Source organism: Dyella telluris, assembly GCF_014297575.1.
In the GTDB taxonomy this organism is placed as follows: domain Bacteria; phylum Pseudomonadota; class Gammaproteobacteria; order Xanthomonadales; family Rhodanobacteraceae; genus Dyella; species Dyella telluris.
On sequence record NZ_CP060412.1, the window covers coordinates 738,242 to 795,912 of the forward strand.

A 57,671-nucleotide genomic window follows, 5' to 3' on the forward strand; every position below is an offset into this window, starting at 1 on the left:
AACTACCGCACGCCACTGGCCGGTGGCGGGTTGCTGCTGACGCTGGCCTATAGCCACAACCACACCGACATCCTGCACGTGATCCCCACGCCGGAGGCGCTGGCCGCCACCGGTGCGGGCAACGTGCTGTTCGGCGTGGAAGAGCAGAACACCCTGACCGATGCCGCCCCCAGCCAGCGCGGCTCGTTCACCGCCAACTGGAGCAATGCGCGCTGGAACCTGCTGGGTCGCGTCACGCGCCAGGGTTCGGTGGTGCGCGTGTTCGACTTCGGTGGCGGCGACGTGCCCACGCAAACCTATGCCGCGCGCTGGCAGCTCGATGCCGAGGTGGAGTTCCGGGTCACCCCACAGCTCAGCTTCGCCGTGGGCGGCTACAACCTCACCAACCAGTACCCCACCCAATCCAACAGCGAGATCAACTACGCCGGCAACTTCCCGTATGACGTGATCTCGCCCATCGGCCTGAACGGCGCCTACTGGTACGGCCGGGTCCGCTACACCTTCTGACGCAGGCACGGCGGCGCCGTCTCAGGCCACGGGACGGCGCTGGCGCAACATGCGGGACATCTCTCGCCCACTCGGCGAGAATGCCCTCCCATGAGCGACACCCACCGCCGCCTGCCATGAGCCACACCCTCGACCTGCCGCTGGACAGCCCGATCCAGCCCGGCCTGATGGTCATCCACGGCAATCGCATGGAAGACCTGCGCGACCTGCTGACCGCCTGGCTGGCGCGCGCACCACTGCGTCCGCTGGAAGACGAGCTGATGCTGGTGCAGAGCAACGGCATCGCCCAATGGCTGAAGTGGGCGCTGGCGCGGCCGGTGGGCGAAGGTGGCGGGCTGGGCGTCAGCGCGGCCATCGACGTGCAGCTGCCCGGCCGCTTCCTGTGGGCGGCGTATCGCAGCGTACTCGGGCGCGATGCGGTGGCTACCACCTCGCCGTTCGACAAATCGCGGCTGAGCTGGCGACTGCTGCGCCTGCTGCCCGCGCACCTGCACGAAGCCGATTTCGCCCCGCTGCGTGACTTCCTGCGTGACGATCCTGACGAACGCAAGCGCTACCAGCTCGCCGAACGCGTGGCCGACCTGTTCGACCAGTACCAGGTCTATCGCGCGGACTGGCTGACCGACTGGGAACACGGCCGCTTCGAGTTGCGCGACGAGTTGCGCGGCCCGCCCAAGCCCCTGCCGGTGGACCAACGCTGGCAGGCGCGCCTGTGGCAACTGCTGCTGGAGGACGTGGGCGACGAACGCCACAACCACCGCGCCGCCGTGCACCAGGCCTTCCTCGACCGCATCGGCACGCTCACCGAACGTCCTGCCGCGATGCCACGCCGCATCGTGGTGTTCGGCATCTCGTCGCTGCCGCAGCAGACGCTGGAAGCACTGACCGCACTGGCGCGCTTCAGCCAGGTGCTGCTGCTGGTGGCCAACCCGTGCCGGCATTACTGGGCCGACATCATCGAAGACCGCGAGCTGCTCAAGGCCAGCCAGCGTCGTCACGGCAACAAGCCCGGCCTGCCGGCCGAGCCGCGTTACGAAGACCTGCACCTGCACGCCAACCCGCTGCTGGCCGCATGGGGCCGACAGGGGCGTGACTACATCCGCCTGCTCGATGCCTTCGACAAGCCGGAGGGTTACCGCAACCAGTTCGCCGCGTGGAACCGCAGCATCGACCTGTTCGCCGATACCGACGGCGGCACGCTGCTGCGGCAGATACAGCAGGCCATCCTGGATCTGGAACCGCTGCCGGCCGATGCCGTGCAGCGCAAGGCCTGGCGCGACAACGACCACTCGCTGCGCTTCCACGTGGCGCACAGCCCGCAGCGCGAAGTGGAGATACTGCACGACCAGCTGCTTGCCCTGTTTGAAGACGCCGCGCGCCGTGGCGAGCCGCTGTCGCCGCGCGACGTGATCGTGATGGTGCCGGATATCCAGACCTATGCGCCGCACGTGCAGGCCGTGTTCGGCCGACTGCCGCCGGACGACCCGCGCCACCTGCCCTTCTCCGTGGCCGACCAGCCCTCGCGCGGCGCCGTGCCGCTGATGGTGGCGCTGGAACATCTTTTGTCGCTGCCCGAATCACGCTTCGCGGTGAGCGACCTGCTCGACCTGCTCGACGTACCTGCCCTGCGCGCACGCTTCGGTATCGACGACAACGGCCTGCCCACGCTGCGCCGCTGGATCGAAGGCGCGGGCATCCGCTGGGGCCTGGGCCGCGAACAGAAACAAAGCCTTGAACTGCCGGGTATCGAACAGAACACCTGGCGCTTCGGCCTGCGCCGCATGCTGCTCGGCTATGCGGTAGGCGACGGCGACACCTGGCATGGCATTGCGCCGTACGGTGAAGTGGGTGGCCTGGATGCCGCCCTGGTCGGTCCGCTGATCCTGTTGATGGACGGGCTCGAACAATGGTGGTCGCGCATGCGCGAACCCGCCACGCCGGAGCAATGGCAGCAACGCCTGCAGCAGTTGCTGATCGACTTCTTCGATGCGGACGACCCGTCCGACAGCGATCGGCTCACGCGCCTCAACGATGCGCTGGACGCCTGGCAGGAAGCCTGCGCCGCCGCTGACTTCACCTTGCCGTTGCCGCTGAACATCGTGCGCGAGCACTGGCTTTCCTCGATGGATGAAAGCCGCCTGTCGCAGCGCTTCATGGGCGGCGCGGTGAGCTTCTGCACGCTGATGCCGATGCGCGCCATTCCATTCCGCGTGGTCTGCCTGCTCGGCATGAACGACGGCGACTATCCGCGCCGCCAGGCACCCGCCGACTTCGACCTGATGGCCCAGCCCGGCCATGCACGACCGGGCGACCGCTCGCGCCGCGAGGATGACCGCTACCTGTTCCTGGAGGCGCTGGCCTCCGCGCGCGATGCACTCTACGTGAGCTGGGTGGGACGCAACGTGCGCGACAACAGCGTGCTTCCTCCCTCCGTGCTGGTGGGCCAGTTGCGCGATTACGTAGCGGCAGGCTGGCATCGCGAGGGCGAGGACGCCACGGCACTGCGCGCCTGCGAACACCTGCTGGATGCCATGACCACCGTGCATCCGCTGCAGCCCTTCAGTCGTCGCTACTTCCGTGCCGACGCCGATGCACGCCTGTTCACCTATGCGCGCGAATGGCGCCAGGCGCATGACGAGCACGACCATCACGCCATGAACGCGCCGCTTTCGGCATGGGAGCCGGAATCGGCGGTGAGCATGGGCCTGCTGCAGGGCTTCGTCGCGCGCCCCGTACGGCACTTCTTCAACCATCGCCTGAAGGTGCACTTCGGCGACATGGACGAAGAAACCAAGGATGACGAACCCTTTAGCCTGAATGCACTGGAACGGCACATCGCCACCACCGGCGTGCTGCGTGCGGCCGTCGCCGCAACGGATGCACGCGCGGCGGTGGACATGGCGACGCGGCAACTGCTCGATCAGGGCGCCTTGCCGCCCGGCGGCTTCGGCGAACTGGCCCGCGATGCGCTCTCGCGCGAAAGCGGCGAACTTGCCGCTCGCTGGCTCGCCGCCTGCGAGCGCTGGCCGCTGCAGGACGAGAAGATCGAAGTACTGCACGAAGCACACGGCGTGCGGCTGGAAGACTGGCTGACCGACCTGCGCCGTGGCGATGAAACGCCGTACGTGCGCCTTGAGCTGGCCACCGGCAAGCTGCTTCAGAAGAACGACGTCCGCTACGACAAAGCCATCACCGCATGGGTGGTCCATGTGGTCGCGCATGCACTGGGCCTGCGCATGCAGACGCGCATCATCGGCGCGGACGCCACCCTGCTGCTGCGCCCGCTGGACATCGACGACGCCACCATGTGCCTGAACGCCCTGCTCGCCTGCCTGCGCGAAGGCATGCGCATGCCGCTGCCCATCGCACGCCAGACGGCATTCGCCTATCTCAGGGACAAGAACGATCCCGAGAAGGCACGCAGGCAGGCGGCATTGGTGTATGAAGGCAGCGGCTTCGGGCTGGCCGGCGAGGTGCAGACCGATGCTTACCTCGCGCGCGCGTGGCCGACCTTCGAGGCGCTGGAGGCCGGCAACATCTATCACTGGCTGGCGCTCTACGAGCCGATGATGCCGGCGATCACGAAGGAAGGCGGCGCATGATCACGACGGCGCCCCTGAAGCCGCTCGCGCTACCGCTGCACGGCATACAGCTGATCGAAGCCAGCGCCGGCACCGGCAAGACCTGGACCATCGCCGCCCTGTACCTGCGCCTGGTGCTGGGTCATGGCACGCCCGAAGGCAAGGCCTTGCTGCCTTCGCAGATCCTGGTGCTTACCTTCACCAAGGCCGCCACGGCCGAACTGCGCGAACGCATCCGCGAGCGGCTGGGCGAAGCGGCCGACGTGTTCCGCGGTCGCATCGAGCCGGACGATTTCCTGCGCGACCTGATGGCGCTCTATCAGGGCGACGACGCGCTGGCATTTGCGGCGCGCCAGCTCGACCTGGCCGCGCAATGGATGGACGAATCAGCCATCCACACCATCCATGCCTGGTGCCAGCGCATGCTGGGCCAGCACGCCTTCGACAGCGGGCATCCCTTCGTGCAGGACACCGACACGGATGAAAGCGCATTGCTTGCCGACGTGGTACGCGACTACTGGCGCTGCCATTTCTTTCCGCTCGACCGCGACGGTGCCGCACTGGTGTCGCGCTGGTGGAAAACGCCCGCCGACCTGCAGGCCGACCTGCGTCCGCTGCTGAAACAGCCGCCGGAGAGCCTGCGTCTGGACGGCCGCCCACTGCCGGATGCCGGGCGCGTGCTGGAGGATTTCCGCAAGCACGTGGGCGCCGCCGCCGCGGCGGAAGAACACGCGCGTCAGCGCTGGCTTGAAGACATCGACGCCATCGAGGCGATGTTCGCGCAGGCGCTGAGTGCCGGTGCGCTCAACGGCAACAAGATGCGCAAGGAGAAGGTGAACGACGAACTGGCCCAGCTCCGCGCCTGGGCCAGCACCGGCGCGGATGCCTCCACCGCCCTGCCCCGCTACACGGGATCCGCGCTGGCCGCGGCCAAGAACAAGAATGCCGAGGCGCTGCAGCATCGCGCGTTCGACGCCATCGAAGCCTGCGTGGAAGCACAGGGACTGGTCGCGCCGTGGCGCGCACCCGTGCTGGCCCATGCCACCGGCTGGGTCGCGGCCAAGCTGGAGGAAACCAAGCAACGCCGCTCGCAGCTGGGCTTTGACGACATGCTCAAGCGCCTCGATGGCGCCCTGCACGGGCATACCGGCAAACGTCTGGCCGATACCATCGCCGCGCAGTACCCGATGGCGCTGATCGACGAGTTCCAGGATACCGACCCGCTGCAGTGGCGCATATTCCAGCGCATCTATGCGCGTCGCGACACCACCGGGCTCCTGCTGATCGGTGACCCGAAGCAGGCGATCTACGGTTTTCGCGGCGCCGACATCCATACCTATCTGCGCGCACGCGGCACGGCGCAGCAGCCGATGTGGACGCTGGGCACCAACTATCGTTCCACCCAGCCGCTGGTGGGCGCGGTGAACCGCGTATTCGAGTTTGCCGACACGCACGACGACGGCGCCTTCGCGTTCGGTCAGGGCAAAGACGCATTGCCGTTCCACGCCGTCGAGGCACGTGGCCGCAGCGAGACGCTGGAACTCGATGGCCATGCACTGCCGCCCATGCAACTTGCCGTGCAGGCCGCCGATGAACCCGTCAGCAGCAGTGCCTACACCGACCTGATGGCGCGCCAGGCGGCGGCTTATCTGGTCGAACTACTCACGGCGGCGCAGGAAGGTCGTTGCGGATTCCGCCAGCCGGACGGAACACTGCGCCCGCTGCAACCGGGCGATACCGCCATTCTCGTGCGGCGCGGCGCGGAAGCGGCCAAGGTGCGCGAGGAAATGCAGCGACGCGGTCTCAAGAGCGTGTACCTCTCCGACCGCGACTCGGTCTATGCATCGCCGGAAGCCGCCGACCTGCTGCGCTGGCTGCGCGCCTGCGCCGAGCCCGGTTCGGACCGCACCATGCGCGCCGCGCTCGCCACGCCCACGCTGGGCCAGAGCGATGCGGAGCTGGATCGCCTGAACCTCGACGAGCATCACTGGGAAGCCTGCGGCGACCGCTTCCGCCAGCTGCACGTCACCTGGCAACGCCACGGCGTACTGGCCATGCTGCACGACCTGCTGCATGCCTTCGACCTGCCTGCGCGCCTGCTCGCGCGCACGGATGGCGAACGCGCGCTGACCAATCTGCTGCACCTGGCCGAGTTGCTGCAGCACGCAGCGGCCACGCTGGATGGCGAACATGCACTGATCCGCTACCTGGCCGCGCAGATGGCTGCGGCGAGCGATCCGCAGGCCGATACTGCCGAAGAACAGATCGTGCGTCTTGAAAGCGAGGCGGCGCTGGTCAAGGTGGTCACCATCCACAAGTCCAAAGGCCTGGAATACCCGCTGGTGTTGCTGCCCTTTGTCTGCTCGGCGCGCGAACTGAAGGCGGACGACAGCTTCACCTGGCACGACGACAGTGGCGAGCTGCGCATGGACCTGCGCGCCAACGATGCCGCACTCGCGCAGGCGGATCGCGAGCGCCTGCAGGAAGACCTGCGCCTGCTCTATGTCGCCCTGACCCGCGCGCAATACGCGTGCTGGCTGGGCGTGGCGTGCACGCGCGCCGGCCAAGGCAAGGCATCCACGCTGCACAAGGCGGCGTTCGGCCATGTGCTGTCCGGCGGCGCGAAAATCGAGCCTGCCGATCTGATGCCGCGACTCGAAGCGCTGCGTGGCGACGCATCCGGCATCGCCATCCAGCGGCTCGACGCGCCGGCAACGCAGGCCCTGCTGCCGCAGCAGACACAGGCGGCGCCGCTGTGGGAAGCCCGCACGTATCAGGGTCCCGCCGCCGAGCGCTGGCGCGTGTCCAGCTACAGCGGACTCAAATACGCCGAAGTCGAAGAGATCCGCCTGCCCGCCCCGGAAACCGCCGCACAGGACACCTTGATCGAAGCCAGCGCCGAACAGGTCGTACTGCCAGCAGCGGGCACCACCGTGGCGCAAGGCATTCATGCCTTCCACGCTGGCGCCGAAGCCGGCACCTTCCTGCACGACCTGCTGGAGTGGGCCGCCGACGAAGGTTTTGCACAGACGGCCGACAACGAAGCGGCGCTGGAGAAGGAAGTCGCCCGACGTTGCCAGCGTCGCGGCTGGCAGGCGCATATCGCCATGCTCACCACGTGGATCGCCGGATTGCTGCGCACCCCGCTCGCCCTGCCCGATGGCACGCAGGCGTCGCTGGCGCAGATGTCCAGCCATTACGCCGAACTGGAGTTCTGGTTCGAGGCCAATCACGTCGACACGCTGGCGCTGGATCGCCTGGTCACCGCACACACACTGGACGCCCGGCCGCGCCTGCCGTTGCTCGCCGAGCGCATCAACGGCCTGCTCAAGGGTTTCATCGATCTGGTGGTGGAACAGCAGGGTCGCTATTACGTGATCGACTACAAATCCAACAAGCTGGGCAACGACGCCAGTGCGTACACGACGGAGGCGATGCGCGACTCGATCCTGCGCGAGCGCTACGATCTGCAGTACGCGCTGTATACCCTGGCCCTGCATCGCCAGCTGCGCGCCCGCCTGCCCGCCTACGACTACGAACGCCATATGGGCGGCGTGGCCTACCTGTACCTGCGCGGGGTGGATGGCGCGGGACATGGCGTCCATGTCGAACGCCTGCCGAAAACCCTGATCGACGCGATGGATCGCCTGTTCGCCAGCGGAGGCCAAGCCCGTGTCGCCTGACGCCCTTCCCGTTGCCATGGAACAGGCCATCGAACGCGGCTGGCTGCGTCCGCTCGACGTGGCTTTCGCGCGCTTTCTTGAAGCGCAGGCCGCCGATGCACCGCCCGCACTGCCCTTGCTCGGCGCGCTCACCAGTCGCCAGCAGGCCGACGGTCACCTGTGCCTGGATCTGTCCGCGTGGGCGTCGCTGGCCGACGACGCCGGCTGGCCCGCCGAGTGGCGCCACATGCTGGCGGAAGCCGCCCAGGCGCCAGCGTCGCTGCTTACCTCCGCACTGATGGCCGACGCCGGCGATGCCACGCAGGCATCGTCACCCCTGGTGCTCGACGGCAGCCGCGTTTACCTGCGCCGCTACTGGAACCACGAGCAGCGCGTGGCACGCGCCATCGCCCAACGCCTTGCCAGCGTTCACGAGCCCTCGCCGCGGCTGCCAACCCAACTCGCGCGATTGTTTCCCGCACCGGCCGCCAATGGTCCGGACTGGCAACGTGTCGCCTGCGCACTGGCCGCACGCGGCGCCTTCACCGTGATCACCGGCGGCCCCGGCACCGGCAAGACCACCACGGTGGTGCGCCTGCTGGGCCTGCTGCAGACGCTGCATCGCAAGGAGACTTCGCGCCCCCTGCGCATCCGGCTGGCCGCGCCCACCGGCAAGGCCGCCGCGCGCCTGCAGTCGTCCATCAGCACGCAGATCGCCCAACTGGACGTGGACGACGACGTGCGCGCCAGCATTCCCAGCCAGGTCGATACGCTGCATCGCCTGCTCGGCGCTCGACCGGATACGCGACGCTTCCGCCACGACGCCAGTCATCCATTGCACCTGGATGTGCTGGTGATCGACGAAGCGTCGATGATCGACCTGGAGATGATGTCTGCCGTGCTCGCCGCCCTGCCCGACGATGCGCGCCTGGTGCTGCTCGGCGACAAGGACCAGCTTTCTTCGGTGGAAGCCGGCGCGGTACTGGGCGACCTGTGCCGACGCGCGGAAGCCGGCCACTACGACGCGGCGACCGCCGCGTGGCTGCTCGACACCACGGGCGACCGCATCGATGCATGGGTACGCGACGATGCGCGGCCGCTGGACCAGCACGTGGCCATGCTGCGCCACAGCCATCGCTTCGGCGCGGACAGCGGCATCGGCAGGCTGGCGCAGTACGTCAACCGTGGTGACGCCACCGAGGTGCAGGCGTTGCTTTCCGTACGTCACGCGGACGTCGCGTGGACCGATGCCGCCGCCGATACGCGCAGCTTGTCCCAACTCGTACTCGACGGCGGCGCAACGCAGTTCCTGCCGGCGGAAAGCAACGCGCAGCCGCAGGGCTATCGTCACTACATCGAGTGGCTTCGCCGCGAACGCCCGGCAGCGCTCGCCGATGCCGCCAGCTACGACACCTGGGCGCGCGGCGTGCTGCGTGCGTTCGGCAGCTTCCAGCTGCTGTGCGCGCTGCGCCAGGGGCCCTTCGGCGCAGAAGGACTCAACCGGCAGATCGCCGGCATCCTTCACCAGGCGCAACTGATCGACACCAGCCACGAGTGGTACGAGGGTCGCCCCGTGCTGGTCACCCGCAACGACTACAGCCTGGGCCTGATGAACGGCGACGTGGGCATTGCCCTGCGCATCCCCGACGCGAACGGCGTGATGCATCTGCGCGTGGCGTTCGAGGTGGCTGGCGAGGCGGGCAGCAACAGCACGCGCATCCGCTTCGTGCTGCCCTCGCGCCTGGGCGAGCGCGAAACGGTGTATGCGATGACGGTGCACAAGTCGCAGGGCTCGGAGTTCGATCACGCGGCCCTGGTGCTCCCGGCGGACGCCAGTGCGGTGCTCACGCGCGAACTGCTCTACACCGGCATCACCCGCGCGCGCCGCTGGTTCAGCCTGCTGGCGCCCAAAGCCATCGTCCGCCAATCGGTGGAACAACCGGTGCACCGGCATTCCGGCCTGCACCTGCGTTGGACCGACAACGGCACCTGAGGCCGTCAACAAAAAAAAAGGCCGCCTTGCGGCGGCCAGGTTTACGCGGGAAGCGTCGTCACCAGCATCCGTTGGCGGTGGGGGTTCGTGCCCCGGTCTGGTTGAGAGTCAACGTGCCGCACAAGCTGTCGCGCCCCAGCTGCACCGTGGTCGGCGTGGCCGTGATGGTGAAAGTGGCGCGGTCGGTGGCCTGCGTAATGGTGTAACTGCGCGACACCTCGCCCTGGCACCCCAGCTGCGGATCGGCGTTGGCGGTGCCGCCGGCGGTCTGGTCGTAGCGCAGGTTGGTGGTGTAGTAACGCTCCATGTAATTGGCGTACTGGGACAGGCAAGCCTGCGCGGCCACGCGGTTCGTCTTGGCCACGTGGCGCGTGTAGTTCGGCCAGGCGATGGCAGCGAGGATCGCAATGATCGCCACCACCACCACCATCTCGATCAGGGTGAAGCCACGCCCACGCGGGTGGATGTCATGGGGCATCGGGTAAGCACTCGTCGTTCGCATGGGATGTCCTCAGGGGTTGACCAGTTCGCGCCAGGACACGCGCAGGCGCTCCCCGTTGCCACCACGCTTGAGCACCTGCCCACGCGAGCCGTTGTCCATCGTCACCACCATCAGCTTGCCGATGATGGTGGCGCCGTTCGGCAGCGAGCCGAAGTACACGCCGTTGTTCGGCGCGGTCTTGCCGCCGGAGGTGACGCCGTCCTTGCCGTCGATGGCGCCGTCACCGTTAGTGTCGAATACGTTGTCCGCGAAGCTGGAGCCGGTGAATGGGTCCAGGTACATCGCCCAACCACCGCCGGACGGATTGCACACGTCCGTTGCCACCGGAATGCGCGTGATGCCCACCAGCCGGCGCGTATCGAAACCGTTGGCATTCACCATGCGCTCGCCCTCCGATCCCTTCGTGGGCGAGGTGAGATCCATGTACCAACCGGACTTGCCAGCCAGGTCGCCCGCCGTGGCCGGCGAGGTGGAACGGCCTTGCGTGGATTCCGCATCGATGGTGCGGACCACCAGCGCACCCCGCCCCTTGCTGGCGAGGTTGTCGGTCAACGTGGTGTCGGTCGAACCCACGATGATGCCGAACCAGCTTTGCGTTGCCTTGCTCTGCAGGTCCGCCGCGGCCAGGTAGCGACCCGTGCCGAAGAACAGCCAGGTGTTGCCGGTGTTCGGATCGCGCCCCATCAGCATGCCGGCCGTGATCGGCAGTGCGGCTTTCGCGGCGTTGGTGGCGGTGAACACGAGGCTACCCGTGCTGCTGGGCCTGGGCGTGCCGTCGTTGAGCACGAACTTCCACACGCGACCCAGAATGTCGCCCGCATACGCCTCCGTGCTGACGCCGTTGCTGGTATCGCCAATCCACACGGCCGGTGCGGCCATGCCGTTGCCAGTCGTGCTGTCCGTGGCGTGTACGGTGAGCGCGCCATCCGCCAGCGCGAACTGCAGCAGGGCCGCGCTGTCCGGTCCGCTGTTGTAGCCGTTGCCGATCAGCACCGACCACACGCCATTGGCGGTCTGCGCAATGACTGGCTTGCCGGTCATCTGGCCGATGGCGCTGCTGTTGTCCTTGCCATCCGCCGCCGAACGCTCCCACAGCAGCGAGTAAGCGGCGGGGTTGGTCACGTCGATGGCGTAAACCGCGCGTGCCGGGCCACGGCCCGTGGTACCCACGGCCACCGTGCGCCACGCCTTGGCCGTGGTGTCGTAGACGTCGGCCACAGTCAGTTCGCCGTCATTGAAGAACTGATGCGGCAGGCTGGTGGAACCGTAGTCGGGATCGGCGTAAGTCTTCAGGCCGCTGGTGATCACCGCCCCGGGCAGGTACGCATGGGTTTCCACACCGCTGTCGGCATTGAAGGCATGAATGAAGCCGTCGTTGGCGGCGACCAGCACGCGCTTGTCGCGCTCTTTCTTGGTCACGGCGAAATCGACGTACGCCGACGAGCCGGTGAAGTTCTGCCCGATGAACTGGTTGGCATCCGGCGCACCGACGTACACCGGCTGCGAGTTCACGATGTCGCCCAGCGCGGTGCTGCGGTTGCGCAGCGCACCCTTGTTGCGCTGCTCCTTGGTCCCGTCGCCGCGCATGTAGGCAATGATGGCCTGGTTGTCCGCCAGGGTGCTGGTCAGTGCCTTCTGCTGGTCGGCGGAGAACAAGTTGAGGTTGGTCGTGGTGAACTCGAACGTGTCGGCGCCGTTGCTGCTCGTGTAGAGCTTGCGGTTGGCAGCCGCCGGCAGCACGGCGCTGGCCGTCCAGGTCGCGGTATCACCCACGCGGTCATTGACGATGGGATACGCCTTGAGATCACCCGTCCACTTGGCGGTGAGGTAATTGGCCTGGTACGACACCGTGCCAGAGGTGAGCTCGGTCGAGTTGGACGCCAGTGCCGCGCCCGTGCCGACGCGTTCAGCGGCACGCTTCAGCGCATCCTTCAGCGCGGAGGAGAACTCCTGCGGACTGCTCGCGGAGTTGAAACTGCCATGGCCGTTGATTGCGGCATGCGCCAGGTCGGCAATGTTATTGATGTCATCGGCCGCGGGCGCCGGCCAGCTGAAGTTTTTGATCGCATCGCCGCCCCGGGCCCAACGCGCGATCTGCTCGTACGTGGTCCCGCTGGGCTGGATATTCGTCGGCGTGAAACCCAGTCCCAGGGTGAAGGTGGTCATGTGCTGCCAGAAGGCCGGATCTTCATCGCTGATCGGCACTTCGTCCGCCGTGTCGGTGCGCAGGTCTTTGATCCAGTAGTACATGGCCACGTCGGCGAGCGTGAGGGAGCGGCCATCGCGATACGGCGCCTGCGCGTCGAACACGTAGGAACGGTCACCCGTGCCCTTCACCGTCAGGGCTGTACTGTCGACATCGCCGATGCTCGTGGAAGCGGCGGCGCCGTTCCAGAAACCGTCCGTGGTGAGAATGGTGTACGACTGGCGACAGGCCAGCTCGCCCTTGCCGCTGCCGGTGTTGTAATCCGGGTCGGACGACATGCTCCCCCAAGGCTGGGCAGTCTGGTAGTACTGACCCACCGCGTCCAGCGCGGCGCGCAACGGCGTGCCGTTGTTCGCCTTGCCACCGGCCAGCCAGCTCCAGAACGCCGCCTTCTGATCGGAGAACGGCTTGACGTTGGCAATGACATAACCGTTCTTGGTGGTGCGATCAGACGGCAGGCCGCTGTTGTTGTTGCCGTCGATGGAGCCAAAGCCGATACGGAACGACGGGTCGATGCCCGAGAACGACTCCATCACGCCGGTCTTCGCCATCAGCAGGCGCGTGTGGTAGTACGAAAACCAGTTGGCGACGTTTTTCTGCACGTCACTCGACTCGGTACACACCGCGTCGCCCAGTGATGCGGCAGCGCAGGCGCCCGTCTTGCCCACGTAGTAGCGGGTATAAGTGCCGTTGCTGTTCTTCAGCGTGTACTTGAACAGCGAGGCCAGAATCTTGATGGTAGAACACTGCTTGCTCGACGAGTCGTACGTGTCGCCGCTGTTGCAGACCGGGTTGTTCGGACTGTAGTACTGCGGGTTCCTGCCGGAGGTTTTGCACTTGCCCTTGTTCGTACCCGTGGTTTCCAGCGAGTCGCCAGACTGACAGGTCCAGGTCGGGGCGGACGTGCCCGTGACCGTGGTAAAGGTCTGCGTATAGGCGATGTCGCTCTTGCTGGCACCGTTCTGGCTCGCATCCTTGGAGCCGTCGTAACTGGACAGGTCCACCTTGCCGGTGCCGGTGTTGAAGCCGTCATACCACGCGGCATCGAACGCGGCATCCGCATAACGCGTGCCGTCGGCCTTGATGGGCGCCTTGTACGTCACCGTGGGGTTGTAATACACACCGTTGACCACCGAGTAGGTCAGGTCGTCCTCGTTGCGTCCCGCGAGATACTTCCAGTCCGGCATCACATCCCAGGCCATGGAGCCCGAGTCATCCAGCATCAGCACAAGGTTGGGCGGCAGCGACTTCTGGATGATCAGCGGCTGCTGCTCCACCGTAACGGCCCACGACGGCGTACTGGCGATACCCAGCACGCAGACCACCGCACCGGTGCCCAGCAGCCTGCCGAGAAAACGCCCTGCGCGACGGCGCAACGAATATGGATTGCTCATGGCGATACCGCCCCCTGATGGAAATGCGCGGCATGCCGCCGCGCCGTTGCAATGAAACTCAGCGCTGCTTGAACACGGTCTGCAGGACCACCACGGCGCGATCGCGCACACCCTCGGCGGCGGGGTTTCCACTGCGCGCCGTGATGCGGTAGTAGCCGGCGGTGGTCGAGCCACCCGATACGCCGTAGTTGTGCGAGCTCGCGTTCTGGCCAAAGCCGGCGTCGGCGTCCGGATCGGCCCAGTCGCCCATGTTTTCGATCACGTACTGCGGCTGGCCTGCGGCCACGTCGGCCGCCGTGAACTGGCCCGCCGCCGTACCCGTTTCCACGTCGTAGATCTTTCCGGCGGGAAGGTTCGGGTCGTCGAACGGATTGGACAGGCAGATCACGCCGCCGGCACGGCAATTGCGCGCCACTTCGTCCGGATGCGTGCCGACCCGCAACATGGCCGTGCGCAATGCAGCTTCCGCACTCTGGAAAGCGATCTGTCTGTCGAACTGATTGGCTGCCATGTGCTGCTGCATGATGGTGCCGCGCACCGCGGCAAAACCCACCAGCGTCATCACCACCAGCAGCAGCAGGGCAACCACCAGCGCGACGCCCTGCTGGCGCACCGGTGAACGCTGCGCCATATGGCCGGCGCGCGATGAAACCTGGCTGGAATACTCGGTTTTCACGTCAATTCACCCGGTTGCGCAAGGTGGTGGTCATGGTCATGTCACGCGTGATGGCCGTATTGGCCGTGCTCGCGTGCGTGTCGTTGCTGCGCATGCTCAGGGTGGCGCGTACCGCACTCACGTTGTTCCAGTTGGTCACGTTGGACGCCGCCACGAAAGGTGTCGCCAGGCCATCCTGGTGATAGGTGAGTTGCAGGTTGGTCACGCCGCGCACCATTTCCTGGCGCGTGAGCCCGTTGGCGCCCGCACGCCCGAACCGGTACAGCGAGGTACCGCCATCGGGGTTCCTGCCGATATACCAGTCGGCAACGTTCAGCCGCGTCAGGTAGGCATTCGAACCGAACGTGTAGAAATTGGCCGTGCCGCACGACGTGGGGAAACCCAGCCCGGTCGAGCAGTTGCCGGCGGTGGTGGCGTGGCTCACCGTTTTCCCGGTCGCGCTGTACGCGCTGGACTGGAAGATGGCCGCATGGTCGTAATCGCAGACGATGAAGACATCCTTCGCTGCGTAGTCCGGGTCCGCCTCGTTGAGCACGAACTGCGCCGTGGTGGGGTCATGCGACGCCACGCTGTGGCTGGCGCTGTCGCCGCCCAGCAGCTGCAGCGAGTGCGTGTTGGCAACGCGGTCGCCATCGCCATTGCCGGCCGCAACCACCGGGTCGTTGCCTGCATAGCCGCGCACGGCGTTGTCCCAGTTTGCCCACCAGGCGGCGCCGCCAGCGGTCGGGCCATCGTTGAGCACATTGGCGACGCGCGCGCTGTTGCTGCATGCGGTGAGGCCGGCATGCCGGATATCGCGCGCCAGCAGTTCGAACGCCAGGCGCGTGCTGTCCTGCACGTCGCTGAGCGCGCGGTTGGTTTGATACACGCGCTGGTTGGAAAGAAACACGCTGCCTGCGCCAGCCATCACCACCAGGCCGAGCACCATGGCCACCATCAACTCGACCAGCGTAAAGCCGCCGGTCGAACCGCGGCGATGAAGAGAACGGAACGAACGCCGCGTCATAGCATGCCCCTGGTCACGACCGACTGGTTGTTCGCACCGCCGGTGCCGGCGCGGCTGTCGTCGAACTGGATAGTGATGGTGCAGTCGCCTTCGGCGCCCTGGCAGGCGATCTGGCCGGTGGTCGATTCCACAGCGCCCAGCGTCGCGCCCAGCGTGTTGCACCAGTCGTGCAACTGCACGCTGGCCAGCGTCGAACCCTCGGCGGGGCAGGCGCTCGCCTTGATCGCCCCACTGGTGTTGTAGCCGCCCGCCATCGCCACCGTGCGATCGGCACGCATGGCATCCAGCACGGAGTAGCTCGCCACCGTGGCCATGCTGCGCGCCATGGCGCTGTTGTTGGTGGACAACGAGGTGGCCTGCAAGGCAGCGACGCCAAGGAAGGCGATGGACAGCAGCAGCACCGCCACCAGCACTTCGATCAGCCCCACGCCACGTTGCGCGCGGACGGCTGCGCGACAACGCGCCCGGTGTTGGTTGGAAACACGTGTGGTCATGAGCACTCCCCCGAATCCGTCGTGGTCTGCAGCACGGAGCCGGCCACCATGCGGAGTACCCGATGGTTGTCCTTGTCGAATGACGGTGTACAGATATCGATGACCTGCCCGCTGTAAGGCAAAGCGCTGGTCGTGGCGTGGGCGATACCCTGGGCGGTGAAGCGAAGCGCCTGCAAGTCGCCGTTCAGACGCAGCGAACCACTGAGGTCGAGCTGGCTCTCCCGCACCACCACGACCGTGGTCGACGCGCGCGCCACCACGGCGCCTGCCGACGTACCGCAAAGATCACCCAGCGCGTCGCTGGAGTTGCCGCTGCTGGAGTTGCTGCACAGCTGCGTGCGCGCGTTGCGCTTGATGGCTTCCATCCGCGCGATCTGCACCGCGTTGACGACTTCGTTGACCGAGGTGGTCAGGCGATTGGAAATGGTGATGTGGCGAAAGCTGGGTACCGCGACGGCGATCAGCACCGCCGCCACCGCCAGGGTCACCACCAGTTCGACCAGCGTGAACCCATATGCCTTCCGCAGCCCGCCTATGCGGCCCTGCCCTGGCGCCTTGATACGCATTGCCAGCCCCCTTCCGACTACTTGCGTGAAGCTTAAGGATTACACGCAGTATCGTAAATTCATACGCTGACGAACGGTAAGAACTTGCCGATAAATGGTAGGCCGGATGATCGCTAGCGAGATGCCCGTCACATCCAACCAATACAATCAACTAGATAACAAGGCAAGGATTGCCGTGGGGCGGCAATTCCCAAGGGCAACACGGTCGTTAGTTTTTGCGCTCCAGATCACCCCCGGTCAAGGCCTTTGTAGGAGCGCACCCTGTGCGCGACCGGGGTTGCCGAGGCAGCCCGTTCCGCAGCCGGCGCTCACGGGGTTCACTCCCACAGGTGGTTAGGGCTGCCCATGGCCCGCTGCATCACCCCGTCCCAAGCCCCTGTACGCGAGAGGGAGTGCCGAAGCCTCCCGCCCCGTCGCGGTCGCGGTCGCGGTCGCGGTCGCGGTCGCCGTCGCCGTAGTCGTCGCCGTAGCCGTCGCGCACAGGGTGCGCTCCTACAAAGGCCTGGGCCGACCGCTCCATGGCCCAACGGAGACAGAGCCCGAAGGCCCCGTTTCCAACGCGGCGTCTCCGCCCTTCACGCCGGGCGACGCTGCTGCGTGGCGACTACGAGCTGGCGTGCTCCGCGTGCTCCAGGAAAAGCGTCTGCAGGTCGCCGCCCAAGTCACCGCCCGCGCAGATAAGCCGGAACCGGCCGCCTTCCCCGCTCAGCCGGCAGGTGCCGTCGATGATGCCGAGCACGTTCGCCACGGCGTCGATGGTCACCTGCCGCGTGAGTTCCAGCAGCACTTCGCGCTGATCCGCCGACAGCTCGCCGAACAGTTTCAGCACGCGCTGCCAGTACGGGTCGGCGGCCTGCTCTGCCCGGGTATTGAGCAGCAGGCTCCGGTAGATGGCGTTGTTCTCGTCCACCACGGCCACGCTCAGGCTCGCTACGAACTCATCGGGTGTCATGGAACTTCCTTGACGGCGTGCGGACTGAACGTGGTGGTGCTTGTCACCGGTCGCCTCGGTGGCGCCGGCATCTACGTGTGCTGCGTCAGCAGGGCCTTGAAGCGCGGATCGTCGCGCAGCGGATCCCACACCGGATCGAGCCGCAGGGAAGCGGGTGAAATGATCACGCCGGTCGGCATGGACAACAGGCGCTCGAGCAGCGGAATGGCCTGATCGGGCTGGCCCACGCGCACGTAGAGCACTGCCATGTGCTCGAGCATGTCGGTGCCGGTGAGCGCATCCTGCGACACCGGCATCAACGCCACGGCGCGCTCGCCTTCGGCAACCGCCTCCGCCTTGCGTCCGAGCCCGGCATAGGCAAACCCCAGCGCAAGATGCAGGTCGGCGTCGTCCTGCCGTTCGGCCAGGGCCGCACGGGAACGCGTGGCCACGTCGTTGAAGGCCTCCGTGGCCTTGGCCATGTCGCCCGCATCCTGCCAGGCCCATGCCACGTACAGGCGGCGCGGCAACACGATGTTGTCCGGGTCGTCCCAGTTCTCCGCCTTGTCGGCTTCGGCAATTTTGATCGCGCCCGCATAGTCGTGCGCCAGCGTCCGCTCGAAATACAGCGACATGATGTTGCTGCGATAGCCATCACTGCCCGGCGAAAGCGTGGCCAGTTCGGCACGCAGGGGCGCCAGGTCGCCCTTCCACATGAACTCGTTGAAGACCTGGGTGAGGCGTTCGCCGAAAGGATCCCGGCTCAGCGACAGCGCCGTGGCATAGGCCTGGTCGGCATCCGCGTAGCGGCGCAGGCTCTGGTAGGTCACGCCGAGCTGATTGAACGCGAACTCGCTGTGCGGATCCAGCACGGTGGCCGCATGGAAGCGCGTCACGGCTTCATCCCAATGACCCTGCCGCCGGGCAATGGCGGCAATCAGCAATTCCACCGTGGCGCTGCTGGGCATGGCCTGCCGCGCCAGCTCCAGCTGGGTGATGGCGCCGGCATAGTCGCGATGACCCCAGTAGTTGTACAGGCCCATGGCGTAGTGCGCCTGCCCCAGGTTGGGCTGCAACGCCAGCGCACGATCGGCAGCCGTCTTCGCCGCGGCCAGCCGCTCATTGGTGCGATCGGGGCCGAAGAAATACATCTGCATTTCGGACCGCGCCAGCTCGGCGGCGGCCAGCGCAAAGTCCGGGTCCCTGGCCAGTGCCTGCTGGTACAGGGCAATGGCCACGGGCGACTCGGCCGACGACAGCGAAGGATCGTCATAGGCGCGGTTGGCGTGCGCGCCGGCCTTCAGGTACAGGTCGTAGGCTTCGGCATTCGATGTCGGCAGCTTGTCCATGCGCGCGGTTTCAGCCGAGGTGAGCTGCACTTTCAACGCGCCCGCCACGTTCTGCGCCACTTCGCCTTCCACGTTGAACACGTTGTCCAGCGTGCGCGTATACGCCTTCGCCCACAGATGGTTGCCGCTGTTGGCATCGATCAGCTGCACGTTGATCAACACCTGGTTGTCGACCTTCTGCACCGTGCCTTCAAGCAGCGTGGCCACGCCCAGCTGGTGCGCGATGGTTTTCACGTCTTCCGGGTGGCTGGGGTATTTCTCGGTAGAGGTGCGCGAGATCACCTTGAGCCCGCCGATGCCCACCAGCTGGGTCAGGATCATGTCCTGCATGCCGGTGGCGAAATAGGCGTTGCCCTGGTCGGTGCTGAGGTTCTGGAAGGGCAACACGGCAATGGACTTCAGATCAGCGGCCGCTGTCGCATCGGCCGGGCGACGCGTCCACGTGTGCCAGCCGAACAGCGCGCCCGCCACCACCAGCAGGCCAACCACCATGGCGATGAGCGGCTTGCCGAACCGGCGCGGGCTGTTGTCCGACGGCACCAGCGTGATCGGTGGCGTGACCGGCGGCGGCGCGATCACGCTCGCCGGCGGCGCAACCACGGCGCTCGCACCGGCACTGAGGCTGGCAAGTACCGGCGCCACCGCAAGGTCGGAGTCATCCAGCGCGCTTTCCGTCATCAAGGCTTCACGCGACGACGCAAAGCGCACATCGGCATCCAGGCGAAAGCCGACGCCGTGGACGGTATGCAGATAGCGGCTGTCTTCCGCACTCTCCCCCAGCGCATGGCGCAGCACCGCGATCACGCGGCTGAGCACACCGGGAGTGACATGGGTGTGGCCCCACACCTCGTCGAGGATCTCGTCGCGGCTCAACACGCGACCGGGGTCGTGCGCCAGCAGCACGAGCACGGCGAACGCCTTGCGCTCGAGCCCGACCTCCTCGCCATCCACGAACAGTCGATGGCCCAGGGTGTCGATTTCGACCGCACCGAACGCAATCCACGCAGCAGAGGCGGACTCTGCAGCCATCTGATCGACCTCCTTCCGGGGCCTGCTCCGCCTCAGGTTACACCAACTGCGTGAGGAGGCTCGGCATAGTCCAGGTATGGATTCCGTTATGGGGGGATAGCCGTCTGAATGCAAGGCGGTCGCGGCGCCGCTGAACGGACAGCGGGCCTGCCCAGGCCGCCTGTCGGTTACCGGTGAAACACTGTGCCGGAAGTCATGCAGACCACGCCAATTTCACACAGGCCCCGCTGCCCGGAGCGCCGACATCGGTCTCAGCGCAGGTGCCCGAACCCACGAAACTGCCGCAGCGCCGACCTGAAATAGCCCGCATCGGTGGGCTCGCCACCTTCGGGTGCAAGCCCCGACAGCGCGGTCCACGGCAACGTGGGGTGTTCGTGATGCAAGCGGTGCAGATGATGGTTCATCAGCACGGGGCGCCACAGGGGCGACACACGAAACGTGCGGGCACGTGCCGGCTCATCCAGCTTCACGTCGTAATGCGGCAGATTGTCGGCCACGGACAGCCACACGCCACGCAGGAACATGGTGACCGCCAACACGGGCCACCACGCGCCATACACATAAAACGCCAGTGCATGCAGCGCGAGCGAGAGCATCCAGTCGCGCCGGATGCAGGCACGACGCTCCTTGTTGCCCGCAAAGGCGACAAACAGGCGCTGGATATCCCGATCCACCGGCGCATCGCTCTTCAGCTTGTTCGCCACCAGGCGACGCACCAGGTTCACCGGCAGGAACGTGAGCAAAGGCAGCACGACCTCGCCCAGATACAGGCCACCCAGCAAATGCGCGTAATAACCCAGACGCGCCAGCACGCGATGGTTCGCGCCTTCATGCACGTCCGGCTGGTCATAGGCTTCCCGCGTGAAGCGGTGATGCATCAGGTGGCCAAAGCGCGCCGCGTCATACGGCAACAGGAAGGCGATGGACAACGCGCGCCCCGCCCATTCGTTGAGGCGCCGCCGGGCGAACAGATGCCCATGGATGGATTCGTGGATCAGGCCCCAGTGCGTCGGGGTCAGCAGCACCAGCGGCACCATCAGCCACAACATCGGCGCGCCCCACTGCCGCAGCAGGAACGGCCATGCAAACAACTGCACCCCCATCGCGGTGGCAACCACGCCCACCAGCAGCAGATTGGCGCGCTGGTCGATGGGAACGCGACGCGGCGCCCGCCGTGCGGCCGCTGCCATTGGTATGCCATCCGTCTCAATCGCTGTCTGCAGGTCCATCTGTTCCCCTATGAGCCGTCAACAAAACCCTGATGTCTTCAGGTTCCATCACCGCCATTGCCACGGATGCCACCAGCGTCCCTCGCCGCCATTCCCGCGGATGCCACCAGGCTCCATCACCGTCATCGCTGCGGACGCCATCAACTCCCCTACCGTCTGGTCCCCTCACCGTCATTCCCGCGAAAGCGGGAATCCAGCGCCTTTAAGGCGCGCGGAAAGGCCGAAAGTCACTGGCTGACTAGACGTACGGCTGTTGAAAAGCACCTTCCGCCTCCGCGGGAATGACGGAGTTGAAGCCATACGAGGTCCGGCCTGCGGCATCCAAATACAGTACAGCCGCCACCTAACGTAACAGCAGCTTTTGACAGTCAGAAGTGCGAACCGATACCCCTTGCCGGCAGGCCATCCCCCCATGCGGAGAACGCCCCCAAGCCATCCACCACCTGATAGTAGCGCCAGCCCCGCGCAAGGAAAGTGCATGCCACCCCGGACGACCCTACGCCCCCTTGCCCGCCCGGGTTCGCGTGGCCTCTCAAACGCATGGACCCTCCACGCACCACGCTCGTCACACCCCGCCGCGTGACCGCGCAACACCCACCCAAGGCCGTAGCCAACGGCGGAATCCGGGGTTCAACGATGCGGTGCATGTCGTGATTGCGCGGGCACGACGATCCCGGATTCTCGCTGCGCTTCATCCGGGCTACGGATGCGCGCCTTGACCCGTCGCCCGGATGGAGCCAACGGCGGAATCCGGGGTTCACCGATACGGTGCATGTCGTGCTTGCCCGGGCGTGGCGATCCCGGATTCTCGCTGCGCTTCATCCGGGCTACGGATGCGCGCCTTGACCGTAGCCCGGATGAAGCCAACGGCGGAATCCGGGATTGCGCGGCCTCGCACATCCCTTCGCCCTTCCTACTCCACGCCTCGTACACCTCGACTGTTACTTCGCATCACCTGATCAAGGTCATAGCGAGCCTGCAACAGCAGCCAGTACAACGCGCTGGTGTTTAGTGCGTCCGCCAGTCGCCAAGCCTCCTCGGCATGGATGGGCGCACCCACGAGCACGCAGCGGATGTGCCAGGCGGGTATGCCGGAACGTCGCGCCAGTTCGTTCGCGCTCACGCTGTTGGGGCGCATGAAGTCGTCACGCAACACCACGCCGGGGGAACGCAGGCGCGTGGCGGTATCGATCTGCAGGCGGGGGTGAAGCAGAACCGGAGGCGGTGCCGGAGGTGGTGCCAGGGTGAGGCGCATGGGGGCCTTCCTTCGGGTGCACGAAACCAGCGGATGCCGGCGAGGGAATCCGTGTAGGCAAAAGCCGGGTTGAAATGTCCGAAATGGCCGGGTGTGGCGTGCCGACAAGGACAACGACACGCCACAAGGCTCGATCATTCCGGTCCGCTTACGCGCTCGTCACCTGCCCGCTGCCTAGCTGCCGGGCGTACTGCGCCAGACACTGCATGGCCACGGTGATGCCTTGCCGGTAGTAAGTGGCCAACGGCCGCAGCGGCGGCACATCAGGGGGCCGTACCGCGTGGCGTAACCGCTCGTCTTCCTGGCAAAGCAGCGTGAGCGCATTCAGCGCAAACGCCACGTCATCCAGCGTGGATAACCGAAGCGATGGCGACGTGTGGTAGGCCGCCGGAGGGTCGGCGGCGGGCGAAGCGCGTGAGGCGTGGCCCACAGAAACGGATGGGCACAGGCGTGCCGTATGATCGACGTCAGCCATGATCAACTTGTCCTAGTTGGTGATGGTTAGCGGGTCGTCGGTGCTAGTAACACCGGCGGCCCGCGACTCACGGCATCACTGCCGTGACCGCCCGCAACCTCGTCCGAAGACGCCCGCGAGCAGCATTCCCACCCTACCGAAGCGGCTCATGCCACGTCATCGGGGTTTCCCCCTCGCGGCGTGTGGGGTTTTTCAGAGTGGCTATAGGCGCTTGAGGCCGGACAGTCGGGCCCGTTCAACACGCCTTGCCCGGTTCGCCCCGACCACCCGTTGAAGTCATCCATGGCGTGGCATTCGCGCAGCCATCCAGACTGCCCGCAGCCGGCGACCCGGCCTGCAGGCGCAGAGTGCAACGCGCCGGTTGGCCTTCCCCGATTGCAGCCCGTGGCCGTTTCGCATCGCTCCGGGCCAGGGGACGCTCGACGCACACGCGGTTGTCATCATTTTTATTGGACAGTGGACGTCCGGGTCCTTCCGTCGGGTATCGGCGCGTTTGATACACAGGGGGCGGCACTCGATCCATTCATCGGCGCGATGACAGGGTCGTCGTCCGCCGGGCACTTCAGTCGAATCATGGGGGACGACGCCATGGACGCAGGAAGTCGGCTGATACACAGCCAGGATATCGCTGCCAAGGTTGCACGCCTCTGGCAAAGGCGCACCCAGCACGCGCTGGAACATTACGGTGATCAAGTGGGCCAGGCACTGGAGGCACACTGGCGCGACGATGCCCTGCTGAAGGCGTGGGCCGCGCTCGCCAACCCGCTCGAAGGCTGGCGTTATGCGGTGGATGCCGCACAGCGATCCGTCCTTTATTGGGACACCTTGCGTGAGCGTGGCACGGACTTCGTGGAATCGGCGGTGCATGGGCTCAAGCCCGTGCTGCACTTCGATCATGAAACGGTGCTGGACGCGCGCCATTTCGAGCGCCCGGTCAATTACGCACTGTTGCGCATCCTGCCGCCGGACGGCGTGCTTATCGACGAACGCAAGCGCCCTTACGTGATGATCGATCCGCGCGCCGGCCACGGGCCGGGTATCGGCGGCTTCAAGGACGACTCACAGGTTGGCGTTGCCCTGCGCGCGGGGCATCCGGTGTACTTCGTCGTGTTCTACCGCGACCCGGAACCCGGCCAGACCCTGCTGGATGTCTGCGCCGCCGAGCAACGCTTCCTTGCCAAGGTGCGCGACTTGCACCCGGACAGCCCCAAACCCGCGCTGATCGGCAATTGCCAGGGTGGCTGGGCGGCCATGATGCTGGCCAGTTCGGATCCGGACACGACCGGGCCTATCGTCATCAATGGCGCGCCGATGTCTTACTGGAGTGGCGCGTGGAGCGATGGCGCCGGTGACAATCCCATGCGCTACGCCGGCGGCCTGCTCGGCGGCACGTGGCTGGCCTCGTATACCGCCGACCTGGGCAACGGCAAGTTCGACGGCGCCTGGCTGGTGCAGAACTTCGAGAACCTCAATCTCGCCAACACGTTCTGGGACAAGTACTACAACCTGTACGCACACATCGACACGGAGCCGGCACGCTTCCTCGAATTCGAGAAATGGTGGGGTGGCTTCTACCTGATGAACCGCGAAGAGATCGAATGGATCACGGGCAACCTCTTCGTGGGCAACAAGCTCTGGTCCGGCGAGGTCAGCAACGGCCATGGCAAGTCGTTCGACCTGCGCGACATACGCTCGCCGATCGTCCTGTTCGCCTCGATGGGCGACAACATCACGCCGCCGCAGCAGGCCTTCAACTGGGTGGCGGACCTGTACAAGAGCACGGACGAGATCAAGGCGCGCGGCCAGGTCATCGTCGGCCTGATGCATGAAAGCGTCGGTCACCTCGGCATTTTCGTGTCCGGCAAGGTAGCCAGAAAGGAACACGCGCAGATCGTTTCCGTGCTGGAGGCCATCGAGAGCTTTCCGCCGGGCCTGTATGGCATGAACATCACGGCAACGGAAACGGGCGGGCCGGGAGCGGCCTATGAAGTCTCCTTCCAGGAGCTTCGCCTGGAAGACATCGCGGCGCGTCTGAACAAGTTCGGGCGCGCGGATGAAAAGCCCTTCGGTGCCGTGGCCGAGGTTTCCGAGTTCAACCAGCTCGCCTACCAGCTGTTCGCCCAGCCCTTCGTGGAATCCTTGTCGAGCGAAGCGAGCGCCGGAGTCATGCGTGCGCTGCATCCGCTGCGGATGCAGCGATGGGCCTGGTCAAACCTCAATCCGTGGATGTCGTGGCTGCCCTCCGCGACCAAAGCCATCAAGGCCGACCGCAGGCCGGCTGGCGACGCCAACCCCTGGCGCGCGTTTGAGAAATCCGGCGCGGCCGTGCTGAGTGCCTCGCTTGACTGCTGCACGGCACTGCGTGATGCCGCCACCGAGGCCTTGTTCTTCGGGGTCTATGCAAACCTGTTCTCCATGCACCTGGCCGATCGACACAGCGCGCGCGAGGAAACCGCGCACGCACCCGTGGACCCACGCGAGCTGCCTTACGTGAAGCACGCGCTGGCCGCGATCGGCGATGGTGGATACATCGAAGCGGTGGCGCGCGTGGCCCATCTGCTAGAACGCAAGGGTGAACCGCTGCTGCTGAGTCGACTCTCCATGCGCGACCAGCTGAGCAAGGACTACGCACAGTTCCTGCCACCGCTGGCGCCGGACGAATGGCGCAGGATCCGCGGCGAGCAGGAAATCATCGTGCATTACGAGCCCGAGCAGGCCGTGGCGACGTTGCCACTGCTGCTGGCCGAACCCGCCGACCGGGTCAGGCTGCTGGGCCTGATCGATGCCTTGCTGGCCGATGAGCGTGTGAAGAATGACAACCACACGATCGATCAGGTATCGGCCATGGTGAGCATACGCAACGTGCTGGGGGAGCCATCCCGGTTGCCGCCATCCGCCAGCGTGGCCAAGCCGTCACGCGCCAGAAAGCCGAGTGCCCGATAAGCCTGGCGGTGATCCAGGAGTGCGTTCGCTGTCGCAGCCCAGACGAACGCGCTACGCCAGTTGCAGGCAGCCCCATGGAGGCAGGTGATGTCCAATGAAACGTCGCAACCGATCCTCAAGGGCTCCCGGGCGCTGGTTACCGGCATCGCCAACGATCAATCGATTGCCTATGGTTGCGCCAAGGCTTTCCACGAGCTCGGCGCGGAGCTGGCCATTACCTACTTGAACGACAAGGCGCGCCCGCATGTCGAGCCGCTCGCCACCGCGCTGCAGGCACCCTTGTTCTTGCCGCTGGACGTGGCGCAACCCGGCGCGCTGGAAGCCGTGTTCGAGCGCATCGCTTCGGAGTGGGGAAAGCTGGACATTCTGGTGCACTCCATCGCATGGGCACCCAAGGCCGATCTGGAAGGTGGCCTGCTGCAATGCTCCAGCGACGGCTTCGGCGCGGCCATGGACATCTCCTGCCATTCCTTCGTGCGCATGGCCCGCCTGGCGGCGCCACTAATGAAGGACGGTGGCACCCTGATCACCATGAGCTACTACGGCGCCAACAAAGTGGTGCCCAACTACAGCGTGATGGGACCGGTGAAAGCAGCCTTGGAATCCTGCGCCCGATACCTCGCCCATGAACTGGGCCCGCAAGGCATCCGCGTGCACGCCGTATCGCCCGGGCCACTCAAGACCCGCGCTGCCAGTGGCCTGAAGGATTTCGACCTGCTGCTGAGCGAGGCATCGCAGCGCGCCCCGCTAGGCGAGCTGGTGGACATCATGGACGTCGGCTACACCTGCGCCTTCCTGGCGACGCGATACGCTCGACGCGTCTCCGGCGAGACGCTCTACATCGACGGCGGCGTCAACATCATGGCGTGATGTGAGGCTTGGGGAACACCGGCAGGTTTTCTGCAAAACCGGGTTCAGGGTCAGAAAAGTGCATTCTGAGGGAAGGTCTGGAATGTCTGCTTTGGGTCGGAAGCGGACGTAGGAGGCTCAGACGACTCCGCCCCCGATCGACCAGTCCTCTCCGTAGTTCTACGCTCCTTCGCCTCGCAATTGTTCTGAGGACGAAAGCCTCCGAATATGATGGCATGGTGGCCTTCGCATCGCCTGGGGAAAAGACATGAGGTCTCTCTGGAAGGCAAGCGCGGCGGTGCCGCTCGTTATTGGCTTGTGCCAACCCCTTGCTGCACAGGAATACACCTTCAAAGGAGGCTTTCCGGACGCGGCAACGGTCCAGAAAGCGTACGACGATGCCGACCTCGCGCGGGCCATCGAGGCATACAAGTTTTTCTATCCCACCGTGTCCATCTTGGGCACGTGGACGGGGAACATCAATGCAGGCACGCGCCCCAACGAAGTGCTTTTGCTGCTGCACGGGCGGCCCGAGCAAGTCGTATTTACGCCCAACTCGGATACGCCCTACGCCGGCGGCCCCGTGGATGTATCCCACGGCCCCATGGTGATTGAGATGCCCCCGGGCCCACTGATGGGCGTAGTGAACGACCTCAATCAGCGGTATGTCATGGACATGGGCATCCCAGGGCCCGACCAAGGCAAAGGCGGCAAGCACCTCATCTTGCCACCAGGGTACAAAGGTGAAGTACCCACCGGGTACCACGCGGTAGAAGCCACGACCAACCGCGTGCTCTTGCTGTTGCGCGTCATCCCGCCCAACGGCGACGAGAAGGCGGGAGTCGCACTCCTCAAAACCGTAAAGATTCACCCCCTGAATCCGCCTGCCGGATGGAAGGGCGTAGCGTGGATAGATCAGGGTTCCAAGCCGGGTGACTTTTCTCCGGTGCGCTGGGAACGGACCCTCGACTACTGGAAGCAACTGAAGAACGTCATCGACAACGACCCGCCTTATGAGGCTTATCGCACTGAGTACGGTCGCCTGGCGACCCTGGGCATCATCAGGGGGCAGCCGTTTGAACCCGATGCCCGGATGACACGCATCCTCGAACGGGCGGCAGTGCTCGCCAACGATCAAATGCGCGTACTTTCGTTCGCAGACCGCAGCCCCAACCGCCTGGCGTGGGCCGACCGCCATTGGGAGTGGGCAACGCTTCGCCCGGAAAATGGCACCTTCGACCTGCCTTCCTACAAAGACTTGGACGCGCGCTCGAAATGGTTTTATCAGGCGCAAATCGAGTCGCCCGCCATGTTCCGACGCGACGCATCCGCAGGCTCGCTTTACTGGCTAGGAACGCGTGACGCTGCTGGCACTTATCTGGATGGAGGCAAGACATACAAGTTGACGGTACCGCTTCCGGTGCCGGCGCGGCTGTTCTGGTCTATTACCGTCTACGATCCCGACACACGCAGTGAGATCAAGACCGCGCAGGACAAGGCAGCGTTGCGCTCGATGTACGAACTCAAAGGACGGTCGGGCTCCACGGTGGACCTTTACTTCGGCCCCAAAGCACCAGCGGGCCATGAGAAGGAGTGGATACAAACGCTGCCTACCAAGGGTTGGTTCTCCTACTTCCGCATTTACGGACCACAGGCCTCCGCTTTTGATGGCAGTTGGAAGCCGGGTGATTTTGAAGAGGTGAAGTAACCACGGTGTAGCGGAAAGCCACCATGAATGAAGATGAGCTTTCGAATGGCTTGTGGCCTGCTGCCATGGGTGCATTCAGCCAACGGGCTAGCCACAAATCTAGGGCCAATGAGGTTCGCTTTGGGTCGAAAGCGGACCTCACTTCGCGGCTAGAATGCCGCTCCTTCATGCTTTAGAAGCACCCCGGCGGCGGAGTAGTAAAGAACCACATCGCCACCTTCGACAATCGACTCCGCACCCTGCTCGTTCTCATAGATTGGGTGCCCCGATACCTGCCACCCGTCACTGGTGCGCGAAGCGATGAACACGCAGCGGGTTCTGAAGTATCCGCCAAAGACTGGCTCATGATCCCCGCAATAGCGCAACGTGGCCTCCCGGGCCAACTCGATAATGTCAGCCTCAGACTTGGGCTTAACACTCTGCGCTATCGCCGAATGTGCGAAGACCATGGCTGCAAGAATCATGGCACCGCGCGCGCATATCCCATCCACTCCTAACGTCTCCCATGGGTCGAAAGCGGACATTCCCAGTTGACTCGAAAGCCTTGAAAAGCATCTAGCCAATGCGGCTTCGCACGTACAGATGAAGGCATGCCCAGGTGGCAACGGTAACCAGCCACACTGCGAACAAGCGCCATCCTTTGCCCGTCAATAGAAGGCGCGAAGCTCTTACGAGCACAACAACATTGAGCAAAGTGCACGCAATAAGGACCGGAAGTGCCGTCAGGCCCAGAGTGATGAACGCGGGGCCGTCATCCGCGTCAAGACGCCCATCTGATCCCGCGGTAAGCACGCTCCAACAAGCAACTACGTACAGGACCAGCCCAATAGCGTTGCCGACGAGACTGTATTTCATCACATTGGACATATGTGTTCCCGTTAGTAGCCAGCACTATTCCTGTCCGCTTCGGGTCGAAAAAGGATGCTCTGGTTCGTCCTGCTTCCCAACCCTCTCCCAACCAGGAAAACCTAAGACGCACTCAGTTCGTAAGGGTACCTGGGTAACCATCTTGCGGAATGGGGGCCAAGAAGTCAGCCACGGGTTCAAGGATCAGTTCCGGCAAGCTCTCAGCGATGGCTGCTCGCATTTGGCCCCAGGCTTCCGGATCGACTGAAGGGCGGGACAGACCTTCTGCTTTTGCCGCCGCGGAAGGCCACTGCGTATAGCTATACCAAATATCGTCGGGCCCACGGTGCAGGCGAGAGCCCAGCGACCCACGTTCGTCCAAAAGCAACTTTGTGATCCTGGACCAGGCTTGGACGAAGGAATCTTCGGACCCCGGATGAAGACGCCAACGATAGATCGCACAAAAAGCCGTACCAACGTTATCCATAACTAAATCCATTTGAAGTGGAAATGCGATTGTTCGAGAGGAAAAACTGAGGTCAAGGTCGACTTGCCAAACTAAAGCGGCAACAGAAAAGTGTGCACTGACCCCGGGGGTTAGCCGGATATGACGGATGCCACGCTTGCCCGGGCACGGCGAACCCGGATTCCCTCAACGCAATCCAACGATCTAGGCTTTCCCGACGCGTACCATTCGCTGCAGCAGATGCTCCATGATCCCCGGCAGGTCGGTGCAACGCCCCGTGTGCACAGGCGAGGTCTGGATGATGGCGCTGCGTTTGGCAGTCAGCCAATGGAAACGTGCGCGCAACGGCAATTGCCCGATCGGCCCGCTGTCAGGGCCGCCGCGGCAGATGATCGGAAAGCTCTGCAGGTGGCGCCGCACGGTGGCCAGATCGATGGCGGGATCGAGCGCGCGCAATCGCGCCTCGTCGAGTTCAATGCGTGCTTCCAGGTAGTGTGTCGCCGCGCAGGACAGCAGAATGCCCACGTTGACGAATTCCTCGCGCTCCACCCGCGGCACGACGCGGATCACCGCATAGTCGTAGCTGTCATGCGCGCGCATCGATGGCTCCCTGTACGAACGCCCGCGGCGCCTTGAGGCGGCGGACGAGGTAATCCTTATACGCCGCGCGCTGGGTCGCCGCATCGGCAAATGCGTCGGGACCTTGCAGCCAGATGTCGGGCACGGCCCCGACAATGTCTTCGATCACGGCCGGCGCCAGGCGTTCGGCCATCACCGCATCGATCTCGGCGAGACGATCGGCCGACGACAGCAATACGTGATCGCGGATGATCGGAAACGGTTTCGTCGGATCGACATCGTGACCGTTCCAGGCATGATGGAAATACAGCGCGGCGCCGTGGTCGATCAAGTACAACTTGTTGTGCCACATCATCAGATTGGGATTGCGTGCCGTGCGATCGACGTTGCTCACCAAGGCGTCGAACCAAACGATCTGCGACGCCAATGTACAGTCCACTTTTTCGGCCACCGGATCGAAATTGATCGCGCCCGGAAGGTAGTCCAGCGCCAGATTGAGCCCGGCGCTGGCGCGGATGAGGTCCTGAATCTCCGGATCGGGTTCGGTGCGCGCAAGATCGGCATCGAGTTCGACGAACACGATTTCCGGCACGGGCAGCCCGCAGGCGCGGGCGAGGCTGCCGGCGATCCATTCGGCGACCAGGGCCTTCGCCCCCTGCCCCGCACCGCGGAACTTGAGCACATACAAGCCATCGTCATCGCCTTCGATGACAGCAGGCAACGAGCCGCCTTCTCGCAACGGCGTGACATAGCGGGCGGCATGGATCTGGCGTGGCGTCATGGCGGAAGCATACCCGACGCCTGCCCGTTTTGAGTGACGCGGAGAGATGAAATCCAACTCCTTTCCAGGCACTCGTAGATGCTTTCCAGGATGTCAGTTTCGGACTGGGCGAAAAGGGCAAGAGCCCTCTTCCGGCAGCAAGGAGAGGACGGCCGGACAAGAACAGCACTCTGGTGCCTTATTTAGGTGCGTCACCCATCACGTCCATTGATCTGCGTCGATCGAACTCTCTTCCCCTTGAGGTCATGACCACCCTGGTGAAATACGACTTCTTCGATCCCGCCTCGGGAATCCGGAAGAAATTCGAATTCGCTATTCTCCCGCGTGAAGAACTTCACGCGCGATGCCGGGAAAAGCGGGAGCGCGTGCTGATCGGTAAGCTGGCTTATCAATCGGCCGCCATCCAACCTGATACGTATGTCCAGGTCGGAGTCCACCCGATACGTGCCCACATAGCGCGCGAGCACTGACGGTTCCAGTTTGACGGCAGCGCGTTCCACCGGCACGTAGTCAGGCCAGGCGTAGACAACCGCGATGCTTCTCAGAAGATCTCTGGCCAACGCTGCGCCACCCGTCGCGTTTGTCATGATCACCACGCCCTCCCCTTTGTCGCGGTAACCGAACATCAGGCTCTCAAAGCCATCGTTTACACCGAAGTGCTGGAAATAAGGGGCTGCGGGCGACCCGCCAATGCTCAGGCCCAGACCCCATTTCCCCTTGCCGGGCGTGAGCATCCGCCTTGCCATGGCCTGACCCAGCACACGGCCACTCCCCTTGATTGATCGCTGCAGGTCCTGAACGTAGAGCGCCAGATCGGAGGGCGTGGTCCACAGACCCGCGGCAGCCTTTTCGGGATAAACATGCGCGCCTCCGGGAATCGAGTGGCCTTCCACGTCGTAAGGGGTCGCCACGCTAGCTTGCATCGAGGCCGGCAGCGGTTGCGCAAAGGTGCTGTGGACCATCCCCAACGGGGCGATGACCGTTTCATGCAGTAACTGCACAAAGGACTGGCGGGATACGTCTTCCATCAGCAGTTGCACGACGGTGTATCCACCACCCGAGTAGTTCCACTGGCTCGCCGGCTTGGCCTCCAGGCGGACTGCTTCGGTATTCGCAGGTGGCTCCCCGTTTAATACCTGGACCAGCGACGGCAGCGGCTTACCGGCGGAGTAGCCCGGAAAACCGTGGACGCCAAGTCCCGAGGTATGACTCAGGAGTTCACGCAGTGTCACCACCGCGCCTGGCGCAACCGCGCTGGCAGGAAGCTTCCACCGCTGCAGCATGGTGTTCACGTCCGTATCCAGCGAAAGCTTGCCTTGCTTCACTAGCCGCAACGCGGCCATCGCGGCGACAGGCTTGCTGATCGATCCCGCCTGGAAGAGCGTCTGCGTGGTGACGGCCTCACCGCCATCCCCTGCCATGCCATAACCCTTCGCCCAGTCGATCGCACCGTTGTGAATCACTACAACGCTTACGCCGTGTACGTGCCAGTCCCGCATTCGTTGTGCAAGCGTTTCACAGCTGCGCGGTTGACCGATCACAACGACAGCATCAGGAAGACACGATTCAACCGCCGTGATTCGCGCTAGCGTAACGGGCGACACTGCCGACGCAGCGAGCGACGTTGCAGTCGATACCCATCCGCACACAAACAGCGCGCCCCAGCCCAGTGCCCGCGCTCCCATCGCGACGTTCATAAAACCTCCCGCACTCGACTCGACCTTTTCGGCGTGTACCTTTAAGGGCACCGGCCTGAAATGCCCGTCAAATCAACGGAAAGAGTATGGCAAGCCGCACGCGAAAGCGGGCGCCATCACTTCGCCATCGACGACCCCGACCACTTCCCTGGATCAAGGAAGCCTCCCCGCATGGGGTCGGAGCGGGCATCACGAACCAACAAGGTCGCGACCCGTGCCATCGAGCTGTTGCCTATGGACTTTGGCACCGAACGTTCGTGCATGGCGGATAGGCATGAGCCTTGCCGTGCCCCGCGCTCGTGTCGCGAATGCGCGCCATGGGTCGAATCCAGAACCTGGCTTCCCGGCAACGGGTCCAGGCTCAACGACAGACAAGTACAGGGATGCCCGTGCTCACCAAGAGCTTGGCGGTCTGGCTTCCCGATAGAAGCCTGTCCATCCCGGTTTCAATATGCGTACCGATGACAATGAGGTCGCACTTCTCGCTCCGGGCTACGGACGCGATGACCATGTAGGGCCGCGTATCAAACTCGTAGGCACTGCGGCATGCCACCTTCGCTGCCTCCGCGCGTCGATGCACCTCCTCCAGATAGGAGACAGCTTGTCGCGTGGCCTTCTGGGTTTTCTCGTCTTCCTTCAGGACGAGCGAATCTGAAACATGTCTCACCGCCGGCAATGGCTTGATGGCATGGATGGCGAAGACGCTCGCGCCATACTTGACCGCGATATCGATACCCATATCGACGGCACGCATGGAAAGTTCAGATCCATCGGTAGGCAGCAAGATATGTTTGAACATGTCTATCACCGTTGGTAAAAAAGGCACGGACCCTTAGGCACTGAACTTTGTGGATGAAGGTAGCCCACTTCATTCCGGATCTTCGACTTGCTCGAGGCGAAGGAAGCCCTCGCCGTCTTCACCTGAGTTGCGCAAGCGGTTTCGCCGCCCGCAAACCGGGCACACGAAGTGCAGCCCGAGATGATCGAGGTTTGCCTCGGCACCTCCGGTGAATTCCCGAAACTCGCTATGGCAGCTGAAACAGACCCACATACTTTCGAGTATAAGCCTTCCCTTGGATGCTTATGTGCAGCGAAGCCAGGGAGAGAAATCCATGGCGCTTCGCAAAACTACGAGAGACGATCTAAGTAGTTTGACGCTGGACAAGCCCCGAAATGTGATTGATCCACGGCACTCCGTGGCGTGCCCTTCCTGCTCCATGGAAACTGCCAGCCGAATGCCGTAGCCCCACCACTGGCTACCATCTTTCGCCGCGCCGATTCCAGTTCCATGCGCGGCACCATCCGTCGGGTGACAAGAAGCTGGCGAATCCACCTGCGCCAGCGCGGCCGTATCTTGCTGGATCGAGCCTCAATGAATCGCCTGATCGACGTGGGCCTTTCCCATGAGTGCGCCACGTCGCCCCGGGGCCTGAATCAGGGCGGCGGCGTAGGCGTCGCTCGCCGCCGCCGGGTTGCCCTGCAACGCCAGCAGGCTTGCCAGTTGCTCGCGTGCGGGCAGCACTGGACCGGGCGTCACAGGGCGTTTCTCGAGGCTATCTTCCTGATCGGCAGCGCCCTGGAGCAAGAAGCGCGCCCTGTCACTGTCCCCGCGCCCCTGGAGGGACCATGCCGATACCTCGTCCGCAAGAATGGACGTCTGGGTAGCCCAGTAAGCGTCACCCGAGTCGCGCAACTGTTTTTCAATCTGGTGAAGACGCGCGGCTTGCGCGTCGGCATCGCCCGGATGCCCGGAACGGGCGAGCCCCATGCCTTTGGACCAGATCGCAATCGCGCGAATTGATGGCGGCGCATTGGCCGCTTCAACAGCTTGCGCCGCATCGTTCCAGCGCCCACGTTCGACCATCATTCGTATCGGCATGACCGTCGCCGCATACGCAATTGCGAACTCGTTCATGTCCAGCGACGGCATCGAGTTCAGTTCCTCGATGACACGCTCGGCATCATCATCCTTTCCCTCTTGAATATAGGCGTAGACCAAGTAATCCATGGCGTGAAGCTCGCCCATCGCATCGCCTTGCCTGTGCGCTGATTGCTTCGATGCAAGGTTGGACTGGATCGAATCGTCCCACAGCCCAAGGCGTGTAAAGATGTGCGAAGGCATGTGCAACGCGTGTGGCGCGGAGGGTGCGATCTTTGCGTACGCGCGCGCTGCCTGCAGCCCCTGCTGTGCCATTTCCTGGCTGTCGCACGCATGGATCAAGTAATGGGCAAGCCCCGGATGATTCGGGTGTGTGCGGAACAGTGGCTCCAGTATCGCGACAGCCTGCTTCTGTTTCGCATGCGTCTTGTCGACAGGCGATGCGTTGGAGAGCAGCGCCAGAGCGTAGAACACTTGCGACTCGATGTCCGATGGATTGTCGGCCGCCACCTTCGCCATCGCTTGCTCGTAGGCCTCGGTACGCTGGCTGGGCTTGAGTGCTGGCGTTGCCTGAAACAGCAGGCCACCGGCGCGTATGAACCCGGTTTCGCGCGCTGTCTTCGCGCCGAGCTGGGCTGCGTGCAACATGGACTGCTGTGCCTGCCCGAACGATTCGGGCGGCAACGGTGGCGACCACACCGGATGAAAGTGAACCATTGCCAGCCCCCAATACGCCATGGCGCAATGCGGGTCTTTCGTCGCTATCTCGTTGAAAGCCTCTTCCGCCGCCGCATAGGCAAATGAGTGAAGCAACGCGATGGCGCGATTGAACGGTTGTTGTTCTGCGGGATCGCACGACACTGCAAACGATACGTCCCCCAGCTTCTCCGGCGCGCCGTGATCATGCACTTCCCCCGCCATGGCAGACGACGCAGCGAACAACAGCCATGACAAAGCTCGGGACCACCGGTACATAGACGCCTCCGTGAAGGGAAAAGCGCGCGTTCCGCCATGCCAAATAGCTTACTTCTCGCTGCGACTGGAAAGTGGCAACCCATGGAACTGAGCCAGAGTGTTTGGTTTTCAGCCTGGAGAGACCCACCGGGCAAGAAGAATCACTCTGCTCCTTGTTCACTGACCGCGTATTGGCAGGCTCTCTGGAGGCGGAAAGCAAGGCTTGTTCAAGAACCCCGGCGCCGTTCAGCCTGTCCTCTGCTCCGCGACAAGCCTCTAGGAGGCGCGCCGTTGTACCGCGGAGGCAGTCACCCGCTGCATCGAGATACGTGTGATCACCAACCAGGCGAACAGCGCGGCCGCCAGCCCCACCAAGGCGGATGCGATGCCGAGCAGGGGATCGACCCCGGCAACGCCTTTGATCTGAGCCGCCAAGGCGCCCAGCATCACGGGCGTGCCGATGTTGTGCAGCCAGAACTGCCAGCTGGCCATGCGCCCTTGGGTAATGGCCGGATAGGCCATGCCAATCAAGCCGAACAGCGACATCGACACCCATCCCAACAGGTTGAGGTGCGCATGTACGGCCATCAGCGAGTGGTCGCCAGAGCCTCCCATGACCAGCCCCAGGGCGACCGCAACGACGAAGTAGATCACGGCCATGCAGAACCATGCGCGGCTGCGGGTGTTGTCAGTCATGGTGCTCTCCTCGTTTGAATGGACCGCCAGGCAGCCATGGAGCGGCTGCACCTCACTTGACGCCAATGACCATGGAATCCGGGCCAAGCAGCGGTTCCACGCGGACCTCGCGAAAACCGGCACCCTCCATCCACTGACGGCAATCGGCGCCGGTGTAGTCGAAGCCACCGGGTGTTTCAATCAACATGTTCAGGCTCATCAACAGGCCAAAGGCGTTCTTCTTGCGCTCGTCGTCGATGATGGCGTCGTAGACGATCAGGCAACCGCCAGCCGGAAGTGCTTCATGACACTTGGCCAGCAACGCCTTCTTCTGTTCCAGATCCCAGTCATGAAGGATGTGCCCCATCACCAGCACATCCGCTGTTGGGCAAGGGTCATTGAAGAAGTCGCCTGGATAGAAACGCAGCCTTTGCTGAAGTCCAAACGATGCCACGTAGTCTTCAAAGACAGGCGCGACCATGGGCAGGTCGAAGCCTCCGCCGCTCAAGTGCGGATGGGCCAGCGCGATCTGCACCGGGCACGCGCCTTGAGCCGCACCGATATCGATGAATGTGCGGTAGTTCTCCCACGGAAACTTTGCCGCGATGGCCTTCGCTGCCCCAAGGCTCACACCCGTCATGGCCTGGAGAAAATTGCGCAAGGATGCTTCGTCGCGATAAAGCTCATCAAAGGGCGATCCTTTGTGCTTTGCCGCGTTCGTGGGTTCGCCGGTACGAAGCGCCTCGGTCAGTGAGCCCCAGTGGGCATAGAGACGCGCGCTCAGCATCTCCAGCAATCCGCCGACATAACTTGGTTTCGCCTTGTCGAGAAACAGCTCGGCGTCTGGTGTGTTGCGATAGGTTTCGCCATCACGCTCGAGGACGCCCAGGGCAACCAGTGCGTCCAGAAAGTCACGCGACGAGCGTGGATGCAGACCAATGGCTGCCTCGAGTTGCTTCGCGGTGCCGCCGCCCACCAGATGCGTGAACACGCCAAGATCAACCGCGGAAAGCATGGTCCTGGAGGCCCAGAAGCCCATGCCGAGCTGAAGAAGCCGGTCAGGCGTGAGTTCGGCCGCCCCTGCGGAACCGCTGGCCTGCGCTGCAGGAGAAACATTCGGCGTGTGCTGCATAAGCCCTCCAGGGGCGCGGCTTGGCAAAGCGCCAAACCCTGGGTGTGAGGCGCCATCCGGTGCACTGCTAAGGTCGTGAAGTGCTGAAGCTAGCGCCGCCCGCCCCGGCAAGAAACACGACTTACGGTGTTCTAACCAATGACCTAAGCCATTCGTCATCGGTCGACGATTCGCACGATTCCAGCGTGTTTTACGCAATCAGGCGGGTGGCGTGGCCGAGTTCGCCCGATCAGCGGTCGAACCAACGGTATTGCACCGCAAACGTGATCGACTGGTAATCGCCACCCACGCGCGTCACCAGCCCGTTGGACAGGGCGACCTTGGCCGACCATCCCCGGGCCAGGGGCGCCGAACAGGTCAGGCCATAGCGCGCATTGGATTGCTTGTCCTTCTTTGCAACGCCGTCGAGGCTGGTGCCGCCGCCGTCCACATAGCCGATGTCTGCCGCGACCCACAGACCGGGTCGAAAGGTGTAGCCGCCGTGCAGCTGCACCACCGCCAGTGGATCCTGGGTTCGCACCTTGTCGCCGTAAAAGTGCTCGTTGCTGGTGAAGAAGTACGCGCCGGCGGATGCTTCAAGAAACCACTTGCCGAACGGCTTGGAAATGCCTATCTCCGGCTTGAATGCCCACCGGTTGGTGCCGATGTTGACGAGCCGGTCCGGGGTGTACTGGCCCGTCGGGGCCGAGATGGTCAGGCTCACGCCAAGCGACGCTGTCGGTGTCCGTCGCGCGAACTCTTCGGGCGTCAGCGCCGGACTGCCGAGAATGTTGTAGCCGAACCGCAGTTTCAGATCGCCCATGCCGGAGCGATGGATATCGCTCGGGGCATCAATCACGTTGCCGCTGAGGCTGCCATCGACATAGGGAAGCCCGACGGCCAGCGTGGCCGAATGGCCGGCCAGGCCAAAGCTGCGCACATAGGCAGCCGACATGGCATTGATCTGTGCCTGCACGTTGGTGATCGGCAGCGACGGATCGGTCAGCACATCACCGCTCAGTCGCGTATAGCCGACATCGATGAAATTCGTGCCGATAGGCGACGCCGAATAGGCACGGGGTTCCAGCTCTTGCGCGGAGGCGATGCCCGCGAGTAGCAGTAAACCGAAAGCGCTTGCAAAAAGCACGGCCCGATATGCCAAGGATCGCCCCATTGTCGACTCGACCAGATACTTGCGCAGCGAAGGTGTTGCGTACCAGAAACTATTCAGGTCATGCCACCATCGGCCACGGGCAGATGGGTACTCGCAATGGAAGCATCCTTACTCTAGCGCGTCGGGATGTCGAGAAGTCGTGGTGCCCCCGCCTTGGGGCGCGCCGTGGCGGCTGGCCTCCCCAAGGGACGACCCCCAACCGGCGGAGTACTTGTTCGGCGGCCAGCAGAGACCGGCCGGACAACAAAACCCCTGCCTCTTGTTTCCCCTGCCCCCTATGTCCGGCACCTATTTCCGGCGTGGCTACCACGACGAGCCGCTAACCGCGCAGGATGGCCTCCCCGGTTCGCGGGTTGGCAAGGGTCACATTCTCCAGCGCCCGGATACGCCAGGCCCCGTCTTGCTGCGTCAACACGGCGAGGATCAGTGTATCCACCATGTGCGGCCCCGCGGGATGAGCTGCACCCGCCGCCAGGCGGCTCCAGAAGTGGATGATCGCCGCGCCTTCGGCAATATGCGCGACATCGATCAGCTCATTTTCCAGGGTGGAGTCGCGATAGATGGTCTTGTGGATAGGCTCGTGCAGCGCAACGATCCCGGGAATACCTCGGACATAGTGGCCAAAGCGGTTGACGAACGTTGCCTCGGCGTCAAACAGAGCACCGAGGGCAGCCATGTCATGCGCATTCCAGGCCGCCTGGAACGCTCCGGGCACATCGTCCGGCCTCTCTATCTTGGTCATAAGGAGGTATCCAAGCGCTCGACCTCAAACCAGTTATCGTCCATGTCGCTGCTCTTGTGATGAGGGGGATGCGCGGCCGATCCTAAGTCACTGCCAGGTCCGCTATGGGTCGAAAGCGGACATTATTTTGAAAGCGCGCAGGTCACGCTCTGAACTTTTGAAGTGCCGTTGAAATGGAGCGAAAGCTCCGGAAACCCACCGCCCGCAGTCATAGGTTTGGGGCTGCCGATGAAGTATGTCCATTTACGAAGCGGGCTTGACTGGTCGCCCCACTTCTCCCTCGCCTCATAGTCGGGCTCACCCCAGATTGACCGAATCCGCGACGGCGACAGCCCTACCAGCTGATCAGTGTTACGAGGACACTCAAACCGGGTCTCTGTACCACTAGGCAGCGACCTGACGTATTTGAGCTTGGCACATACGTCGATAAGAACCGAGGGGGATTCGCGCCCCTCATAGGCCAAGCATTCGGTCGAATCGCTTGGCTTCGGTCGCGTCGACGCTTCCGCCGCATCCATGGTCCTGAAAAGGGTATCTAGCTTTTGTTGTTTGCACGCCTTGTCGCATGGCTCGTCAGCCACTGTGGCGGACTGGGTTTGTCCAAATGCAGCCGACGCATGAAGACAAAGCACTGCCAGCCAGACCATCCAAGACACCCTGCGCAACATGTTCCCTCCCTGTCATTTCCGGCGCCAAGGTCCGCTTTGGGTCGAAAGCAGACATCTCATTTAGCGAGATTCTCCTCGAACTGGCTTGGCGCAGCCAGCTAGTGACCACGGGTCGCCCATTCCTCGCACAACTGTGGATCTGCGTCCCCCGTTCTGCGGGCTGCTATGGTCTGCCTATTTGGTGTGGTAAGCGCAGCCGCCCCAACGCCCCAAGACATGCCATGGCCGAAAAGGCCGCCGGGCGTTGGCTTCACGATTGCAGCGTAGCCGGCATCCGGTGAGTGATACAGCGGAAACGTCACCGAGTCTTCCTCGTAGTGCCAGCCGGTGACGCCAAAGGGCGAGAAGCCCGCGTATCCGACATAGGGACGCTGCACCGGTGTTAGTTCATAGCAACCATTGGGTCGCTCGCCTGATGTCGAGGGGTAGTAGGACGAATCCAGTCGCTTCACAGCCCGCCGATCCAGCGCCTCAGCAAGGAGCACGACATGCCCCCTCACCAAGACATTCGTGCTGTCAGATGAAGCACAAAGCCCGCGACAAATTAGTATTTCGTACGTGCCTGGAATCGACAATTCTGGGGGATTGGTCACCGCTTCGGAGCCAATCGAGTTGGCCGAACCAGCGATACCAAGCATCAATGGAAGAAGCCACTGACGCCAATCTGCAAGTCGCGCTGCCAGTTTCAAGCTATCCCCCTAATAACGAATCGTACTCGACGGCCACAGTTGTGCCCGCTTCGCGTCGGAAGCGGGCCTATTGGCCCTTGGCCAGCTTCCGCCAACGTTTCATCTCAGCAAGCTCGTCGTGCGCAATCTTCGGATCAACATGACCAAAGGTCACAACCTCGTCACCTGCCGAGAATCGATCTAAGGTCTCGTCGATTCGTTGCCTTATCCAGCCAGATAACGAGCGCCACAGCAGATCCCGCTGGTTACTTCCCACTAGCGCGTCAATCGATCGAGCGACCGTTTCGCCGTCGATGTACAAACCGAACTCGTACCCCTCCAAGATTTCGTGGGCGATAAGCATCGATTCCTCCTTGCTGGCTCCAATTCCTGCGGCATGTCCGCCCTGGGTCGTCGGCACCAGCGGGTTCAAGACCCATCGGCGAGCGGCAATGCCTTGCCGTCGACGATCGTAATGTCGAGTTCGAGCGCGGCCAGGCCATCCACGCAACCGAGGTTGACTCGATAACGGTCCTTGCCGTCTTCGTCAGCAACGGCACCGTATATATAGATGCCGCACGCCTTGCAGGAATAGTGGCGCATGACTTCGTCGTTCCAGAGATACACGGCCAGGTCGCTCTCATCGACGTGCGGCGTGAAGTCGGCATCCATGATGTAGTCCGGCGACAGCACTGCGCCCCTGCGGATGCACAGCGAGCAGTTACAACGTTTGCCGGAAGTAATCTCGGTGCTGCGGAACGAAAAGTGCACGCGACTGCAATGGCAGCGAGCGTGATACTCCATGGCCTGACCTCCCAGGGACAATGGCAACTGCGTGGGCGCAAGCGTGGCGGAAACCTCTTGTAGCACGCAAGCGACAACCAAGATCCTTTCAATCGCCGGGGAGCCATCGCGCTAAAGCCTTAGGTTCTCCATCGTCCGCTATGAGTCGAAAGCGGACCTTGGCGACTTCAGGACTAAAGCAAGCCAGGAATGAGCGCGCTGGTTCGGCCTTTGTATTGGCGATAGACCTCACCAAAGAGTTCGGACAGCCAACGCTCTTCGAGGCGAAGCTTCCGCCAGAACGATGCAAACACGATGGCAACGGCCACGAGCCCGCGCCAGTCACCCACCAGCACGGCATTGCCAAGGAACAGCAACAGGAGTCCGGTGTAAATGGGGTGACGAATCAGACCGTATGGACCGCGCGTGATCAACTGATGGTTGTCCTTCAGCTGAACGGTGGCGCTCCAGTTTTCCCCAAGTAGATGCCGCGACCAGCATGCGATCGCCACGCTCGCGATGCAGAGAAAAAGCCCCATTGACTGGAAGGCGATGGAGTGAGGCACGAATTGCTCTCTGAGGGGACAGCCTGCAAACCACTCACCCGGGCCCAGCAGCACGAGGGCGAGGATCAATGGTAGCCAGTAAGCCACAAAGCGTTTGCTCAAAGGTTCCATCTGTACCGGTGACTTCACGCGACGAGCGCTCCAAAGCCAGTACGCAAGAAGGGTCGACCAAACCAGGTTCAGGGCAGTACCAAATCGGGGGTCCATGCGATTCCTTTCGTTGCAGTTACGTTGGCTGGCTGACGTTGCCGCGCTTCAGCCTCGGCCCGGATACTCGCCGCTAAGTGGCTGCCAGACCAGATGTATAGGGTTGGATTGACGCCATCCGGGGACGAGTGGCGCGCTCACGGGGACAAGCGGTGGCTTCAGCACCGCCCACGATCGCACCAGATCAAGGCCGGAGGTCGTGGTTACAACGCCAGCGGCACCCAACTGCGAGCCAGCCAGGGGGAGTGTCCGCTTCGGGTCGAAAGCTCACCTGGCGAGCAAGCCAACACTATCGCCGCCGCTCCCTGGCTTTGCACCTGGCCGACGTGCTGTTCGGGGCCGCTATCGTGCAGAACGCCTGGATTGGACGTCCTGCCGGCCTGCCCTTTGAGCCGCTGTGCGTTCGACCCAGGTGCTTACGTTCCTGATGTTCCAGCGGGTCAGATGCGGCCTCCGGTGGCCGACTTACCCCCCACCCGAGCCAGCATCGCCCTGTTACTGTCGCGATTTTCCGGAGACAGTGGATCCCGCGCCATCAGCCGTTGTCGGCCCGCGCGAATGCGTGACCAAGCCGTCCTCCAGCAAGGATAAGTCCTGGCGGAACAGCTGCCATGATGGGATCTGCCGAGGTTTTCAGATGCTCCATTCGCTAAAGAGACCATCCATGGCCATTCTTGCAGGCGGTGCACTCAGACTCGGCACCGCCAGACTCGCGTTGATGCTGGGCATCCTGCCGATATCCGTCATCGCGGCGGCGGCGGCGCCGACGACGCCGATCGACTGGGTCAATCCGTATATCGGTACGGCCGGAAGTGGGTCCGAATACGGCGGCACCATGCCTCTGGTCACCACGCCGTTCGGCATGACCAACTGGACGGCGCAGACGCGCCAGAATCGGGTCGGGGTGAGCTCCTACAACTACGCCGACACCCATATCGAAGGCTTCATCGGGACGCACCAGCCGGCGATCTGGATGGGTGACTACGGCTACGTCACCCTGATGCCCGAGCTCGACGGCGCCAAGTACACGCCGGCTGCACGACGGCTGCGCTTTTCGCGCAAGGATGAAACGGCGTCGCCCGCCGGCTACGCAGTCACCATGCAGGCCGCTGGTGGCCGTCAGATACGCACCGAGCTCACGGCGACCGATCACTGCGGCTACCTGCGTTTCTGGTTTCCGAAGGCTGGCCAGGCGGGCGTGCTCATCGAGGCGACGCGGCCGGGCATCCACGGCTACGTCGAGGTCGACCAGGCTCGACACGAGGTTCGCGGCTATAACCCCGATCGGCAGGATGCCGTGCTGGGCCCGCTGGCGTTGCCCAACTTCAGGGGCTACTTCGTGGTTCGCTTCAGGCAGCCGATGAACACCGCGCACGTGTACATGGATGGCGCGGCCGTCGATGGACGGCATGATGTCGAAGGCAGCAACGTGGGGGCCTACGTCGGCTTCGACAGCACGGCCGGCGAACCGATCGAAGCCCAGGTGGGCACGTCGTTCATCAGTGTGGCGCAGGCCGAGGCCAATCTCGATGCCGAACTTCCCGACTGGGGTTTTGAGGCACGCCGCCAAACACTCAAGGACACATGGAACGCCAAACTCGGCCTGGTGGACATGGATGGTGCCGATACAGACCAGCGCCAGATCTTCTACACGGCGCTCTACCATGCGTTGCTATACCCGCGGCTGTTCTCCGAACACGGTCACTACTACAGCGCCTTCGACGATAAGGTGCATGCCGGCGAGTCCTATACCGACTACTCGATCTGGGACACCTTCCGCGCCGAACACAGCCTTCTGACCCTGCTCGCTCCCGAGCGCATAGACGGCATGATCCAGGCGCTGCTGCAGGATTACCGCGAAGGTGGGTGGATGCCCAAGTGGCCCAACCCCTCGTATACCAACATCATGATCGGTACCCACGCCGACTCGCTGGTGGCCGAGGCCATCATCAAGGGCTTCCATGGCTTTGACTGGCAACTTGCCTACGAAGCCGTGCACAAGGATGCGACGGTACCGCCTGCAGGCGACGCGACACGGCGCTGGCGCGATCGCGAGCCGCACACACCTTACGAGGCACGCGCAGGCCTGAGCTACGCGCTCAAGCTGGGCTACATACCGTCCGACAAGGTCGCGGAAGCCGCATCAAGCACGCTGGAAGAGGCGTATGACGACTACGCGGTGGCACGCGTCGCACAAGCCACCGGACATGCAGACGACTACGCCTATTTCCTGAAGCGCTCGGCCAACTATCGCCTCCTGTACAACCCTGCCCGCGGCTTCATGCAGGCACGCCGGTCCGATGGGTCATGGGCGCAGCCCACCGAGGGCTGGACGGAGGGCGACCAGTGGGTCTATCTGTTCGCGGCCCTGCACGATGCTGCAGGCACCATCGACCTGCTCGGAGGCACGGCGGCGGCGGAAGCAAAGCTGGACGCTCACTTCGACGGCGGGCACAACCACCACGACAACGAACCCAGCCATCACTACGGCTATCTCTACGACTTCACCGGCTCCCCCTGGAAAACCCAGGCACGCGTGCGCGAGATTGCCGCGAGCGCCTACTCGAATACACCTACCGGCATCCTTGGCAACGAGGACTGCGGCCAGATGTCGGCGTGGTACGTATTCGCCGCGATGGGCTTCTACCCGCTCAACCCTGCTTCCGGCGATTACATGATCGGCAGCCCGTTGTTCGGCCGGCTCGCCCTGCAACTGGCCAATGGCAAACGTTTCGTTGTCACGGCGCGCAACAACTCTGCCACCAACGTGTACATCCAGTCCGCCACGCTCAATGGCAAGCCTCTCGACGCGCCCGTGATCAGCTACGGACAGATCATGGCCGGAGGGACACTGGATTTCGTGATGGGGCCGCAACCGTCACGCTGGGCGGCAGCATGGCGGCCCAAACCTTTGGCAGCTCTCTACCCATAACCGGCCATCAGGCTTCGGAACCCTCAAAGAACTGGTGGGCGGCGGCAGCAAGCGCCGCCAACTGACCGAGCTCGCAACCGACTCCGGCCGAAACGCGCCATTCCTCATCGCTGCCGGGAAGCCCACTGAGGGTTACCCTGAAAGTAACAGCCCCGCTGGCGGTGCAGGTGGCGGAGATCTCGAATTCGCCTTCAAGAGTCGCCCAGGAGCTCACTCCTTTCCAGGGAAGTCCGTTGGCGCCCAGCTCCTCCATCCATCGCGCGAGCCCTTTGGGATCGGCAAAAGCCGAAACCCACTGCGTCGCGGTCACGCCGCGCCCTTGAATCTCGACCATGAATTCGTCACCGCGACGATCGAGGAACCGAACTTCCCTTTCTGATGAATTTGAGTGAATGACGAACATCTAAGCGTTCTCAAAAGTGGTTGGTGGCACCGTACAACAATGTAGCCATGTCTCTGCGTTGGTTCGGAAACAGCCCCTCATGCGAGGCACAGGGGGGCGGCTTGCTGCGGTTGTGGCGATGGAATCCGGGCTGATCGTGCATCGAACGTCGCCCATTGCCGTCAGTGTGAGGAAACATAGTCCGACGCTGCCTGCTCGGGTGGAACGGCAAAGTTCTCCCGCATGCGTCTTGCTTCCGCAACAGGCGTCCGCCCGAAGGTTCGCTTGAATTCGCGCGTGAACTGCGACGCACTGGCATAACCCACCGCATATCCGGCAGCCTCCGCCGTCATGCCCTGTCGCACCATCAACAGTCGTGCCTGATGCAGGCGCGTCGATTTCACATACTGCATGGGCGAGGTCTGGGTGACCGCCTTGAAGTGGCTGTGAAACGAGGGAACGCTCATGCCGGCCGCACGGGCCAGGTCCGCCAGTTGAAGCGGTTCGGCATAAGCGTCATGGATGCGACGAAGCGCCTTGCCGATTCTCCCGAACTGGCCTTGCATGCCCAGGGCCGAGCGCAGGGCCGCTCCCTGCGCGCCGGTAAGCACGCGAAAATAGATCTCTCGTAGCAAGCCTGGCCCGAGAATCGCCGCCTCCAACGGTTGATTCATCGCCTCCAGGAATCTCAGCACAGAGGCATGGAGTGCCGCATCCATGGGGCTGGACATCATGCTTTTCGCCGCGCCCGACTCGACCTGCGCATCAAGCCGGCCGATCTGGAGCATGAGTTCGGCAGCGAGCTGGAAGTCCAGATGCATATAGATGGCCAGCAAGGGATGCTCTGGCGTGCCATCCGATTCCATCGTGAAGGGAACGGGCACGGCGACTGCCAGGTAGTGCTGCTGATCGTAAAGATAGACCTGCTTGCCGAAATAGCCGCGCTTGCGGCCCTGGCACACAATCACGATACCGGGGTCATACAGCACGGGTGTCCGTGTCAGGGGGCGATCGGATCGCAGGATGCGCACGCCCGGCAACGCAGTGAGGTTGTAGCCCTCGTGAGGCGCGAGCCTCCGCGCGAGGGCGGCTATACGGTCGGCTTTTCTGGCTACAGGCCGCACGTCGGCACGCCCCTCCAAAGATCACTCGTCATAGAAATAGGCAAGAAAACGGGAATATCAGGCCTCCATATCAGAGGTTTCGATGGGTATTGTGCACTCCGCCGCCCTTCTGGAGTAGTCACTCATGAATGCCAAGACCTTGCTGATCACCGGCGTAAGCAGTGGATTCGGCCGAGCGCTGGCCAAAGAGGCCCTGACAAGAGGTCACCGGGTCATTGGAACCGTGCGAAGCGAACAGGCCGTGCGCGAATTCGAAAGCCTGTCCCCCGGTACCGCGTGGGCCCGCGTGCTGGATGTCACCCACTTCGATGCGATTGACGGCGTCGTTGCCAGCATCGAAAAGGAGCACGGGCCAGTGGATGTGCTCGTCAACAACGCCGGATACGGCCATGAGGGCATCCTGGAAGAATCGCCCCTGACCGACATGCAACGACAGTTCGACGTGAATGTGTTCGGCGCCGTCGCCATGATGAAGGCCGTGTTGCCGTCCATGCGACGCCGGCACCGGGGGCACATCCTCAACATCACCTCGATGGGCGGGTACATCACCATGCCCGGCATCGCCTACTACTGTGGCAGCAAGTTTGCCCTTGAGGGAATCTCGGAAGCGCTGGGCAAGGAAGTCGCACCGCTGGGAATCGTCGTTACCGCAGTGGCACCCGGCTCGTTTCGCACGGACTGGGCGGGACGCTCCATGGTGCGGACAGCTCGTTCCATTCCTGACTACGACGCCACGTTTGATCCCATACGCGAGGCACGCCAACAGAAGAGCGGAAAGCAGCTCGGCGATCCCGAAAAGGCGGCACAGGTGATGCTCGACGTGATCGACAGCCCTTCGCCGCCGACACATCTGCTACTTGGCAGCGACGCGCTTGGCCTGGTTCGTCAGAAGTTGTCCGACATGGCTGCCGAGATCACCCAATGGGAAGCGATCTCGCGGTCGACTGACGGTTGATGCTTTGGGTTGCGCTATGGCGATGCCGGCTTCCGATCAAAGGCAGACACGGCTTGCATCAGCTTCTTCGCTGGAAGCGGATGCCCCAACCGCCGCTCGTGTCACTCCACGAGCCTGCGCTCACTGGGTACACGGAGCAGAGTCACGCGGCACGCCTTCAGGCCATTCAATCTCACCCTTGTTCTTGCTTTGGACATCGCGAAAGCGACAGGCAAACGGCACGAGGCCGATTTCTTTCCGGCGGTCATCCAGATGGGCAGGATCTTCGATCGGCAAGAAGCGAATGACACCGTCATCCTGGCGGTACTGCATGCCGTAGGTCTGGGGTTGCTTCTGCATGCGCGCGTTTCTGTCGACCAACAGGGCCAGCAACTCACCGTCCGCCTGGTGGATAAGTACCTTCGACTTCATCAGTCGGGCGGCGAACAGCTGAAAATCCGGATCCATATCGGCGTGCTGCGCGATCAGCCAGGCGGCGTTCGCCGCCGGTTCGCCGACCACCCTTGCCTCTGGCCAGCCGCAGGCCTTCAAAATCGGTCGAAACCACTGCCGATTCTGCAGGTCAATCTGGAGCGCGATATCGTTCGCTCCTGCTGCATGAACATCGCGCACGAGCACATCGCGCGCGGCCTGGTCCGCCTCCGCCCTTGCTTCAAGCACCGCCGCAATGGATGGCCAATTGCACTGACTCCCGCTTGACGCAACGAGCAGCGACGCAAGAACGATTCCGACCATTGCCTATCCCTCGATGTTTGATTCGGCCAGTGCACAGAAACGTCGGCCGGTGATTCAGCCTTCCCGGAACATCAGACCGCAGTCTCCCCGTCCAATGCAAGGCCGCCCGCGACCTCATTACCTGAGCCGCACCCTGTTTTCGAGCCTGGTGTGGCCCATGATGAGCTTCCCAGATCGCAAGTTGTGCCCCGTCCGATCTGGTGCACCCACGCGCCGGATCGAAGGCACTGAGGGGAATGAGATCGAAACCTCGACGCCTGCTCTCGACCGCCAGGTTGAACAGACCCGGAGCGCGACCAGGCCGTTGCACCCGAAAACGGACCTTTACCCCCAAACATGTCACAGCGAGGCGATGCGTACGTGGCCTGCTCGTGCACGGCGCACGCTCGGCGCTACGCACTGCTCCGTTCAAGGACGACCGACTTAGTCAGTGGATTGTGCGCCCGTCCCAACGCGGCCTGCGTGGCCCTGTCAACAAAACGGCAAGGCCCGCATGGGCACTCCTGCGTTACCACCCCGATTACCAACCGGCCTTGGCGGCCGCCTGAAAGAGACGTCCAAACACCATCCATCCACGATGGCCAGCCAACCGCACGATGGCGAACCGGTCGAACCGGCACCGGCAGGACCCTGAAATGCCCAGGTGCCGTAAAGCACGCGAAAGCGATTGGGAGCCGGCGCGCGACCAGCCCATCATGGCCCAGCACTGCCAAGCGGTGTGGTTGTCAGGGGCCGGATGTGCAGTCGACACCGACGCCAGAGCAAGGGACGCCTGCAATGGGGTGGAGTCCCTATACGGACGTTTGGCCGTGCAATCGTACGCGCCTCGATCAGGGTAGTAGCCCAAAAGGGTGGCAGGTCGTCCACACCAAGTAGGGGTGCAGCACGCCGAAGCGGCACCTAGGCTACCGCGATGATGCGCATGTTCTCCATGCACCCTGCTGGCCTGACCGGGACCTCCCAGTCACGTCTTCGTCGGATGGCCCCGCGTAGCGGTGCCGGGCATCTCTTTTCCCTTTGGACCGCAGCGCTTGCACCACATGGTTCCGGAAGCCAGGCAAGGCTGTTCGGACGCGTTCGCCTTTTCGGGGCACGCCAGCCAGAAGCGGCTGCAAGTTGTTCCGTGATTGAGGATGGAGGCCAGCGTGAAGTCCCTGCACGTTCGTGGGCGGGACGGGTGCGAGTAGTCCACCCCGGCCCAACCATGCCAGGGGCGACGTCGCCTGCCGCACGACTGTCAAAGGACGTGACCACGTACACGGACGCTTTTGCAAAACGATGGCGCGTAAGGCGTTGCCACGCTGTTTTCGGCCGGCTTGCACCTGGTTTGCACGCCTCCCACATCCCCCTCCTTCTAGCTGGAGACATTCCCATGCACGTCAAAATGAAGTTGCCGATTCGCCATCTGATGCGCTCGACGCTAGCTGTAGCCCTGGTTGCCCAGCTGGGCCTGACCGGCCAGGTGCATGCGCAGTCCAGCGCAAAGGCCGATCCATGGGGCGCGCTCAAGCACGTCCACGCAGGTGTGCTGGACGTGGCTTACGCCGAGATGGGGCCAGCAGATGGCCCCGTGGTCATCCTGTTGCATGGATGGCCCTATGACATTCACAGCTACGAACAAGTGGCGCCAGCCCTTGCCTCAAAGGGTTACCGGGTGCTCGTGCCCTATGCGCGCGGCTACGGCGACACGCATTTCCTGTCGGCAAGCACCGTGCGCAACGCGGAACCCGCCGCCCTCGGCCAGGACGTGATCGACTTCATGGATGCGCTGCACGTGCAGCGCGCCGTGTTCGGCGGTTTCGACTGGGGCGCACGATCGGCTGACATCGTTGCCGCATTGTGGCCAGAACGCGTGAAAGCGCTGGTCAGCGTGAGCGGCTACCTGATCGGTTCGCAGGCAGCGGGCAAGGCCCCGCTCCCTCCCAAGGCCGAGTACCAGTGGTGGTACCAGTTCTACTTCGCCACCGATCGCGGCCAGGAAGGCTATGCGAAGAACCATCGGGATTTCGCCAAGCTGATCTGGCAGCTCGCCTCGCCCAAATGGAATTTCGACGACGCCACGTTCGATCGCAGCGCAGCAGCGCTCGACAACCCGGATCATGTGGCCATCACCATTCACAACTACCGCTGGCGACTGGGCCTAGCCAATGGCGAGACCCGATACGCGGCGCTGGAAGCGCGTCTGGCCGCACTGCCGAAAATCTCGGTGCCGACCATCACCATGGAGGGCGATGCCAACGGCGCGCCACACCCGGCCCCCGAGGCCTACGCCAAGCAGTTCACCGGCAAGTACCAGTTCCGGCTGATCAATGGTGGCATCGGCCACAACCTTCCGCAGGAAGCACCCCAGGCGTTCACCCAGGCCATCATCGACGCCGACCGGCTTTGATCCTGCGTGATCCATACACGACCGAAACCCGAGGAATAGTCCAATGAAGAAGACCTTCGTCGCATGGATGCTGGCGGCATCCACCCTGCTGTGCGTGGGCGCCTCCGCGCAAACGTCCAAGCCCATGCAGAAGCCGGTGATTGTGCTGGTGCATGGCGCCTTTGCCGATGCGTCAAGCTGGAACGGCGTCGTCAACATCCTGCACAAGGACGGCTACTTTGTTATTGCCGCCGCCAACCCCCTGCGCGGCGCAAAGAGCGACGGCGCCTACATCGGCAGCCTTGTGGGCGACCTGAAGCAGCCCGTGGTGCTCGTAGGGCATTCCTACGGCGGCAACGTCATCACGGAGGCTGCCAATGGCCACGCCAACGTGAAGGCGCTGGTCTACGTCAGCGCGTTCGCGCCGGATACCGGTGAAACTCTGGGCGAACTGACCGGCAAATTCCCGGGCAGCTCGCTCGGCCAGTCCCTGGCACCGCCGGCGGATCTCGCCGATGGCGGCAAGGACCTGTACATCCTCCAGGACAAGTTCCACGCGCAGTTCGCCGCTGACGTGCCGGCCGCGAACGCTGCGTTGATGGCCGCCACGCAACGTCCCTTGCAGCAAGCCGCTCTTGATGAGAAGGCGGGTACTCCCGCATGGAAGAGCATTTCCTCCTGGTGGATCTACGGCGATGCGGACAAGAACATCCCCCCGGCAGCCATGGCGTTCATGGCCAAACGCGCAGCAGCCAAGGATGTGGTGGTGGTGAAGGGCGCATCGCACGTCGTCATGGTTTCTCATCCGGACGCAGTGGCCCACCTGATTGAGAAGGCCGCGTCGAATTGAGCTGAGACACGTGCAAGAGATCCAGCCGAGATCTGATGCAGGCGAATCAGGGATTCGCCACCCAGCGAGAATGCCGCGCTAGCGCGGCATTCTCTTTTGACGGCCAGGACATCGCACGCGGCAGCACACGGTGCCACGTAGTTTCAGGTGCAGGACCCGCGCTGGATCTGGCCTGCCATGCCGAAGGCTCCCTTTTGGGGCGAAAGCGAGCACCATCGCAGCGTTACCGGATCAATCCCCCCGGCGACCGTTGGCCAACACGCGCGAAACCGGCGCGCTCATACCTCGAGCCGGTCGTCCGGGCGTGCGACCAGCGTATAGAGCACGGGCATCAGGAACACACTGATCAACAGTCGCGTAAACAGGCCGCTGACGATCACCAGCGCGAAGGGTCGCTGGGTGTCCGTACCCACGCCGGTGGCGAGCGCCGCGGGCAACAGGCCCAGTGCGGCCACCAGCGCCGTCATCATGATCGGCCGCAGTCGAAGAATCGCGCCCTCGCGAATGGCATCCTCGAGGCGGGTTCCACCGCGACGAAGTTCATTGACGTACGAGATGTAGACCACGGCCGTCTGCACCGACACGCCAAACAGGGCCAGAAAGCCAATGCCCGACGACACCGAGAACGGCGTCCCCGTGATCCACAGCGCCACGATGCCGCCGACGGGCGCTGACAAGAGCACACCCAGCACGGTGATGAAAGGGAACTTGAAGTTGCTGTAAAGCGTGAAGAGCAGCAGGAAGATCAAGGCAAGCGTCAACGGCAGGATGACATTCAACTGGGCTCGCGATGCGGTGTATTCGGTGTACTCGCCGCCCCAGTCGAGCCGATAGCCTTGCGGCAGCTTGACCTTGCCGTTGACCTGCTGGATCGCGTCTTCCACCGCGCCTGCCAGATCTCGCCCTTCAACGGAGAACTGCACGCCGATATAGCGGGAGTTGTTCTCGCGATAGATGAAAGACGCACCGCTGATCTCCTGGATGTCGGCAAACTCTTTCAGCGCTATCTGCTGGCCGTCAGGCGTCGTCACCAGGATGTTCCGGATCTCGTCCGGATTGTCCCGGTATTTCTCTTCGAGCCGCACCACCAGATCGAACTGCTTCTCGCCCTGGACCACTTGGGTGGCCACGTCGCCACCGATCGCCGTCTGGATCAGGCCATTGATGTCCGAAACGTTCAGGCCGTAGCGGGCGATCTTTTCACGATTGATCTTGATGCTCAGGCTGGGCTGCCCAAGCTCCTGCACCAGGGTGACGTCGTGGATGCCGCGCACGTTCTCCAGCACCTTCTTGATGCTCTTTCCCTTCTGCTCCAGCGTGGTCAGGTCAGATCCGAACACCTTCACGGCCAGCGCACTCTTCAGGCCGGTTTCCGCCTCGTCCACCGCATCCTCGGCAGGCTGGGTGTAGTTGAAGATGATGCCGGGGAACGCCTGGAGTTTCTGGTTGATGGCTTGGATCAACGCAGCCTTGTCACGGTACGAACCCTTCCACTCGGAGTAAGGCTTGAGGCCGACATAGAACTCCACGTTGAAGAAGCCCGTGGAATCCGTGCCGTCATCCGGGCGGCCCAGTTCGGAGGCCACCGTGGTCACTTCGGGAAACGAGCGCAACACCTCGCGCAGTTTGGGCGTGATCTTCGACGCTTCCTCGAACGAGATGGTGTACGGCATCGTTGCACGCACCCACAACGCACCTTCATCCAGTTGCGGCATGAACTCGGCGCCAATGCGCGGAATGAGCAGCAGCGACAGCAGCAGCACCACGGTGGAGGCCGCCGCCGTCATCCATGGCCGCGCGAGGCAGGCGTCGAGACCCTTGGCGTAGAGCGACTTGATCGCCTCGAATATACGGTTGCGCCGCTCTTTCACACCCTTGCGCATGAATACGGCGCAGAGCACCGGCAGCAGGGTCAAGGTGATCACCAGGGAGCCGACCAGCGCAAAGATCATCGTGTCGGCCATGGGCTTGAACAACGTGCCTGACGGGCCGGACAACACATAGATCGGCAGGAAACTCACCACGATCACCGCCACCGCATAGAACAAGGGGCGGTCCACCTCGGCGGCGGCATCCCGGATGATCTCCTTGACGTTGAGCGGGCCGCCATGGCGATCGGCAATCTGCCGGAAGATGTTCTCCACCATGACCACGGCGGCGTCGACAAGAATGCCGAAGTCCACCGCGCCAATGGACAGCAGGTTGGCCGAGGCCCGCTGCATGTCCAGGCAGATGAAGGCAAACAACAGCGCCAGCGGAATCGTGGTGGCAACGATCAGGCCCGCACGGACGTCGTAGAGGAAGAAGATCAGCACCACCACGACCAGCAACATGCCGCGCAGCAGATTGTCTTCGACGATCTTGGTGGTCAGCGTGATCAGGTCCACGCGGTCATAGAACGGGACAACCTTCACGTCCTTGGGCAGTATTTCGTCGTTGAGCTGCCTGGTTTTCGCCTCGACCCGCTTCAGCACATCCTGGGTCTTCTCGCCCGTGCGCAACAGGATCACGCCCTCAACGGCGTCGTCCTGCTTTTCGTAACCGAACTCGCCAAGGCGCGGAGCGATGCCGATAACCACCCGGCCCACATCCTTCACCAGCACTGGAACGCCGTTGTGTACGGCAACCACCACGTTGCCGATGTCTTCCAGCGTTTCCATGCGCCCTGCCCCGCGCACGTAATAGAACTGGCCGCCTTGCGAATAGAAGCCGCCACCGGCATTGGCATTGTTGGCGCTCAGCGCCGCCTCCACCTGCACCGCGGACAAACCGACCGCCGCGATCTTGGTCTGGTCCAGCAGCACCTGGTATTGCATGGTGCCGCCACCGAACCCGGAGTCATCCGCCACGCCCGGCACGGCCTTGTACTGCGGTTCGACCGTCCATGCCTCCAGTGTCTTGAGGTCCATCGGTGAACGGTCGGTGCTTTGCAGCACATAGCGATAGATCAGTCCCGACGGCGCCGATAGCGGCGATACCGAGGGCGTTACGCCACTGGGCAGGGTCAGGTCACCCAGGCGGTTGAACACCTCCTGTCGGGCAAAGTTGTTGTCCGTGCCCGTCTCGTAAGTAAGGATGACGTCGGACAAGCCATAGAGCGAGATGGAGCGCGTGATGGTGGTCTTGGGCACGCCATTCATGCCCAGCTCGACCGGCACGGTAATCAACCGCTCCACTTCTTCGGCGGCATGCCCCGGCCACTGCGTGATGATTTCCACGATGGGCGGCGAAAGGTCGGGATAGGCATCTACGGGCAAGCGCTTCAGCGAATGCGCGCCCGCGCCCACCAGCAGCAGCGTCAGCAGCAGGACGAGAAAGGGCTGACCCAGCGACGCGGTCACCACGCGGTTCATGATCGATGCCGCGCGCGAGGGCGACTCCGTGGAAGGAAACTGGTCGCTCATTGGTTTTGCATGAACTGGACGAAGATGCCGCCATCCACCACGACCTTCTCACCGGCCTTCAGGCCCGTGGGAATGTCGAACTGGTCGCCCGTGCGGTGCCCCAGGCTCACCCGTCGCCGCGCAAAGCTGCCGTCGGGATCCACCACGTAGACGAACGGCAGGTTCTCGTCATCCCGTAGCAGCGCCGACACCGGCACCAACAACCCATGGGCTTCCTGCCGCGAGTGGATCTGCACGCCGACATACGCCTGCTTTTTCAGCAGGCCCTGCGCGTTGTCCACGACGATACGCACCGGTACCAACCGTGTATTCGGATCAACCATGGGGGAAATCCGGGAAACCGTGCCAACCAGTGGCTGCGCATCGGCGCCGGTCTCGATCTGGGCGGAGTCGCCTGGCTTCACCGATGCCACATCGGCATCAGCGACCTGTGCCATCACCCACACCTGCGAAATATCAGCCACCGTGAAGCACGGCGTGGTGCCGGCCTGCAGAAGCTGCCCCGACGTGATCTGTCGATCGACCACGATGCCGGCGGTGGGTGAACGAATGACGCCATGGAGGGGACCGATGGGTTTGCCTTGTTCGATGTCCTTGATGACCTTCGGGTCGACATTCAGCGAGACCAGCGTTTTCAGGGCAGCGTCGACGTCCGCGTCGGCGTTGGCGGCATCGGTCTCTGCCTGATCTTCTTCACGCTTGGCAACGCCCTGATGCGCGACCAGATCCTTTTCCAGATCAGCCAGTCGCCGGGCCGTGTGTGCTGTGGTCAACGCCTTGCGATACGTGGTGACGGCCGCGGCGTAATCGGGCGAATCCACCAGCGCGAGTGCATCGCCCTGCTTCACGTGATCGCCGATATCGACCAGCAGGCGCGACACCGGGCCGGAAATTGGCGCCAGCACGGCCGTTGCGTGGTCGTTGTTGAAATCCACGGAGCCCGTGGCCTCCACCGTTCGGTGGTAGCCGGCACTCACGACGTCGTACAGGTGGATGTGCTTGCGCTGCTCCGGCGTGAGCGTCACGTTGACCGGCGTGGCGGATGCGGCGGGCGCATCCTCAGCGGTCTTGCCGGAACACCCGACCATGCCCCACGTTGCCGCAAGCAGCCATGCTGCGCCAACGATGCGCGCACATCGTTGCCGGTGCTGCTTTGGAAGCGCGCCATCCATCGGTTTATTTTTCATTGTTGTCCCGGGCTAGATCCGCGCGATTCCACCATCCACCCCCAAGTGCCTGGAACAGCGCCGCCGTGTCGGCATAGCGGCTGGCCTGAGCCTGCACCAGGGTGATACGCGCTTGCTGGTAGGTCTGTTCCGCACTCAACAGCGAAAGGTAGTCCGCGTAGCCGGCCTTCCATTGACGTTCCGACAGATCCAGCGCGTGCCTGGCGGCCACCTCGGCGGCCGCGGCAGCCTTGAGCCCAGCCGCATCCTGTTCCAGCGCGACGAGCGAGTCGGCTACGTTCTGGAAAGCACCCATCACCGTGCTGCGATATTGCTCCGCCGCCTCCACGTAGGCCGCCCTCGCGGCGCGCTCCTGGTGCAGCAGCGTGCCGCCCTGAAAGATCGGGGCCGTAATGTCCGCGCCAATCCCCCAGAAGCCCGTGCCTGAGGTAAACAATTGATGCATGGCCAACGCCGTACTGCCCGCGTTCGCGCTCAACACGATGTTGGGCAGGCGATTGGCGACGGCAATGCCGATCTGCGCGCTGGCCGCATGCATGTTGGCCTCCGCCTGGAGCACGTCGGGGCGCTGTGCCACGAGGGTCGACGGAAGGCTGACCGGAAGCTCCTGCGGCAACTGGAGCCCTGCCAGGTCGAACGATTGGTCTGGCGCCTGTCCCGGGTACTGCCCGACCAGCACGTCAAGCAAGTCACGCTGTTGTGCCAGTTGCTTAAGCAGCGGCGGCAGCGTCGCATTGACCTGGGCAAGCTGCGATTCCTGAGTGGCCAGATCCAACCCGCTGGCGTAACCCTTGGTGGACTGATCGCGAAGGATCTGCACCATGTGCGTGTTGATATCCACCAGCTCGCGCGTCGCATCCACCTGGCCCTGCAACGAAGCGAGCTGCACGGCGGCAGCCACCACGTTGGTGCTCAGGGTGATCTGCGTGGCGATCATCTGGTAGCGCACGGCCTGTTCCTGCGCCTTTACCGACTCCATCGTCCTGCGATTGAGGCCGAAGATATCGGGCGCATAGGAAACATTGACCTGCGGCGTGAACAGGTTGTACTGAAAGGTGTTCGAGTTGGGCGTCGGCGAGATGGACTCCGACTGCTTCTGGCGGCTGGCAGAGAAGGTTCCGGTCACGCTCGGGTAATAGCTGCCACGTTGCGCGAGCACATTTTCCCTTGCCACCGACAGCGCCGCCTGCGCCGCTTTGAGGTCATGGTTGTTGGCCAGGGATTGTTCGATCAGGTCATTGAGCGGCCGCGAGTGAAACAGCGTCCACCAGTCGCCAGGAATATCGCCCCCGCTGGCAAAGCGCTGTGCTTCGCCGCCGGCCACCTGCTCGGTCGCCACGGTGCTGGTTACCGGCTTTGATGTGTACTGGCTGACCTCTGGCGCCGCGGGGCGCTTGAAGTCCGGCCCCACTGCGCAAGCGGCCACCAGCGATGTAGCCAGTATCGTGAGAAGACACCGGCCTTGCGGCAAGCACGCTTGAGCGAACCTCAAAACAGACATAGCCAGAACGACTCTCTCCGCCGAGCTCCATGATCCAGGCGAAATCGGCTCCCAGCGTCACTCGCCCGGCCATACTCCCCCT

Annotated in this window: 43 protein-coding genes (1 of these 43 cut by a window edge); 11 read left to right on the forward strand and 32 right to left on the reverse strand. The window is 63.5% G+C overall.

The window, feature by feature from the left end; translation table 11 throughout:
• From H8F01_RS03465 to recD, 4 genes are all read left to right on the forward strand, one after another.
• On the forward strand, positions 1-507 hold the 3' end of the coding sequence (locus H8F01_RS03465; protein WP_187057691.1) for a TonB-dependent receptor plug domain-containing protein. The gene continues 1,947 nt to the left of window position 1, outside the view; only the last 507 of its 2,454 coding nucleotides appear in the window; the start codon falls outside the window, past its left edge; it ends in the stop codon at positions 505-507.
• Positions 508-623: 116 nt separating this feature from the next.
• Entirely contained in the window at positions 624-4,109 is a 3,486-nt protein-coding gene (gene recC, locus H8F01_RS03470) for an exodeoxyribonuclease V subunit gamma (protein ID WP_187057692.1), read from the forward strand.
• Positions 4,106-7,771 (forward strand): exodeoxyribonuclease V subunit beta, encoded by a 3,666-nt coding sequence (gene recB, locus H8F01_RS03475; protein WP_187057693.1) that lies wholly within the window; start codon positions 4,106-4,108, stop codon positions 7,769-7,771. The genes recC and recB overlap by 4 nt, the downstream gene beginning before the upstream one ends.
• On the forward strand, positions 7,761-9,743 hold the full coding sequence (recD, locus tag H8F01_RS03480) for an exodeoxyribonuclease V subunit alpha (protein ID WP_238481133.1): 1,983 nt from the start codon (positions 7,761-7,763) through the stop codon (positions 9,741-9,743). Before recB ends, recD begins: the two co-directional genes overlap by 11 nt.
• A 58-nt stretch (positions 9,744-9,801) precedes the next feature.
• Here recD and H8F01_RS03485 read toward each other — a convergent pair whose 3' ends face one another.
• The 12 genes from H8F01_RS03485 to H8F01_RS03535 all read right to left on the reverse strand — a co-directional run bounded on the left by H8F01_RS03485 (position 9,802) and on the right by H8F01_RS03535 (position 22,855).
• Complete coding sequence (locus tag H8F01_RS03485; protein WP_274380579.1) at positions 9,802-10,245, reverse strand: type IV pilin protein; 444 nt, start codon at positions 10,243-10,245, stop codon at positions 9,802-9,804.
• Between the two features lie 9 nt (positions 10,246-10,254).
• A complete protein-coding gene (locus tag H8F01_RS03490) occupies positions 10,255-13,845 on the reverse strand; it encodes a pilus assembly protein (protein ID WP_187057694.1) in 3,591 nt (1,196 codons plus the stop codon).
• Positions 13,846-13,903: 58 nt separating this feature from the next.
• Entirely contained in the window at positions 13,904-14,521 is a 618-nt protein-coding gene (locus H8F01_RS03495; RefSeq protein ID WP_238481134.1) for a pilus assembly PilX family protein, read from the reverse strand.
• A 1-nt stretch (position 14,522) separates the two neighbouring features.
• Entirely contained in the window at positions 14,523-15,527 is a 1,005-nt protein-coding gene (locus tag H8F01_RS03500; RefSeq protein ID WP_187057695.1) for a PilW family protein, read from the reverse strand.
• Positions 15,524-16,021: a type IV pilus modification protein PilV gene (gene pilV / locus H8F01_RS03505; protein WP_187057696.1), complete on the reverse strand. Its 498-nt coding sequence runs from the start codon at positions 16,019-16,021 to the stop codon at positions 15,524-15,526. The genes H8F01_RS03500 and pilV overlap by 4 nt, the downstream gene beginning before the upstream one ends.
• A complete protein-coding gene (locus H8F01_RS03510; protein WP_187057697.1) occupies positions 16,018-16,587 on the reverse strand; it encodes a GspH/FimT family pseudopilin in 570 nt (189 codons plus the stop codon). Before H8F01_RS03510 ends, pilV begins: the two co-directional genes overlap by 4 nt.
• A 358-nt stretch (positions 16,588-16,945) precedes the next feature.
• Entirely contained in the window at positions 16,946-17,068 is a 123-nt protein-coding gene (locus H8F01_RS21940) for a hypothetical protein (RefSeq protein WP_274380580.1), read from the reverse strand.
• A 123-nt stretch (positions 17,069-17,191) separates the two neighbouring features.
• Positions 17,192-17,539 carry a hypothetical protein gene (locus H8F01_RS03515; protein WP_187057698.1) on the reverse strand — a complete coding sequence of 116 codons (348 nt, stop codon included), beginning with the start codon at positions 17,537-17,539 and terminating at the stop codon, positions 17,192-17,194.
• A gap of 71 nt (positions 17,540-17,610) precedes the next feature.
• A complete protein-coding gene (locus H8F01_RS03520) occupies positions 17,611-19,896 on the reverse strand; it encodes a winged helix-turn-helix domain-containing protein (RefSeq protein ID WP_187057699.1) in 2,286 nt (761 codons plus the stop codon).
• A 251-nt stretch (positions 19,897-20,147) separates the two neighbouring features.
• On the reverse strand, positions 20,148-21,086 hold the full coding sequence (locus tag H8F01_RS03525; RefSeq protein ID WP_238481135.1) for a fatty acid desaturase: 939 nt from the start codon (positions 21,084-21,086) through the stop codon (positions 20,148-20,150).
• A gap of 952 nt (positions 21,087-22,038) precedes the next feature.
• A complete protein-coding gene (locus H8F01_RS03530) occupies positions 22,039-22,380 on the reverse strand; it encodes a HigA family addiction module antitoxin (protein ID WP_187057700.1) in 342 nt (113 codons plus the stop codon).
• A 148-nt stretch (positions 22,381-22,528) separates the two neighbouring features.
• Positions 22,529-22,855: a hypothetical protein gene (locus tag H8F01_RS03535; protein ID WP_187057701.1), complete on the reverse strand. Its 327-nt coding sequence runs from the start codon at positions 22,853-22,855 to the stop codon at positions 22,529-22,531.
• 588 nt (positions 22,856-23,443) lie between these two features.
• Between H8F01_RS03535 and H8F01_RS03540 the strand changes: the two genes are divergently transcribed.
• The 3 genes from H8F01_RS03540 (at position 23,444) to H8F01_RS03550 (ending at position 28,355) form a co-directional block, all read left to right on the forward strand.
• Positions 23,444-25,798, forward strand: a complete 2,355-nt coding sequence (locus H8F01_RS03540) for a DUF3141 domain-containing protein (protein WP_187057702.1) — start codon at positions 23,444-23,446, stop codon at positions 25,796-25,798.
• 87 nt (positions 25,799-25,885) lie between these two features.
• A complete protein-coding gene (gene fabI, locus H8F01_RS03545; protein ID WP_187057703.1) occupies positions 25,886-26,668 on the forward strand; it encodes an enoyl-ACP reductase FabI in 783 nt (260 codons plus the stop codon).
• Positions 26,669-26,915: 247 nt separating this feature from the next.
• Positions 26,916-28,355 carry a DUF1254 domain-containing protein gene (locus H8F01_RS03550; protein WP_187057704.1) on the forward strand — a complete coding sequence of 480 codons (1,440 nt, stop codon included), beginning with the start codon at positions 26,916-26,918 and terminating at the stop codon, positions 28,353-28,355.
• Between the two features lie 149 nt (positions 28,356-28,504).
• Here H8F01_RS03550 and H8F01_RS03555 read toward each other — a convergent pair whose 3' ends face one another.
• The 14 genes from H8F01_RS03555 to H8F01_RS03620 all read right to left on the reverse strand — a co-directional run bounded on the left by H8F01_RS03555 (position 28,505) and on the right by H8F01_RS03620 (position 42,151).
• Positions 28,505-28,819, reverse strand: a complete 315-nt coding sequence (locus H8F01_RS03555; RefSeq protein ID WP_187057705.1) for a hypothetical protein — start codon at positions 28,817-28,819, stop codon at positions 28,505-28,507.
• A gap of 515 nt (positions 28,820-29,334) precedes the next feature.
• Positions 29,335-29,700, reverse strand: coding sequence for an antibiotic biosynthesis monooxygenase family protein (locus H8F01_RS03560; protein ID WP_338017293.1), 366 nt, complete (start codon positions 29,698-29,700; stop codon positions 29,335-29,337).
• A gap of 171 nt (positions 29,701-29,871) precedes the next feature.
• Complete coding sequence (locus H8F01_RS03565) at positions 29,872-30,267, reverse strand: DUF3037 domain-containing protein (protein WP_187057707.1); 396 nt, start codon at positions 30,265-30,267, stop codon at positions 29,872-29,874.
• The gene (locus H8F01_RS03570) at positions 30,254-31,027 is read right to left on the reverse strand and encodes a HipA family kinase (RefSeq protein WP_187057708.1); all 774 of its coding nucleotides are present in this window, start codon (positions 31,025-31,027) and stop codon (positions 30,254-30,256) included. The genes H8F01_RS03565 and H8F01_RS03570 overlap by 14 nt, the downstream gene beginning before the upstream one ends.
• Before the next feature lie 191 nt (positions 31,028-31,218).
• On the reverse strand, positions 31,219-32,724 hold the full coding sequence (locus H8F01_RS03575) for a serine hydrolase (RefSeq protein ID WP_187057709.1): 1,506 nt from the start codon (positions 32,722-32,724) through the stop codon (positions 31,219-31,221).
• A gap of 361 nt (positions 32,725-33,085) precedes the next feature.
• Complete coding sequence (locus tag H8F01_RS03580) at positions 33,086-33,523, reverse strand: universal stress protein (protein ID WP_187057710.1); 438 nt, start codon at positions 33,521-33,523, stop codon at positions 33,086-33,088.
• A 570-nt stretch (positions 33,524-34,093) separates the two neighbouring features.
• Complete coding sequence (locus H8F01_RS03585; protein WP_187057711.1) at positions 34,094-35,578, reverse strand: hypothetical protein; 1,485 nt, start codon at positions 35,576-35,578, stop codon at positions 34,094-34,096.
• A gap of 255 nt (positions 35,579-35,833) precedes the next feature.
• Entirely contained in the window at positions 35,834-36,253 is a 420-nt protein-coding gene (locus tag H8F01_RS03590; protein WP_187057712.1) for a hypothetical protein, read from the reverse strand.
• 52 nt (positions 36,254-36,305) lie between these two features.
• A complete protein-coding gene (locus H8F01_RS03595) occupies positions 36,306-37,364 on the reverse strand; it encodes a methyltransferase (protein ID WP_187057713.1) in 1,059 nt (352 codons plus the stop codon).
• 229 nt (positions 37,365-37,593) lie between these two features.
• Complete coding sequence (locus tag H8F01_RS03600) at positions 37,594-38,490, reverse strand: transporter (RefSeq protein WP_222615718.1); 897 nt, start codon at positions 38,488-38,490, stop codon at positions 37,594-37,596.
• A 346-nt stretch (positions 38,491-38,836) separates the two neighbouring features.
• Complete coding sequence (locus tag H8F01_RS03605; RefSeq protein WP_187057715.1) at positions 38,837-39,259, reverse strand: SgcJ/EcaC family oxidoreductase; 423 nt, start codon at positions 39,257-39,259, stop codon at positions 38,837-38,839.
• A gap of 1,424 nt (positions 39,260-40,683) precedes the next feature.
• Positions 40,684-41,028 carry a hypothetical protein gene (locus H8F01_RS03610; RefSeq protein ID WP_187057716.1) on the reverse strand — a complete coding sequence of 115 codons (345 nt, stop codon included), beginning with the start codon at positions 41,026-41,028 and terminating at the stop codon, positions 40,684-40,686.
• Positions 41,025-41,399 (reverse strand): GFA family protein, encoded by a 375-nt coding sequence (locus tag H8F01_RS03615; protein WP_187057717.1) that lies wholly within the window; start codon positions 41,397-41,399, stop codon positions 41,025-41,027. The genes H8F01_RS03610 and H8F01_RS03615 overlap by 4 nt, the downstream gene beginning before the upstream one ends.
• Positions 41,400-41,572: 173 nt before the next feature.
• Entirely contained in the window at positions 41,573-42,151 is a 579-nt protein-coding gene (locus H8F01_RS03620; protein ID WP_187057718.1) for a methyltransferase family protein, read from the reverse strand.
• Between the two features lie 664 nt (positions 42,152-42,815).
• Between H8F01_RS03620 and H8F01_RS03625 the strand changes: the two genes are divergently transcribed.
• Positions 42,816-45,083 carry a GH92 family glycosyl hydrolase gene (locus tag H8F01_RS03625; protein ID WP_222615719.1) on the forward strand — a complete coding sequence of 756 codons (2,268 nt, stop codon included), beginning with the start codon at positions 42,816-42,818 and terminating at the stop codon, positions 45,081-45,083.
• Positions 45,084-45,090: 7 nt separating this feature from the next.
• Here H8F01_RS03625 and H8F01_RS03630 read toward each other — a convergent pair whose 3' ends face one another.
• Positions 45,091-45,486, reverse strand: coding sequence for a DUF6228 family protein (locus tag H8F01_RS03630; protein ID WP_187057719.1), 396 nt, complete (start codon positions 45,484-45,486; stop codon positions 45,091-45,093).
• Positions 45,487-45,647: 161 nt separating this feature from the next.
• On the reverse strand, positions 45,648-46,589 hold the full coding sequence (locus H8F01_RS03635; protein WP_222615720.1) for an AraC family transcriptional regulator: 942 nt from the start codon (positions 46,587-46,589) through the stop codon (positions 45,648-45,650).
• A 124-nt stretch (positions 46,590-46,713) separates the two neighbouring features.
• Here H8F01_RS03635 and H8F01_RS03640 point away from each other — a divergent pair, with 124 nt between their 5' ends.
• On the forward strand, positions 46,714-47,544 hold the full coding sequence (locus tag H8F01_RS03640; RefSeq protein ID WP_187057720.1) for an oxidoreductase: 831 nt from the start codon (positions 46,714-46,716) through the stop codon (positions 47,542-47,544).
• A gap of 120 nt (positions 47,545-47,664) precedes the next feature.
• Here H8F01_RS03640 and H8F01_RS03645 read toward each other — a convergent pair whose 3' ends face one another.
• Complete coding sequence (locus tag H8F01_RS03645; protein ID WP_187057721.1) at positions 47,665-48,279, reverse strand: DUF6624 domain-containing protein; 615 nt, start codon at positions 48,277-48,279, stop codon at positions 47,665-47,667.
• A gap of 1,372 nt (positions 48,280-49,651) precedes the next feature.
• Here H8F01_RS03645 and H8F01_RS03650 point away from each other — a divergent pair.
• Together H8F01_RS03650 and H8F01_RS03655 are read left to right on the forward strand one after the other, a co-directional pair.
• Positions 49,652-50,668, forward strand: a complete 1,017-nt coding sequence (locus H8F01_RS03650; RefSeq protein WP_187057722.1) for an alpha/beta fold hydrolase — start codon at positions 49,652-49,654, stop codon at positions 50,666-50,668.
• Between the two features lie 43 nt (positions 50,669-50,711).
• Positions 50,712-51,497: an alpha/beta fold hydrolase gene (locus tag H8F01_RS03655; RefSeq protein ID WP_187057723.1), complete on the forward strand. Its 786-nt coding sequence runs from the start codon at positions 50,712-50,714 to the stop codon at positions 51,495-51,497.
• Positions 51,498-51,775: 278 nt separating this feature from the next.
• Here the strand turns inward: H8F01_RS03655 and H8F01_RS03660 are convergent, their stop codons facing one another.
• From H8F01_RS03660 to H8F01_RS03670, 3 genes are all read right to left on the reverse strand, one after another.
• The gene (locus H8F01_RS03660; protein WP_238481137.1) at positions 51,776-54,901 is read right to left on the reverse strand and encodes an efflux RND transporter permease subunit; all 3,126 of its coding nucleotides are present in this window, start codon (positions 54,899-54,901) and stop codon (positions 51,776-51,778) included.
• Entirely contained in the window at positions 54,898-55,989 is a 1,092-nt protein-coding gene (locus H8F01_RS03665; protein ID WP_187057724.1) for an efflux RND transporter periplasmic adaptor subunit, read from the reverse strand. Before H8F01_RS03665 ends, H8F01_RS03660 begins: the two co-directional genes overlap by 4 nt.
• Positions 55,990-56,077: 88 nt before the next feature.
• Complete coding sequence (locus H8F01_RS03670; protein WP_238481138.1) at positions 56,078-57,514, reverse strand: efflux transporter outer membrane subunit; 1,437 nt, start codon at positions 57,512-57,514, stop codon at positions 56,078-56,080.
• Positions 57,515-57,671 lie beyond the last annotated feature (157 nt).

Excerpts from the sequence above, each read along its gene's own strand:
- H8F01_RS03570 (WP_187057708.1), bottom strand. The coding sequence starts at position 31,027 with ATGACGCCACGCCAGATCCATGCCGCCCGCTATGTCACGCCGTTGCGA.
- H8F01_RS03575 (WP_187057709.1), bottom strand. The coding sequence starts at position 32,724 with ATGAACGTCGCGATGGGAGCGCGGGCACTGGGCTGGGGCGCGCTGTTT.
- H8F01_RS03485 (WP_274380579.1), bottom strand. The coding sequence starts at position 10,245 with ATGCGAACGACGAGTGCTTACCCGATGCCCCATGACATCCACCCGCGT.
- pilV (WP_187057696.1), bottom strand. The coding sequence starts at position 16,021 with ATGACCACACGTGTTTCCAACCAACACCGGGCGCGTTGTCGCGCAGCC.
- H8F01_RS03560 (WP_338017293.1), bottom strand. The coding sequence starts at position 29,700 with ATGGATTTAGTTATGGATAACGTTGGTACGGCTTTTTGTGCGATCTAT.
- recB (WP_187057693.1), top strand. The coding sequence starts at position 4,106 with ATGATCACGACGGCGCCCCTGAAGCCGCTCGCGCTACCGCTGCACGGC.
- recC (WP_187057692.1), top strand. The coding sequence starts at position 624 with ATGAGCCACACCCTCGACCTGCCGCTGGACAGCCCGATCCAGCCCGGC.
- H8F01_RS03655 (WP_187057723.1), top strand. The coding sequence starts at position 50,712 with ATGAAGAAGACCTTCGTCGCATGGATGCTGGCGGCATCCACCCTGCTG.
- H8F01_RS03630 (WP_187057719.1), bottom strand. The coding sequence starts at position 45,486 with ATGTTCGTCATTCACTCAAATTCATCAGAAAGGGAAGTTCGGTTCCTC.
- H8F01_RS03490 (WP_187057694.1), bottom strand. The coding sequence starts at position 13,845 with ATGAGCAATCCATATTCGTTGCGCCGTCGCGCAGGGCGTTTTCTCGGC.
- H8F01_RS03605 (WP_187057715.1), bottom strand. The coding sequence starts at position 39,259 with ATGACCAAGATAGAGAGGCCGGACGATGTGCCCGGAGCGTTCCAGGCG.
- H8F01_RS03525 (WP_238481135.1), bottom strand. The coding sequence starts at position 21,086 with ATGGCAGCGGCCGCACGGCGGGCGCCGCGTCGCGTTCCCATCGACCAG.
- H8F01_RS03665 (WP_187057724.1), bottom strand. The coding sequence starts at position 55,989 with ATGGTCGGGTGTTCCGGCAAGACCGCTGAGGATGCGCCCGCCGCATCC.
- H8F01_RS03650 (WP_187057722.1), top strand. The coding sequence starts at position 49,652 with ATGCACGTCAAAATGAAGTTGCCGATTCGCCATCTGATGCGCTCGACG.
- H8F01_RS03535 (WP_187057701.1), bottom strand. The coding sequence starts at position 22,855 with ATGGCTGACGTCGATCATACGGCACGCCTGTGCCCATCCGTTTCTGTG.
- H8F01_RS03645 (WP_187057721.1), bottom strand. The coding sequence starts at position 48,279 with ATGGTCGGAATCGTTCTTGCGTCGCTGCTCGTTGCGTCAAGCGGGAGT.
- H8F01_RS03555 (WP_187057705.1), bottom strand. The coding sequence starts at position 28,819 with ATGATTCTTGCAGCCATGGTCTTCGCACATTCGGCGATAGCGCAGAGT.
- H8F01_RS03640 (WP_187057720.1), top strand. The coding sequence starts at position 46,714 with ATGAATGCCAAGACCTTGCTGATCACCGGCGTAAGCAGTGGATTCGGC.
- H8F01_RS03615 (WP_187057717.1), bottom strand. The coding sequence starts at position 41,399 with ATGGAGTATCACGCTCGCTGCCATTGCAGTCGCGTGCACTTTTCGTTC.
- H8F01_RS03620 (WP_187057718.1), bottom strand. The coding sequence starts at position 42,151 with ATGGACCCCCGATTTGGTACTGCCCTGAACCTGGTTTGGTCGACCCTT.
- H8F01_RS03580 (WP_187057710.1), bottom strand. The coding sequence starts at position 33,523 with ATGTTCAAACATATCTTGCTGCCTACCGATGGATCTGAACTTTCCATG.
- H8F01_RS03550 (WP_187057704.1), top strand. The coding sequence starts at position 26,916 with ATGAGGTCTCTCTGGAAGGCAAGCGCGGCGGTGCCGCTCGTTATTGGC.
- H8F01_RS03530 (WP_187057700.1), bottom strand. The coding sequence starts at position 22,380 with ATGCGCCTCACCCTGGCACCACCTCCGGCACCGCCTCCGGTTCTGCTT.
- H8F01_RS03520 (WP_187057699.1), bottom strand. The coding sequence starts at position 19,896 with ATGGCTGCAGAGTCCGCCTCTGCTGCGTGGATTGCGTTCGGTGCGGTC.
- H8F01_RS03585 (WP_187057711.1), bottom strand. The coding sequence starts at position 35,578 with ATGTACCGGTGGTCCCGAGCTTTGTCATGGCTGTTGTTCGCTGCGTCG.
- H8F01_RS03500 (WP_187057695.1), bottom strand. The coding sequence starts at position 15,527 with ATGACGCGGCGTTCGTTCCGTTCTCTTCATCGCCGCGGTTCGACCGGC.
- H8F01_RS03510 (WP_187057697.1), bottom strand. The coding sequence starts at position 16,587 with ATGCGTATCAAGGCGCCAGGGCAGGGCCGCATAGGCGGGCTGCGGAAG.
- H8F01_RS03515 (WP_187057698.1), bottom strand. The coding sequence starts at position 17,539 with ATGACACCCGATGAGTTCGTAGCGAGCCTGAGCGTGGCCGTGGTGGAC.
- H8F01_RS03540 (WP_187057702.1), top strand. The coding sequence starts at position 23,444 with ATGGACGCAGGAAGTCGGCTGATACACAGCCAGGATATCGCTGCCAAG.
- H8F01_RS03565 (WP_187057707.1), bottom strand. The coding sequence starts at position 30,267 with ATGCGCGCGCATGACAGCTACGACTATGCGGTGATCCGCGTCGTGCCG.
- H8F01_RS03660 (WP_238481137.1), bottom strand. The coding sequence starts at position 54,901 with ATGAGCGACCAGTTTCCTTCCACGGAGTCGCCCTCGCGCGCGGCATCG.
- H8F01_RS03625 (WP_222615719.1), top strand. The coding sequence starts at position 42,816 with ATGGCCATTCTTGCAGGCGGTGCACTCAGACTCGGCACCGCCAGACTC.
- fabI (WP_187057703.1), top strand. The coding sequence starts at position 25,886 with ATGTCCAATGAAACGTCGCAACCGATCCTCAAGGGCTCCCGGGCGCTG.
- H8F01_RS03590 (WP_187057712.1), bottom strand. The coding sequence starts at position 36,253 with ATGACTGACAACACCCGCAGCCGCGCATGGTTCTGCATGGCCGTGATC.
- H8F01_RS03595 (WP_187057713.1), bottom strand. The coding sequence starts at position 37,364 with ATGCAGCACACGCCGAATGTTTCTCCTGCAGCGCAGGCCAGCGGTTCC.